The sequence below is a fragment of the Pseudaquabacterium terrae genome (genome assembly GCF_013266755.1).
GTDB lineage: Bacteria > Pseudomonadota > Gammaproteobacteria > Burkholderiales > Burkholderiaceae_C > Pseudaquabacterium > Pseudaquabacterium terrae.
The window spans coordinates 507,113-563,711 of record NZ_JABRWJ010000002.1; the positions used below are offsets into that span (position 1 = coordinate 507,113).

The following is a 56,599-nucleotide window of genomic DNA, read 5'->3' on the forward strand; positions in this document are numbered from 1 at the left end:
TCAAGACCGGCGAGCGCTCGCTGCTGACCTACATGCTGCATCCGCTGATGAAGCGCATCGCCACGGCGATGACCGAGGAGTGAGCACGATGCGACGAGCGATCCGCCGACTGCGCTTCACCGCGATCGCCGCGGCCCTGCTCGCCGCCGGCAGCGCGCAGGCGATGAACTTCGCCGAGGCCGTTGCCGCGGCACGCAGCAACGATCCCGCCTACCGCGGCGCCGGGCACGAGCTCGAGAGCACGCGCCAGGGCGTGCCGATCGCGCGCGCGGCGCTGCTGCCGCAGGTTGGCCTGGCGGGGTCGTACGCCGACGTGCACGGCACGCGCAGCTTCTTCAACGCGCAGGACCAGGAAGCGAAGGTCGGGGTCGCGTACAACGCCCCGCATGCCTCGCTGCAGATGCGCCTGCCGCTGTTCAATGCCGAAGCCAGGGCCCGCCTGGACCAGGCCGAGGTGCAGGTCGACCAGGCCGAAGCGAACTACCGCGGGCGCGGCCTGGACCTGATCGATCGGGTCGGCACGGCCTACCTGCGAACGCTGCTGGCCGCCGAGACGCTGGGCCTCGCGGAGCAGGAGCGGGTGTCTGCCGAGGGGCAGCTGAAGCGGTCTGCCGAGCGCTTCCGGCGCGGTGAGGGCACCCGCAGCGAAGAAGCGCTGGCGCAGTCCAACCTGGACGTCAACCGGGTGAAGGTCTTCGAAGCGAAGGACCAGCTCGAGAACGCCCGGCGCGCGCTGCAGCGCCTGACCGGCCGCGCGACCACCGACCTCAACCAGATGAACCCCGAATTCGTGCCCGACGAGCCGGCGCAGGGCGGCTTGTTCGAATGGCTCGAGACCGCGGTGCGCAACAGTCCGACCATCCGCGCCCGGCAGCAGGCCTTGCTCGCCGCGCAGTTCAACGTCAAGCGCCAGTCGGCCGGCCACCTGCCGCGCGTGGACCTGGTGGCCAGCATCGCCCGCAGCGAGAACGAATCCCTCACCAACCTGGGCCAGACCTCGGTGCTGAAGACACTCAGCCTGCAGGTCAATGTGCCGATCTACAGCGGCGGCGGCGTCAGCGCCGGCGTCAAGCAGGCGGTGGCGGAGCAGGCGAAGGCGGAGGAGGCGATCCGCGAAGAGCGCGAGAACGTCGAGACCGAGGTGCAGCGCAACTACCTGCTGGTGGCCAATGGGGCCGCTCGCGTCCAGGCCTACCGCCGGGCTGCCGAATCGAGCCAGGTGGCGTACACCGGCGCCGTGCGGTCGCAGGAAGCCGGCCTCGGCACCACGGCCGACGTGCTCGACGCCCAGGTGCGGCTCTTCGCCGCGCGACGTGACCTGGCCGCGGCGCGCTACGACTACCTGTCGGCCCGCCTGCGCCTGAAGGCCCACGCCGGCCTGCCGCTGGACGAGGTGACGAACGACATCGACCGGCTGCTGCCGCTGCCCCTGACCACCGCGTTGAAACAGCCTTGAGTCCGCTTGCCATGAACCTTTCGCTCTTCGCCCGCCCCGCCGCGCTCGCGGCCCTCGTCGGCCTGTCCGCCTGTGGCGGCGGCAGCTCCGAGGGCCCGGCCGTCGCCACCCTGCAGGCCTCGCCGGCGATGTTCGGCCGCACGACGACGGTGACGGTGCAAGGCAGCAACCTCGACAGCAGCGTCACCGCGTCGATCGAGCCCGGCTGTACCCAGATGACGCGTCTTGCCGGCGGCAACGCGAACAGCCAGAGCTTCAGCTGCAGGATCTCGTGGCTGGGCGACCTGCGCGTTCGCATACGCAAGGAAGGCGGCGCCGAGCTGGCATCGCTGCGCCTGGACATTCCCCTGCCGCAAGTGGCCTTCAACGTGGCCAGCGGATCAGCGACCGGCCGCTTCGTCGTCGAGCTCGATCCGGAGAAGGTGCCGGGGACCGTCGACAACTTCCTGGGCTACGTCAACCAGTCGACCTGCTTCTACCGCAACACGCTCTTCCATCGCGTTATTCCGAACTTCGTCGTGCAAGCGGGCGGGTACACCGCGAACCTGACCACCAAGAACGAAGGCAAGGGGCCGCCGGTCGCGCTCGAGACGAACCGCGGGCTGTCGAACCTGCGCGGCACCATCGCCATGGCGCGCACGGATGATCCGAACTCGGCGACCTCGGAGTTCTACGTCAACGTCAAGGACAACCCCGAGCTCGACTACGCCAGCGCAGCCAAGCCCGGCTATGCCGTCTTCGGCAAGGTGGTCAGCGGCCTGGAGGACATCGATCGCATCGCGAACGCGCCGACGACGTCCAAGGGCCTGTTCCCCAACGCGCCGGTCACCGAGATCACCATCACGGGCTGCGGCCAGACGAAGTGATGCCGCGGCGACCGATCCCCCCTGCACGCCAGCGGTGCTGAGCCGATGCGCTGGCGCATCGAACACCTGCCGCTCGCCTGGCCGCTGGCCCGGCGCGACATTGCCGCGCGCTATCGCGGCAGCCTGGTCGGCGTCGGCTGGGCGCTGCTCGCGCCACTGGCGATGGTGGCCGTCTACGCGCTCGTCTTCCAGGGGGTCTTCAAGGCGCGCTGGGCCGGCAGCAGCGAGGCGGCCGGCGGGGTCGACTTCGCGGCGCGGCTCTTCGCCGGCCTGATCGTCTTCTCCGCGGTGGCCGAGGTGGCCACCCGCGCGACGCGGCTGATGCAGGACAACGCCAACCTGGTCAAGCGGGTGGTGTTTCCGCTCGAGCTGCTGAGCGTCGCGCTGGTGATGCAGGTGGCGGTCCACACGGCGCTGCAGATGCTGGTGCTGGCCGCGCTGCTGATCGCCATCGGCGTCGGCCCGCAGTGGTCGTGGCTGTGGCTGCCGGCGGCCTGGGCCTGGTCGGTGGCGCTGCAACTGGCGCTGGCCCTCGGCCTGGCGGCACTCGGCTGCTACCTGCGCGACCTGCAGCAGGCCGTGCCGCTGGTGATGTCGGGGCTGCTGTTCCTGTCGCCCGTGTTCTATCCCGGCGCGGCGGCGCCGCAGGCGCTGCAGTCGCTGCTGCAGTTCAATCCGCTGACGGCGCCGATCGAGCTGTCGCGGGCCGCGTGGTTCGGCGATCCGATCGCCTGGTCGCCGATGCTGCTGTCACTGCTCGGCCTGCTGATCGCGCTGCCGTTGGCGCACGCGCTGTTCCAGCGGCTGCGGCCGGGCTTTGCCGATCTCGTGTGACGGACATGAACGACAACCCGGTGATCGAACTGGCCCGCGTGAGCAAGAGCTACTCGCTCGAACACCGGCCGCTGCACCGCCTGTGGCAACAGCTGCGCGGCCACCTGCCGGCCGGACAGGTGCATCACGCGCTGCACGACGTCGACCTGGTGGTGCGCCGCGGCGAGGCGGTGGGCATCATCGGCCGCAACGGCGCGGGCAAGTCGACGCTGCTGCAGGTGATCTGCGGCGTGCTGCAGCCGAGCGCGGGCACGCGCAAGACCAACGGCCGCATCGCAGCGCTGCTGGAGCTGGGCGCCGGCTTCAATCCGGAGCTCACCGGGCGCGAGAACGTGCGCCTCAACGGCCCGCTGCTGGGCCTGAGCGCGGCGCAGGTCGAACGCCGGCTGGACGAGATCATCGAGTTCGCCGGCATCGGCGAGTACGTCGACCAGCCGGTGCGCAGCTATTCGAGCGGCATGTTCGTGCGCCTGGCGTTTGCGATGGCAACGTCGGTGGAGCCCGACATCCTGGTCATCGACGAGGCGCTGTCGGTCGGCGACGGTGAGTTCGCGCGCAAGTCCTTCGAGCGCATCATGTCGCTGAAGGAGCGTGGCGCGACGGTGCTGTTCTGCACGCATTCGATGTTCCAGATCGAGTCCTTCTGCAGCCGCGCACTGTGGGTGCACGACGGTCGCGTGATGTTCGACGGGCTGGCCAGCCAGGCGGTGGTGGAGTACGAGGCCTGGCAGGCGCGCCACGGTGCGTCGATGGCGTCGGACGGTCCGGTCGCGCACCGGTTCGAGTCCGCGGCGGCCTCGATCGGCGCGGTGCGTCTGCACCCGCCCCCGGTGGGCGAAACGTGGCGCTCCGGGCTCGACGACCTGGTGATCGACATCGAGATGCGCACCGACCCGACGCTTCCCAATCCCACGCTCGGCGTCACGCTGCTCGGCAGCGACGGCCGTGCGGTCTCCAGCGCCGGCAACTGGCTCGACGGCCAGCCGCTGCAGCGCCATGCCGACGGCAGCGCACGCACCCAGCTGCGCTTTCCCGCGCTGCCGCTGCTCAAGGGGCGCTACACCGTCTCGGTCTTCATCCTGTGCGATCGGGCGATCAACCCGTATGCGGCGGCCGAGCACGTCGCGTCGTTCGAGGTGGTCCAGCAGGACCTGCGCCAGGGCATCGTGGACCTGCCGCACCGCTGGTGCCACGCGCAGCCATGAGCGCTTCGGATCGCCACATGAGCGAGATCAGCGGTTTCAGCTTTCCGCTGAACGTCTACGCCCGCGTGCTCGAGCTGCGCGAGGGACAGGCGGACTACCTGCACTACGGCATCTTCGACCGCCCCGATGAGCCCGTCGCCGCCGCCCAGCAACGCGCCAGCGATCTGTTGTGGCAGGCGCTGCCGCCGCCGTGCCGGCTGCTGGAAGTGGGCATCGGCCTCGGCACGACGCTCGCCCGCTTGCGGGCCGCGGGCTACGAGGCCTGCGGCATCACGCCGGACGCAAGCCAGGTGGCAGCGGCCCGCACGCGACACGGTGGCATCGATGCCGAGGTGGCGCGCCTGGAGGACTTCAACCGCGCTGCGGGCACCTGGCAAACGCTGCTGTTCCAGGAAAGCGCGCAGTACATCGATCCGGTGGCGCTGTTCGATGCCGCGGACCGGCTGCTGGTGGACGGCCCGGCGACGCTGCTGGTGATGGACGAGTTCGCGCTGCGGCGCCGCTGCGCCGACGACACCGGGCTGCACGACCTGGACGCCTTCATCGCGCTCGCTGCTCGCCGGGGCTGGCGAGTGGTGCAGCGGATGGACCTGTCGCAACGCGCGGCGCCGACGCTGGACTACCTGCTGGATGGCGTGTGCACGAACGAGTCGCGCCTGCGCGGCGAGCTCGCGCTCGGCGCGGCCGAGCTCGACGCACTGAACGCCTCCAACCGCCGCTACCGGCGCCTGTACGACGCCGGCGTCTACGGCTATGCGCTGCTGAAGTTCGAACGCGAACGCCGGCCAGGCTGCCGGCTGCAGTGGGTCGGCAGCGAAGACAGCGGTGCGATGAGGGCGCTGTTCCGCGGCGTCTTCGGCAACGACATGAGTGCCGAGCACTGGCACTGGAAGTACGGCGACGGCCGCGGCCGCGCCATCGGCCTGATGCGCGACGGCGCGATGATCGCGCACTACGGCGGCATGAGTCGGCCCATCGCCTGGTTCGGCGAACCGGCGCTGGCCTGCCAGATCGGCGACGTGATGGTCGACCCGCAGGCCACCGAAGGGCTGCTGCGTCACGGGCCGATGGTGCAGGTGGCCGAGAGCTTCCTCGACAGCCAGCTCGGCTGGGGCCGGCCGCATCGGGTGGGCTTCGGATTCCCGAACGAGCGCGCCTTCCGCGTCGCCGAGCGCAGCGGCCTGTATGCCGGCGTCGACAGCATCGTGCGGCTGCAGTGGCCGGCGCGCCGCGGCGAGCCCAGCCGTTCGGTGATCGAGCTCGCGGCGGCCGACTTGCAGCCCGGCGGGCGCTATCGCGAGCGGGCACAGCGGCTGTGGCAGCAGATGGCCGCCGCGTGGCGGCATGCCGTGCTCTGCGTGCGCGATGCCTCCTGGCTGCTGCACCGCTATTTCGAGCGGCCGGGCGTGCGCTACCACGTCTCGCTGCTGCGCAGCCGCTGGACCCGGCGCCCGCTCGGCATCGTCGTGCTGCGGCGCCATGAAGGGCACGTCGACGTGCTGGACCTGATCGGCCCGCCGCAGGCGTTCGAGCCGCTGATCGCGCTGGCGCGGCAGCGTGCCGCCGAATGGGGGCTCGAGCGCGTCGAGTGCTGGATCACGGCGTCGCAGGCGTCGGTGCTGCGGGCCATCGATCCCGCGGCGCAGACTGAGCAGCCGATGGGCATCACCGTGCCGGCCAACGTGCGCACGCCCGGGCCGGTCGACGAGCTGCGCAACCGCTGGTTCCTGCTCGCCGGCGACGCCGACTTCACCTGATGCGCGCGCGATGAACGACGCCTTGAGTCCGGACTGGCGGCCGCATGCCGAGCCCGCGCTGGTGCCCTACCAGCCGCTGCGCCGGCTGCCGGTGCAGTCGCTGCTCGTGCTCGCGCCGCATCCCGACGACGAGGTGTTCGGCTGCGGCGGCCTGCTGGCGCTCGCCGCTGCACAAGGCGTGCAGGCGCGGGTGGTGGTGATTTCGGACGGCGCCGCCGGGGGTGATCGCGCCGTGCGCGAGAACGAATGCCGCGCCGCCGCCCGCATCCTCGGCCATCACGCCGCGCTGCAGTTCTGGCAGCTGCCCGATCGCGCCGTGCGGCCCGATGCGGCATTGGTCGAACGCCTGCGGCAGGCGCAGGCCGAATCGGCCGCCGAGTGGGTGCTGGCGCCGTCGCCGTTCGAGGTGCATCCCGATCACCGCGCGGTGTGCCGCGCGGCGGTGGAGGCCTGCCGTGGCGTGGCAGGCTCGCAGCTCGGCTTCTACGAGGTCGGCCAGCCGCTGCTGCCGAATGCCCTGGTCGACATCACGCCGGTGATGCCGCTGAAGCTGCGCGCGATGCGCTGCTTCGAGTCGCAGCTCGCCGTACAGGACTACGCCTCGCAGATCGCCGCGCTGAACCACTACCGCGCCTACACACTCGGCGCCGCCGTGCGCCAGGCCGAGGCGCTGTGTTTCGTGGATGCAGCGGACCTCGCCGGCGGCCTCGAGGGCGTGCTGCTCGCGATGCAGCGCGAGCTGCGTCGCCGCTTCGATGCCGTGGACAATCCGACGCCATGACTGCCCCCCAGCTCACTCCGTTCGCAGCCCCCAAGGGGCGCTCAGCGCCCTTCGGGCGGCCGGGCGGGCGCTGATGACTGCCTTGACTTCCCCACCGCTGGACGCGCGGCGGGTGCTGGCGCTGGCCACGCACGTGGGCGACGCCGTGCTCGGCGCTGGGGCGCTGCTGCAGCGGCTGACCGACGCCGGCGCCACGGTGGACACGCTGGCCTTCGATGGCGTTGCGCCGCTGGCCTACGGCGAAACGCTGGTCGAGCGGCTGCGAGAAGCGCTGGTCGACGCCGCGGCGCAGCTGGTGCTCGCGCCGTCACCGCTGGAATCGGACCCCGACCGGCGCGCCCTGGGCATGGCCGCGGTCGAGGCGCTGCGGCGCGCCGGCGGCGCGCGTCTGGCGCTGTACGAGATCGGCACGCCGGGGCGGCCGACCTGCGTGCTCGACATCACCGCGCAACTGGCGTGGAAGCAGCAGCAGGCGGCGACCCGCGCCGACGGCCCGACCGCGCTGGCGCTGAACCGCTTCCGCGGCCGCGCGAGCGTGCCGGTGACCGAGGCGGCCGAAGCTTTCGAGCTGCTCGACGCCGCGGCGCTGGCCGACGAGCACTGGTCGCTGTTCGCAACCGAGCACGCACGGCACGCGGTGCAGGGCGAGGCGGTCGACGGCCGGCGCGATCAGCCGCTGGTCAGCGTGCTGGTCCGCAGCATGGACCGGCCGAGCCTGGCCGAGGCGCTCGACTCGATCGCGCTGCAGACCTATCCCAACATCGAGGTGCTGGTGGTCGAGGCCTGTGGCCCGGACCATCGAAAGCTCGGCGAGCGCTGCGGGCGCTTTCCGCTGCGCCAGGTCGGCACCGGCCAGCCGCTCGATCGGGCCGCGGCGGCGAATGTCGCGCTCGACCATGCGGCCGGCGACTGGCTGCTGTTCCTCGACGACGACGACCGGCTGGAGGCCGCTCACATCGCGCGTTTGCGCGCAGCGCTCGCCGCTGCACCGCGATGCACGGTGGCCTATGCCGGCGTGCGGCTCGTCGATGCCGGCGGCCAGTGCACCGCGGTGCTCGACGAGCCCTTCGATGCGATGCGGCTGTGGTGCGCCAACTACCTGCCGATCCACGCGGTGATGTTCGCGCGCGCGCTCGTCTCGCCGACACGGCGCTTCGACGAACAGCTCAAGGTCTACGAAGACTGGGATTTCTGGCAGCAGCTGGCCTGCAGCGAGCGCTTCCTGCACGTGCCGGGCGTGTCGGCGAGCTATCGGCTGGTCGGTGACTCGGGGCTCAGCGCCGAGCAGGACGTCGAGCTCGCGCGCACCTGGCGCCTCGCCTTCTATCGCAAGTGGCTGCCGCAGCTGGATGCGGCGGCGCTGGAACGGCTGGCGGCGCATGCGGAGCATGCGCGCAGCGCCGCGCAGCAGCTGCGTTTGGCGACCGCGACGGCGCAAACGACCCTCGCCGAAGCGCAGGCCGCGTTGGCCCAGTCGCGTGCCGATGCGATCGGCCTGCAGCAGCGCCTCGACGGCCTGGCGTCTGGCCAAGCAGCCCTGGCGCATGAGCTTGCCGAACGCAGTGCGGCGGCGGCGCGCGAGATGGCCGAGCAACAGGCGGCACAGGCCGGCTTGCGCGGCCAGGTGCAGGCGCTGAGTGAGCAGCTGGCGGCGAGCGCGAAGGCTTACGCCGAGCTGGAGCGGGGTTATCGCCAGGTCACCGGCTCGCTGTCGTGGCGCGTGACCGGCCCGCTGCGAACGCTGCGCGGCGGTCTGTCTTCGGCCAGCCTGCAGCAAGCGGCCGTTCACGGATTGCGCCGCGTTGCGCGTGCAATCCCTGTGGCGCCGTCTACACGACAGCGTATCAAGGTTCAGCTCGCGGCCAGCCGTGTCGGTGCGCCACTGCTGCGTTGGCTCGCGGCACCCCCGGCGACGATGGCCGCGCCTGCCGCCGCGCAAACATTCGACAAGGAAGCTGTTCGCGCGGAAGCCGAGGAACGGTTGACCACGTTCCTGGCGCGCGGCGAACGGCTGAGCTTCGGGTGCGTCGATGGGATGAGGGGAGTGACCGCACCGTGCTCGCCGAAGGTGTCGGTGCTGGTCGTGCTCTACAACCAGGCTGGCCTGAGCCTCGAGTGCCTGCAGGCGCTGGCGGCATTGCGCGCGCCGGACTTCGAGCTGCTGATCGTCGACAACGCGTCGAGCGATCGCGTGCCGCAGCTGCTCGATCGCATCGATGGCGCGACGATCCTGCGCCAGGCCGACAACCTCGGCTTTCTGCGCGCGGTCAATCTGGCCGCGTCGCAGGCACGCGGCGAATACCTGCTGCTGTTGAACAACGACGCCGTCGTTTTCGACGACACGCTGGCCAACGCTTGCGCGCGACTCGATGCCCATCCCGACATAGGCGCGCTCGGCGGCCCGATCCTGCTGTGGGACGGGCGCTTGCAGGAAGCCGGCAGCATCGTCTGGCGCGACGGCAGCTGCCTCGGCTATGGCCGCGGCGAGTCGCCGGACGCAGGGCCGTACCGTTACCTTCGCGACGTCGACTACTGCTCCGGCGCCTTCCTGATGCTGCGCCGGGCGCTGTTCGACGCGCTTGGCGGATTCGACGATCGCTATGCACCGGCCTACTACGAAGAGAGTGATCTCTGCGCTCGGCTGTGGGAAGCCGGCCACCGCGTCGTCTGTGACCCGCGAGTGCGTGTCAAGCATTTCGAGTTCGCCAGCGACGTGGGCAGCGGCCGGGCGTTGGCCCTGCAGACCCGCAACCGCGAACGCTTCGTGGCCAAGCATGCGGCTTTTCTGGCACACCAGCAGCCGCCGTCGCTCGAGCGCTTGCTGCGGGCGCGCGAGCGCCTGCCCGAAGGCGTCCAGCGCGTGCTCTTCATCGACGACCGCGTGCCGCTGCCATGGCTGGGCCAAGGCTATCCGCGCGCGGCGAGCCTGGTCGCTGCGGTCGCCGCTGGCGGCAGTTTCGTGACCCACTATCCGCTGCAGTTTCCGCACGAGGACTGGGCCGACGTCTACCGCGCGCTGCCCGAGCGCTGTGAGGTGATGCTCGGCCTCGGCCTGGCGGGCATTGCCACCTTCCTCGAGCAGCGCGTCGGCTTCTACGACACGATCGTGATCAGCCGGCCGCACAACATGGAGGTTGTCCGGGCGATTCGCGAGCGCAATCCGGCGTGGTTTGCCAACTGCCGCTTGCTCTATGACGCCGAGGCGCTGTTCTCGTTGCGGGATATCGCGAAGGCGGGAGTCTTCGGCAACGCTCCCAGTGCCGGTGCGCAACGCAGATTGGTCGAGGCAGAGGTGGAGCTGGCGCGCGGCGCTGACGGCATCGTTACCGTATCTGAAGCGGAAGCGCGTCACTTTCGCGACGCCGGGTTCGCCGCGGTGGACGTGCTCGGACACGCGATCACATCGGCACCAACTGCCGCTGAATTCAGCGCGCGCCGCGGGTTCCTCTTCGTCGGCGCGCTCGGGCCCGACGACTCGCCCAACACCGATAGCGTGCTGTGGTTCGTGCGCGAATGCTGGCCGACCATCGTCGAGTCCCTCGGCGGCGAAGCTCGACTCGATATCGTCGGCCCTTGCGACTCGGAGAGCGTGCGTGCGCTGGCTGCGCCCTCCATTGAGGTGCACGGCAGAGTGGATGATCTGACATCCTACTTTGAACGAGCGCGCGTCTTCGTCGTGCCGACACGTTTCGCCGCTGGCATCCCGCACAAGGCTCACGAGGCGGCAGCACGCGGTCTGCCGATGGTGGTTACTCCGCTGATCGCCGACCAACTGGGATGGCAGGCTTGGGAAGTGCCGGCACGCGATGCGCCTGGACCGTTCGCGTCCGCCTGCATAGCGCTGCATGACGATGAGGCGCAATGGCGGGCGGCACGTGACTATCTGCTGAAAGCGATCGATGTCGATTGCGCACCAGGCGTCTTCGCCGCTACCGCTCTGCGTGTTGTGCTTGGCGACGAATCTGTGGGTGCGAAAGGTTTGCTCGAGTCGCACGGAGTCGCCAATTGATGTCGTTTGCGGCCTTCAGTGCGCAGTCTTCGTTGCGCACCTGAGCCCCTGAAGGCTAGCACTAGGTTTTGTAACGCCATAGTACGATCAGCAACACAAGGCGGCCCACTCCTCCCCTCCAAAGTGATCGGCCACATGCCTCTTCGACATACGATCCGCAAAGGCCAATGTTGGCCGGAAACCAGCTGACGACATGCGGTTACACCACACATTGCTTGCCGCTACAGTGCTGACTGCCTCGGCAGGAGCGATGGGACAAACCTGCTTCGGCAATGCCAGTTCAACCGGTGCGCAGTTGCAGGCGGCCATCAATGGCGCTACCGGTGTGCTATATCTCTGCCAAGGAGCGGTCTTCACGGCAGATGCCTCTATCCTACTCAAGAACAATCTCAAAATGGAGACACTCGGACGCCCGAGTGACGACAACCAAAAAGCGAAGATTGTTCTTGCCTATACTTCCGCCCAAGCCATTTCGACTGGCTTTCCATTTCCGGTAGGCCAATCCTTCCTCTCCGGGTACGGAATGAGCGGGGTAGAGCTTCGGAATATCGTTATTGACGGGGGTCGCACATCGGTCACGATCGCAAGTCACAAGACAGATAGCGGGGCAACGCCGGACCATCACCGTGCAACGCTGGCGATTGGTGGTGTCAACTCGCTGCTCGATCGGGTGACGATCCGTAACGGCATCGGCGGCGCGCTGGTCGATGCTGCTTCCGACGCAAACTGCTCTGGCCTTCGCATCACAAATTCCTACTTCGGTCCCGCCGGTTACCATCAGACCCTCTCGTTCAACGGGTCGTCTATCGGCCAATGGTCGGATGGTCTGAATCTCTATTGCGGAAACGCCTATGTTGCGGGAAATCAGTTCCGCGACATCACCGACGGATCAATCAGCTTCTACGGTGGGACGAGCACCACGATCGAGAGCAATTGGATTGCGCTGAGTGGACGATCCGGCGTGAGTGGATTCGTTGCCGCAGCTGCGCTTGCTCGCACCAGGGCTGTGTCTTTCCTCAACTCGGCGTTCCGCTACAACTTGATCGAGACGGCATCGAACCAACATCTCAACGTTGCCATAGGATTGGGCAGCCGGGCTTGGTGCAACCCAGCGCAAAATAATCCAGACTGCGACACAGTTTCCGGAATGTCCGCGACGAACAACAGCGGATCGGGCAACTACGGTTTCGGGTTGCTGGTTGCAGGAATGACGCCGGCAACGTTACTTGACAACAACCTCGTCATGCAACGCTGGATCAATCCGGACTGGGTAAGCATTCGGCCTCACTGTCAAGGGCCTGATGCAAATGCCCCGGGCAACCCGCCTCCGTGGCCGGCCGCGAACTACTATGTTGTGCGATCCGGCACCGCTGGCTCGTTGCAACCTGGCTACGCGCTGCGCACAAATGTCGACGGCTGCGCGTGGGTGCCCTCGACATACTGATCTGAGGCATCGAAACAACTTCCTTGGTTTCGGATCGGTTAGGCTTGCATGCAAGCCGAGACTCCACCAAGGGAGGCCGCACATCGCCGCATAGGAACAAGCTCGACTCATTCAGGGCCGATGCTTGTCAGTCGATTCATGGAACGCGCGGGCGGCGCAACGGGCGGCCGCTTACCATGGTAACCTATGCCCCCCGCTACTACTATGAGGCGGCTGTCATGGTCGATCTTGTTCGTCGAATCTTTAACTTCATGAGCAGCGAGCCGGCAGAAGTTGCCAAGAATTCGCCGAGCAGCACATCTGACGCGTCACTCACCTCCGACAATTACGAGGAGTCGGCGCGGACTTTCTACGCGTACCTGCCGGACGAAGTTCGGGACATCTTTGTAAACGATGCGCTGTACCACAAGAGCAGATATCTAGAGCTCTTGAACCGCTCCTACGGTGCGCGAATCCTAGAACTTGGTTCAGATAAGCCATTCATAAGCCACTATCTTCGCACGACCCACACCCATGCAGCGGTCGAAACGGTGTCAATAGACATCCCCTACTCGAAGTATCCGATTACGCGTGTTGACATAGAGGGCGAGCAACTTCCGTTCGAAGCGGGTTCGTTTACGGACGTGATCTTCACCGAAGTATTGGAGCACCTGTTTAGGGATCCAGCCTGGACAATCTATCAGATCAATGCTGCACTGGCGATGGGCGGGACACTCTTCCTCACGACGCCGAACGCGTGTGGATATGACAGCCTGATCAATTTCGTCAATCAGGTTAATCCCAACGCTCGATCGCAGTTCTATGCTGCTATTGAGTCGGGTCATCCTCATTTGTGGACTGCAAATGAGTGCCGAGACATTTTGGTGGCACACGGCTTTTCGGTCGAGGCAGTCGACACGGTTGACTACGTCCCCATACCAAGACCGCCGGAACTCATGGCATTCCTCGACGCCCATTCGCGCGACAAGGGCATGAACGGTCAGTCGCTGCGCATCGTTGCGAAGAAGGTTCAGAGCGTGACGGGTCCAACGTACCCCCGCGGCTTGTTTCCCGAAGGAATGCCGGTCCAGATGCGGGGAGCTTTGAGGGAGTGGGCCGTCAAGACGCTTGCGAACGAGCGACCGTAAGTCGGTGCTCAGGACGGCGGATCGTCGACAACCAGACGTGTCTGCCTCGTCGGGTAGCTGCCGCAGCCTGCGCCGTCCGTGCAACGCTTCGAAATGGGTGCGCTCTCATCTGCAAGCGTATACAGCACAACCGCGCGAGGTCGGCCAGCGGCGCCGCGCCGATCCGGCTGCGCAAGCCGCTGATCGAAGACCTCCCCGCCAGCGCCGGTTACGCCGCGCCGCTGGGGGTAACCAGTGCGGCGCCGGAAAGGGTTGGGATGTTCAATCCCTAACCAATGGCCGGCTCGATCACCCGCCGGCACCGAGCCAGCGTCGCGGCACCTGCGCGGCCCAGCCGGCCGTGTCCCGCCGACTGCCCGCTCAAAACGAGCGCATGGCAGCGAGATGGGGCAAGCCGAGCGTTGTTTAGTACAGTTGTCCGATCACGCTTTGAGTCATGATCCTCTGTACTTCAGCGCGCGTACCCACAACGAAGTACGACACAGCATTCAACGTTTGTCCTGCGGCAAACGGACCAAGGAACTTGTTGGCAGTGATCGTAGTGGTCGGATCTGAAGTGATGCCGGACAGGTAACGCGCCCCCACCATCGACGACCCTGGCGACCAGACGCCAACTGCGCGCGTACCGGCGGCGTTCGAAACCATGATGGTGTTGGCGACAAACTCGGTTGCATACGAGGTCGTGGGATCCGCCGCCCCCTGAGCCATGTCCGTCCACGATGTTCCCGTGTACTTCTCGAAATGCGTGAACTCAGGAATGAGATAGAGCGCCGGAACCTGCCAAGTGGCCATCGTTCTAGCATTTGCCGATGTGAGCGACGACTGATACATGACGACCTTCTGGAGGTCGTTTGCACCGATGCCCACCGTGATTACCTTGTACATCACATCCGACGAAACGGCGGTCGAATTAACCGCAATTCCGCCGGGCGCGGGCGTACAACCGGGCGACTGCGTCCCAACAGCCTGCCCAGGACTCAGCCAATAAGCTGGGTGTACGGATGAGTACAGCTTGTTGGGCGCCAGCAGGCTCATGCTCCCGATGGCTGAGGTGGTGGACGGACTGGATCCGTCGTTGGCTCTTCCAGCTTCCGTCGGGTTGAGCGCTTCGCAGTAACCATCAAGAGTCACAGCCATTTGGATGTCTCTGCCGTGGTCACTGTTGTTGACGAAGTTGAATACGTTGCCCTGAGCATCCTTAAAGAACAGTCCAACTACCGCGCCGGCATGCGTCGCCCATGTCTGGACAGAGACAGTATTGGATGAGTTTGCGATCACCTGGTCCCCCACGGCAGCGTGAGCGAACAATGGAGTCAAAGCGGCGACAGCCAAAAGCAGTTTTTTCACAAGATTCCCCTGAATATAGAAATAGAAATATACAAACAAACCGTGGTTCTCAGAACCATTGCTCGCATCAGTTGCGGCAGAGGTTCACATACGAGTGTACCGGCTCTTCGTCGTTTCGTGTGGAAGCCCCGGGATGCACTTCGGCGAGTTCAAGCGCCTGAAGTACGCGGCACAGCTCGAGTGAATGGCGACTTCGGAAGGTGTGTGAGCTTGCTCAACCGAAGGTACGCGATGGCAATGAAGTTGGCCGCCGTGCGGAATCCGCGAGCCGCGCGCTTGGCCTGCTGCGATGTGGAGATTGTGACGGCGTACCTCAACTCCGAGTTCAATCGGTTCTATACATACAATGCAGCGACTGACAGCCTGGTAGAACGTACATCGCAAGTCCCGGCGGGAGGATGCATCGAAGAACAGGGTATTCCGGCGGGCGGGGTGATCTTTGCGACCGCGGATGGCGCGTATGCGCTTGGTGGGTATCGAGGGCAAGCAACAACGGGTTTGGTCTGTGCAGTTTCCCGAACGGCGATTCCGGCAAGTATGGGTCGGCGACGACAAAGTGGAATATCCTCGAGCGGCCGCTGGGCGGCGTCGCGGCAGGCAGCACAAAGTCAAACACGGTCTTTCTGACGATTGCAATCTCTCCAAGGCGAAGGAGGAGATGCGGCGGCTATATCTCAGCGGCAGCTGAATCGGGGGCTTGTATTCCCGCGCTGCGGGCCGAATGGGCCAGACCTTGTTCGTGACTACAGGGGCTTCTGCCGGGCGAGAACGTTGGGGCGAGCCACCGCCCCCGCCATCCCGGCGATCAGCAGCAGCGGCAGCGCGAACTTCGCGTCCCGCAGCACGACGTTGAACAGTGCGCTCCAGGTGATCGCGATCCACGCGAGCAGCGCAGCCAGGCCGTGCGGTCCGGCGCGCCAGGCGCGCACGGCGTTGCCGATCAGCAGCCACAGCAGCGCGGCGATGCCCGCCAGCCCCAGCTGCGATGCAACCAGCAGGTACTCGTTGTGCGGTGTCAGGTGCACCGAGATCAGCAGCCCCGGCTGCACGCGCGCGCGCCACTGGTCGAGCCAGCTGCCGACGCCGTGGCCGAACAGCGGCTTCTCGCGCACCATGTCCAGCGAGTGTTCGGCCAGCCGCAAGCGCATGCCCCAGCTCGTCGCCGCGGTGTCGCTCGACTGGTACTGCCGCATCTCGTTCAAGCCTTCGTCGATGCGGCCGCGCACGGCCGGCGAGAACTGCCAGGCCGCCAGCGACAGTCCGGCGACGACGGCGACCGCCGCCAGCCGCCGCCACCAGCCGCGCTGGCGCGCGAGTCCGAGCGCCGCCAGCAGCACCGGCAGCGCGACCATGCCGGTGCGCCGGTCCTGCAACGCCAGGCCGAGCAGCGCCAGCGCGGCAGCGCCGAACCACGCGGCGCGCTGCCAATGCGCGCGCTGCGGCGTCATCGCCTGCAGCAGGCAGATCGATGCGCCGAGCGCCAGCATCAGCGAATTGATGATGCGCTGGTTGCCTTCGGGCTCGACGATGGTCCGGTGCAGCAGGCCATCGGGCAGCGCGCCCGCCCGCGCCAACCCCACGGCGACGCCGAGCAGCGCGGCCGCGATGCCGAACTGGACGAGCACGCGTCGCGCCAGCGCTGCAGGGCACGCCAGGGCGATCGGCGGTACCAGCAGCAGCAGGCCGTAGAGCCACAGCTGCGGCAGGCTGTCGCGCCAGTGGGCGGGGGACCACAGCAGCGACAGGGCGGTCAGGCCCCAGAACAGCGCCGCCGCGCGGAACCCGGCATCGCGCAGCAGCTCACCGAGGCGCCGTTCGCGGATCAGCACGCGCAGGGCCGCCGCACCGCAGCCGAGGAAGGCGAGGTACTTGACGCCGATCGGCAGGAAGACGGCCCAGGCGCACAGCACGGCCAGCGCCGAGTACATGAGTGCACCCTTGGCGCTGCGCGCCGTCCCGCCAAGCGGGAGCCGAGCCCATGGGACCCGAAGGGGCCCCTTCGTGGCCCGAGGCGGCCGGGCGGGGCTCACCCGAGGCGCCTCGACAGCAATCCGACCAGCATGCCGCGCAACAACGCGCCCAGCTTGGCCACGCGCTGCGGCTCCGCCATCACGATGCCGACCGCCTCGTACGCCAGACGGGTCAGGCACAGGAAGGCGAATGCCGGTTCGCGCCACAGGTAGCGGCGGCCGAGCCAGGCCGTGTTGCGGCCGATGAGATAACGCCGCTGCGGCGCGTGGCCGCCGGCCTGCAGCTCGCGGCCGAACAGCCGGTAGCGCCGCCGTTCGCCGATCGCGTGGCGAAACTCGTGGCTGCCGTGCAGCCAGACCTGCAGGCCGGCGCGGCGCGCGCGCAGGCAGTAGTCGGTGTCGACATGGTCGACGCGCAGGCCTTCGTCGAAGGGGCCGATCGCCTGCAGCGCAGCGAGGCGCCAGACCGACATCGAGTTGATGACGAAGGCCACCGGCTGCAGGCCGTCGAATCGGCGCGGCAGGTAGCGCAGCCGCCAGCGGCCGAGCTGGATGTGTTTGCCGCGCAAGCCGGTGGCGCGGTCGCAATAGGCGGGGGCGACGGCGGCGGTGTGCGGATCGGCGAGCAGCGCTTGCACCTTGGCGTCGGCGAGCAGCGCCTGCAGCACCGTCGCGTCCGAGTCCTCGTCGACCAGCACCACCTGTTGCAGCCCCGGCGGGCGGCCGAGCAGGTGTTCGAGCGCGCGGTTGTAGGCGCCGGCCAGTGCGCCGGCATTGGCGTTGTGCAGCACCCGCACGCCGGCGGGCAGCGTTGCGGCTTCGAGCCGCGGATGACCGGTCGCGGTGTTGTCGACGACGACCACGCTGCCGAGCGATGCGGCCAGCTGGGCGATCACCGGCTCGGGGTCGGATGCCGCGTGATAGACGACGAGGATCGCAGCCGTTGCTTCGGCCACCGGATTCATCGGTCGAACACCACGGGCTGCGGCGCGCGGCGCCAAGCGGGAAACCGCGTCCTGCGCGGCCGGCAGCGCCATGTCGGGCGTCTGGACAGTCGGGGGGCTAGAGCCGGTTGATCAGCGCGGCCAGCGTGATGCCGAGGTTGCCGAGCGTGGTCTGCCGGTGGATGCCCGAGCGGCGCAGACCGACCAGGCGCGCGCCGACCCAGCGCTTGCGCGCGCGCATGAATTCGTCGAGCACGCGCTGGCTTTCGGGTGTCATCAGGTGGCGCACCCGCTCCAGCGCCGACAGGTTGGCGTCGACCCAGCCGCGGAAGCGCCCCTGCAGCAGCAGCCGTGCGCGCTTGATCTGGGCCCGCGGATTGATGTTGGAGCCGAACTGGTTGGCGCTGTGCTGGCGGTAGCGCACCGTCGGGTACACGTCGTAGTGCACCTTGCCGCCGCAGCTGCTGACCAGCATGTAGGCCCACCAGTCGTGCGTCACCGCCTCGACGGTGTCCCCGGCAGCACGCAGCAGTTCGCGCGCAGCACGGTTGAACACCATCGTGTTGCCGCCGGCGATGCTTTGCACCAGCGCGTTGCGGAAGCTGGGGGGACGCTCGAACAGCGGCGAGTAGCCGATGTGCTGATTGCGCGCATCGACCAGCAGCGTGCGCGACCCGTACAGCGCCGGCACGTCGGCAGGAATCGTCTCCAGCCAGGCCACTGCGCGTTCGAGCTTGTCGGCCTCCCAGATGTCGTCCTGGTCGGCGTAGGCGAAGTAGTCGGCTTCGATGTCGGCGCGGCAGGTCAGCGACAGGAAATTGGCCGTCGAGCCTTCGGCCGGGCCGGCGTGGATCGAGATGCGGTCGTCGCCCCAGTGTGACTGGTAGTACTCGAGGATGGCGTGGGTGTAGTCGTCCGAGCCGTCGTCCGATGCCCAGATCGCCCACGCGGGGTGGCTCTGGGTGGCGATCGAGTTGAGCTGCTCGGCGAGGAAGTGCTGCGCCTGCATGGTGCACAGCAGCACCGCGACCTTCGGTACCGAGGGGTGCGGGCGGTGCAACAAGGACTTCAACGACACCAGCGGAATGACACGCCGAAATTCCTCCCAGGGGGAAAGGAGTTCTGCGACGGATGCACGTCGCTCGGCGTCTTGGCTAATGCGCGCGGCTCCCCGCCGTTTTTCTAGTGTCCAGGCCATTCAAACAAGTTTAACCGAGTCCGTGAGGTCGCTCACGGACTGTGTCGGCAAGTAGTTGATTGTGCTGATGATTTGACGATTGGACACGACAGTTGCAGGTGTGTCCGCAGCGGGCCGATGCTTCTGTTCAACAGCCGATGATCTTGAACTCGACGCGCCGGTCGAGCGCGTCGCTGGCGTCGTCGCGCCCGTTGCCCACCATCGTCTCGCGCGAGCCCACGCCGTTGGCGATCAGCCGTTTCTGCAGCGCGGGCGAGGTCTGCTCGAGCTGCCCGCGCACGTATTCGGCGCGCAGCTGCGACAGGCGCTCGTTGATCGGCTCCGGGCCCGTCGGGCTCGAGTGGCCGATCACCTCCATGCAGCTCTGGCGCTTGGTCGCCTGTGACGACAGCTCGAACAGCCACAGCTTGTACGGCGTCGCCGCCGGGCCGGTCTCGGCCGACAGGATCGCCGCACCGGGCCGGAAGACGAACTTGACGCCCAGGCGCTTGGTGTCGAGGCCTTGTTCGACGAGGTGGCCGAAGGACTTGATCGCCTCTTGCTTGCGGCCCAGGCGCCAGTTCGTCAGGTACAGGCCGCTGTAGACACGCGCCTGGCGGCCTTCGGGAACCCGCAGCGCGGTTTCGTACAGGTTCAGCGCATCGCGGTATTTGCCGGCGCCGTAGGCGTCGATGGCCTCGCTGATGATCGACGCGGCGACGATGCGATCGAGGTACAGCGGGTGGATCGGATCACCGGCCCGCGTGCCCTGGCAGGTGCGGATGTAGCCGGTCGTGGCGCCGTCTTCGGTCCACACCGGCGTGTCGCGGAAGTGTGGCAGCGGGGTCGGGTCGACGCCGTCGGGCTTCGCGAACGCCAGCCCCTTGCTGACGAGCTTGCCGGTTTTCAGGTCGGCCAGCGCGAGGCAGATCCGGTAGGCCTCGCGCTGGCCCTCGGTCTTGCGGTCCTTGTTGACGCCGGTGAAGGTGCCGACCAGCACCAGCGGTGACTTCTGCACGTTGGCGCTGCTGAAGGGCTGCACCTCGTACTGCGGATAGCGTTCGCGGATCAGCGCGACGATGCGCGCGCCCATCGCCTGCGTCGCTTTCGATTGCTGGCCGGTCACGCCGTCGATCAGCGGATCGATCACCAGCCGGAACTTCGCGCCACCGGCATCGGCCGGCGGCAGCTGCGCCTTGCCGAGCAGGTTGTTCGCCGCGCTCAGCACAGCGTCGTCGAACGGCATCACGGGGGGCGGGGCGGCCGGCGGGGGGGCGGGCGCCGGCGCCGGGGCTGGCGTCGGGGCCGGCGCGGGGGTCGGCGCTTCGCCCGCTGGGGCCGGCGACGCCCTGCTCGCGGCCGGTGCTTCGGACGGCGAGGGCGACGGCGGCGGCGGCGCGGCGCAGGCGGCCATCAGCAGGACCAGCAGGCCACCCAGCGTGGGGCGGAGGGATGCGGCAGCTCGACAGGCACGGGTCATCGCTTGCACTCCTTTTGAAAGATCTCGAGAAGCTCCGGCGACAGCGCCTCACCGAGTTGCAGCCGCTCCAGCAGTTCGGCGCAGCGCGCATTCGGGGGGCGCTGCTGCGCAGCTGGTGCGCCGACCGCCGGTCGGCGATCGGGCTTGACTGTACTCCCGGGGTCGGGGTTGGCGGGGCCTGTCGTCCGCGAAGCTGGGGATGGTGCCGGGGCGCTCGGCGCCTTCGGCGGCGCCGCGGGCGGATTCACGGTGCTGGCCGGCGGCGGGGCGCCGCTGGTCATGTCGCTCACCGGACCCGGCGCAGGGCGGGTGACGGCCGGCGGTTCGATCACCACTTTCGGCGGCGTGACCGTCGGTTTCGTCGGTATAACCCGGGGCTCCACTGCTGGTGCTGGCGCTGGTGCGGGTCGCCACAGCAGCAGGGTCAGCGGCAGGCCGGCCACGGCTGCCAGGCCAGCGAGCCAGCGCCAGCTCGGGCGGCGCCGCGCATAGGGCGAGTCGGCGACCGGATCGCGGCGCACCGCCGGGGCGGGCGCTGCGACCGGCGGGGTCGCGGTGCGCGCGGTGGTGGCGGGCCGTGGCGGCAGCCACGTGGCAGCGGGCGCCCGCGCCCAATCCAGCGGTGTCGCGCCGAGTGGTGGCGGCCCGGCCGCCGCGCTCGCGGGCATCGTCGAGCCCGGCGCCAGGGGGGGCGGTGGTGGTTGCGGTTGCGGCCGGCGAATCGTGCTCGGCGCGGTTGCCGCCGCGGGCACGGTCGAGCCGGTCGCCATTGACGATGGTGGCGTCGCGGTCGGCTTCGACGGCGGCGTCGGCGCGGGCGCGGGCTTCGTCAGGGACATCGGCGCGGTGGCGGTACTGCGTCCGCCGCCGGTCGCCGTGCCGCTCTTGACGAACACCGTCACGTCCGGATCCGGCATGTTGCGCGGCCGCACCACCGGCGGCAAGGTCGACAGCGCCAGCTGCAGCTCATCGGCAAAGGCGCGCGCGTTCTGATAACGATGATCCGGATCCTTCGCCAGCGCGCGCAAGGCGATCGTGTCGAAGAGCTTCGGCACCGACGGTTCGAGCTGCGACGGCGGCGCAGGGTCCTCGTGCAGGATCTTGCGCTGCACCACCCATTGCCCGCCGCCGGCGAAGGGCCGTTGCTGCGTCAGGAACTGGTACAGGATGACGCCGACGGCGAAGAGGTCGGTGCGCGAGCCGACCGCCTGCCCCTGGATCTGCTCCGGCGACATGTAGCTCGGCGTGCCGACCATCGTGCCGGGCAGCGTGCGGTCGGCGTTGGTCTCGGCCAGCCGCGCGACGCCGAAGTCGGTCAGCTTGACGTGGCCGGCGCGGTCGATCATCACGTTGGCCGGCTTGACGTCGCGGTGCACGATGCCGCGTTCGTGCGCGTAGGCCAGCGCGTCGAGCAGCTCGCACAGGATGCGCACCGCCTCGTGCAGCGTGAACGGATGCTGCGCGTCGAACATCTGCGTCAGCTCGCCGCCCTCGATGAACTCCATCACGATGTAGGCGATCTCGTCTTCTTCGCCGAAATCGAACACGGTGACGATGTGCGGATGGTTCAGCCGTGCTGCGGCCTGCGCCTCGCGCACGAAGCGGCGCGAGTAGTCCTCGGCGACGGCGTCGTCGAGCAGGTGGCTCTTCAGGATCGTCTTGATCGCGACGCGGCGTTCGAGCCGCGGGTCGAGCGCCTCATAGACCATGCCCATCGCGCCGCGTCCGAGCACGTTCTTCAGCTGGTAGCGCCCCAGTTGGGTCAATGGCCCAGGGTTCATCATGCGCGGCCGGCGCGGGCGGCTTCGGCAGCCGTCCTTTATGCGTGAGGGTGCGTGCGAGTATAGGGACCGCCGCCGGCCGCGCCGGTCCCCCATCTGATGGAAGTGCAGCGCCGCCCTAAGCCGAGCGGGGCCGGCGCGCGCTGTACCAGGCCGCGACGACGCCCATGCCGGCGCGGATGTCGTGCGTCGGCGCGTAGCCCAGGCGTTCGCGCGCCTTGCCGATGTCGGCGCGGGAGTGGCGCACGTCGCCGGCGCGGAAGTCGCGGTACTCGGGCGCCGCGATCTGCAGCGCCGGCTGCTCGGCGGCGAGCTGTTCACCGAGCAGGGCGTGCAGCTCGTTCAACGTGGTCTGGTCGCCGACCGCGACGTTGTAGACCTGGTCCAGTGCCTGCGGATTGCTGGTCGTCGCGGCCAGCAGGTTGGCCTGCACTGCGTTGGCGACGAAGCAGAAGTCGCGGCTGGTCTGGCCATCGCCGTTGATCTGCACGGCGTCGCCGCGCAGCATCGCTGCCGCCCAGCGCGGCACCACCGCCGCGTAGGCGCCCTCGGGGTCCTGGCGCGGGCCGAAGACATTGAAGTAGCGCAGGCCGATCGACTGCAACCCGTAGCTGCGGGCGAACACCGCCGCATACAGCTCGTTCACGTACTTGGTGACCGCATACGGCGACAGCGGGTTGCCGATCGCGTGCTCGACTTTCGGCAGGCCGGGGTGGTCGCCATAGGTCGAGCTGCTTGCCGCGTAGACGAAGCGCTGCACCTGGGCATCGCGCGCGGCGACGAGCAGGTTCAGGAAACCGCTGATGTTGACCTCGTTGGTCGTGATCGGGTCGGCCAGCGAGCGGGGCACCGAACCGAGCGCGGCCTGGTGCAGCACCAGGTCGACGCCGGCGCAGGCGGCGCGGCAGTCGTCGAAGCGGCGGATGTCGCCTTCGATCATCGTGAAGCGCGACCAGGCCTCGGCACCCACGGCAGCCTGCACGTCGTCGAGGTTGTGGCGGTGGCCGGTCGCGTAGTTGTCGAGTCCGACGACGCGTTGGCCCAGGCCGAGCAGGGTTTCGAGCAGATGGCTGCCGATGAAGCCGGCGACACCGGTCACGAGCCAGGTGCGCGGCACATCGCGCAGGGCCTGGCAGCAAAGGTCGTAGGGGCTGGAAGAGCTCAAGTCGGAACCTCGTGGCGGGGTGTCAGGCGAACACTTCGGCGTCGGCCAGGACCGGCGCGGCGGCGTCCTTTGCGGCCAGCAGCGGCGCGAGGCCGGGCGGCCAGCCGATCGCCAGCGCCGGGTCGTTCCAGGCGATCGCGCGCTCGCAATCCTTGGCGTAGACGTCGGTGGTCTTGTAGAGGAATCGCGTCCCGTCGGCGAGCGCGACGAAGCCGTGCGCGAAGCCCTCGGGGATCCACAGCTGGCGCTTGTTCTCGGCGCTGAGCTCGACGCCGAACCACTGTCCGAAGGCGGCGGAGCCGCGGCGCAGGTCGACCGCGACGTCGAACACCGCGCCTTCGGTGACGCGCACCAGCTTGCCTTGCGGATGCGGCGGCAGCTGGTAGTGCAGGCCGCGCAGCACGGCGCGGCGCGAGAGCGACTCGTTGTCCTGCACGAATGGCCGCGGCGCCGGCAGCCCGAGTGAGGCGAGCCCCTGCTCGAAGCGGCGCTGGTTGAAGCTTTCCATGAACCAGCCGCGGTCGTCGCCGAACACCTGCGGTTCGATGACCACGACGCCGGGCAGGGGGGTGGCGGTGAATTTCATGGCAGTGCCAGCGGCAGGTTCAGGGCTTCAGCGAGCATGCGCTCGACGCCGGGCTGCCAGGGCGGCAAGGTCACGCCGAAAGCGGAGCGCAGCTTGGTGGTGGCCAGGCGTGAATTGAGCGGCCGGCGCGCCGGCAGCGGGTAGGCGCTGCTCGGGATCGCCTGCACCGCGTCGGGCGCCGTCCGCAGCGCGACGCCGCGAGACCGCGCCCAGGCGATCACGTGGCGCGCATAGCCGCACCAGCTCGTCTCGCCGGCGGCGCATGCGTGGTAGGTACCGGCGAGCTCGGGCCGACGGGTCGCGTCGCGCAGCATCAGCGCGGTCAGGTCGGCCAGCAGCTCGGCGCCGGTCGGCGCGCCGATCTGGTCGTCGATCACCTTCAGCTCGTCGCGCTCGCCGGCCAGCTTCAGCATCGTGCGGGCGAAGTTGCCGCCGCGCGCCGCATAGACCCAGCTGGTGCGCAGGATCAGGTGGTGGCAGCCGCTGCTGCGGATCGCCGCTTCGCCGGCGAGCTTGCTGCGGCCGTAGGCGCTCAAGGGTCCGGTCGGGTCGTCCTCGCCGCGGGCGTTCTGTCCGCTGCCGTCGAACACGTAGTCGCTGCTGTAGTGCACCAGCCAGGCGCCGCTGGCGGCGGCGACGCGGGCGAGCGCGCCGGGCGCGTCGGCATTGATCGTCTGCGCCAGCGCGGGCTCGCTCTCGGCGCGATCGACCGCGGTGTAGGCGGCTGCATTGACGATCACCTCGGGCGCCAGCCGGCGCACGGTGTCGGCAAGCCGCTCGGGGTCGGCGAAGTCGGCACCATCGGCGCGGCCGGCGATCGTCAGGGGCCCGAGCGTCGCGAGCGAGCGCCGCAGTTCCCATCCCACCTGTCCATCGGCGCCTAACAGCAGCAGTTTCATCGGGCGGGGATTGTATGTAGGCCTTTCGGCCGCCTCCCCGCCGCTGTCACGGACCCTAGGGGATAATCCGTGATTCATGACCGAAACACCCCTCATCGCCGCCGAGCCGATTGCCGCTCCGCAGAAATTCGAGACGTTGGCGCTCGACGCCAAGCTGCTGCGGGCCGTCACCGAGTCCGGCTACACCGCGATGACGCCGATCCAGGCCAAGGCGATCCCGATCGTGCTGGCCGGTCGCGACGTGATGGGCGCGGCGCAGACGGGCACCGGCAAGACCGCCGCATTCACGCTGCCGCTGCTGCAGAAAATGCTGCGCCACGAAACCGCCTCGATGTCGCCGGCGCGCCACCCGGTGCGGGCACTGGTGCTGGCGCCGACGCGCGAGCTGGCCGACCAGGTCGCCAACAACGTGCGCACCTACGCCAAGCACACCGAGTTGCGCTCGACCGTCGTTTTCGGCGGCATCGATATCAAGCCGCAGACGGCCGAGCTCAAGCGCGGCGTCGAGGTGCTGATCGCCACGCCGGGCCGCCTGCTCGACCACATCGAAGCCAAGAACTGCGTGCTGAACCAGGTCGAGTACGTCGTGCTCGACGAAGCCGACCGCATGCTCGACATCGGCTTCCTGCCCGATCTGCAGCGCATCCTGGCGTACCTGCCCAAGCAACGCCAGACGCTGCTGTTCTCGGCCACCTTCTCGCCCGAGATCCGGCGCCTGGCGCAGAGCTACCTGCAGGACCCGATCACCGTCGAGGTGGCGCGGCCGAATGCGACGGCCTCGGCGATCGAGCAGTGCTTCTTCAGCGTCGGCGAGGACGACAAGCGCCGCGCGGTGCGGCAGATGCTGCGCGAGCGCGAGATCGGCCAGGCGCTCGTCTTCGTCAATTCGAAGCTGGGTGCGGCGCGGCTGGCACGCGCCTTCGAGCGCGACGGCCTGAAGACCGCGGCGCTGCACGGCGACAAGTCGCAGGACGAGCGGCTGAAGTCGCTGGCGGCGTTCAAGCGCAACGAAGTCGACCTGCTGGTGGCGACCGACGTCGCCGCGCGCGGCCTGGACATCGCCGACCTGCCGGCCGTCTTCAACTTCGACGTGCCCTTCAACGCCGAGGACTACGTGCACCGCATCGGCCGCACCGGCCGGGCTGGCGCATCGGGCCTGGCGATCACGCTGGTCGACCGCGACGACGCGCGCCTGGTGTCCGACATCGAGAAGCTGATCAAGAAGAAGATCGAGATCGAGGCCTTCGAGCTCGAAGACGACCGCCCGCGCCGCCCGCCGCCGCGCCGTGCCCGCGAGGACGAGGAAGAGCGGCCGCGCGAGCGCAGCGAGGCGCCGCGCTTCAGCTACGCGCAACCGCGGGCCGCGGCGAGCGATCCCTTCTTCGATCGGCCCTACGAGCCGCACGCCGCCGGCGACGTCAAGGCGGCCTGGGACTCGAAGCCGGCCAGCGCGCCCGCGCCGGTGCGCGGCGTATCGCCGAACATCCGCGGCAAGCGCAAGGTTGCCGCGTTGCTGGGCGGCGGGCAGAAGCCCTGACGCCGCTGTTCACGCCAGCCAGCTGAACACGGCCGGCACGCGTTCCGGCAGCGTCGGCAGCGCGTCGCGCCAGGCACGCACGGTCTGCGTACGACACCAGCCACCGGGCAGCGTCACGCCGCAGGCGATCGCCAACCGGGTCTGTGGCTGCAGCTGCTGGACCAGCGCGCTCAACAAGGCCGCATTGCGGTAGGGCGTCTCGATCGCGATCTGCGTCTGGCCGAGGCGGCGCGACAGCGCATCGAGCTCTTTGATGCGCGCCGTACGTTGCGCCGAGTCGACCGGCAGGTAGCCGACGAAGGCAAAACTCTGGCCGTTCAAGCCGCTCGCGGCCAAGGCCAGCAGCAGCGAGCTCGGACCCGACAGCGGCAACACCACGACACCCAGTACATGGGCCGCCGCCACCAGTGCCGCGCCCGGATCGGCGATCGCCGGCAGGCCGGCCTCGGACAGCAGGCCGATGTCGGCGCCGGCCAGCGCCGGCGCCAGCAGCGGTGACAGGTCCTGCGGCGAGGCGTCGGCCTGGCCCTTGCGCGGCCGCGGCAACTCCTGGATGTCGATCGCCTGCATGGGCTTGGCCAGCGGCACCAGCCGGTCGATGCGCTTGAGGAAGGCGCGCGTCGTCTTCGCGTTCTCGGCGACCCAGTGCCCGAGCGCCGCGGCCTGGTCGATGATGCCTTGCGGCAGCACGTCGGACAGCGCGACTTCGGTGTCGGTGCCGAGGTCGAGCGTGTTCGGCACCAGCAGCAGGCGGCCGGGCGTCATCGCTGCAGCGGATCGAGCCCTGCGGCGCGCAGCATCGCGCAGGTGCGGATCAGCGGCAATCCGACCAGCGCCGTCGGGTCGTCCGAGTGAATCGCATTGAGCAGCGCGATGCCCAACGTCTCGCACTTGGCGCTGCCGGCACAGTCATACGGCTGCTCGGTGCGCAGATAACACTCGATGTCAGCGTCCGACAGATCGCGAAAGTGGACCGTGACGGGCGCGAGCAACAGCTGCTCGAAGCCGGTCGACGGTCGCAGCACGGCGACCGCGGTGTGGAAGATCACCGCGCGGCCGCGCATCGAACGCAGCTGTTCGACCGCGCGCTCGTGCGTGCCCGGCTTGCCGATCGGCCGACCATCGAGCTCGGCGACCTGGTCCGAGCCGATGACCACCGCCGCGGGATAACGCCGTGCGACCTCGCCCGCCTTGGCCAGCGCCAGGCGCCGCGCCAGATCGGCCGGCGTCTCGCCGGTCCGCGGCGTTTCGTCGACCTGCGGCGCGACGGCCTCGAACGGCAGGCGCAGGCGCTCGAGCAGCTCGCGGCGATAGCGTGACGTCGACGCGAGGATCAGCGGGATGGACATGCCGCGATTGTCCCATCGGACGCCCGTACACTGGCCGAGATGATCAGCCCCCAGCTCACTTCGTTCGCGGCCCCCGAGGGGCGCTCAGCGCCCTTCGGGCGGCCGGGCGGGCGCTGATGAAGCGTTCGCACGACCCGCTGCGCCTGGACCTGGCGTCCTTCGCCGCCGAGGACGGTCGGCTCGCCGGGCAATGGCCGGGCGACGCGCTGTCGCGCCTGGCCGAGTCGCAGGCGCCGCCGCAGGACACGCCGCTCGCCGATCTCGCATGGCAGGCCGACGCCGAGCGACGTCCCGTCACCGGCGGCGAGCCCGAGCTCTGGCTGCACCTCGCTGCGCAAGGGCCGGTGTGGTTGACCTGCCAGCGTTGCCTGCAGCCGATGCAGCAGGCGCTGGCGATCGATCGCCGGCTGCGCTTCGTCCGCGGCGAGGCCGAAGCCGAAGCGCTGGATGCCGAGCTGGAGGACGATGTGCTCGCGCTGCCGCGCTGGCTCGACCTGCGCGAGCTGATCGAGGACGAGTTGCTGCTCGCGCTGCCGCTGGTGCCGCGCCACGAACCAGACTGCCCGGCGCCGCTGGCATTCGACGAGGGCCCGAACGCCGCAGAGGAGCAAATTGAGGAACGCCCGCATCCGTTCGCTGCGCTGCAGGCCTTGAAGAAGGGCCGGTCCGGTCCCGCGGGCTGACTGGGTGCCGTGGTATAGTCGCGGGCTTTTCCCAGCGGTGCTTGCGTCGATTCGATTGCGCCCGCAGCTTTTCAACCCGCACGCCGCTGAAGGCGGCCGTGCCCGGTTTCGATCAGGAGTCTTTCCATGGCCGTCCAGCAGAACAAGAAGTCGCCGTCCAAGCGTGGCATGCACCGCTCGCACAATGCCCTGGTCACCCCGGGTACGGCGATCGAGCCGACTACCGGCGAAGTGCATCTGCGCCACCACATCAGCCCGACCGGCTTCTACCGCGGCCGCAAGGTGCTGAAGAGCAAGCAGGACGCTTGAGCGTGCTGCGCCGCGGCCGGCTGACGCCGCGGCACGATTCGAATCCCGACGATGCCCGGCCCCGCGCGATGCGAGGCCGGGCATCGTCGTTGTCCGGTGCGCGAACCCGGCCGGTGCCGGGCCCTCGCCGCCCGTGCCTTCGAAGCGCCGCCCCACAATAAGCACCGTGTCCCCGACGTCGTCCCTTCAACCGCTGGAGCGCGTGCGCGTGGCCGTCGACTGCATGGGCGGCGACCATGGCCCGTCGGTCACGCTGCCGGCGTGCCGAGCGTTCCTCGCCAGCCATCCGAATGCCGAGGTGCTGCTGGTCGGCACCGAAGAGTCGCTGCGGCCGGCCGCCGGCTGGTCGCGCTGCACGCTGGTGCCCGCCAGCGAAGTGATCGAGATGGACGATGCGGTCGAGGTCGCGTTGCGGCGCAAGCGCGATTCGTCGATGCGCGTGGCGATCGCGCAGCTGAAAGCCGATGACGAGGGTCACGCGGCGGCCGACGTCAGCGTCTCCGCCGGCAATACCGGGGCGCTGATGGCCGTCGCGCGCTACGTGCTGAAGACCTTTGCCGGCATCGACCGGCCGGCGATCGCCGCGCTGCTGCCCAACGCGCGCGGCGGCTTCACGAAGGTGCTCGATCTCGGCGCCAACGTCGATTGCACCGCCGAGCACCTGCTGCAGTTCGCGGTGATGGGCAGCGCGCTGGTCAGTGCCCTCGACGGCAAGGACGAGCCCAGCGTCGGCCTGCTGAACATCGGCGAGGAGGCCATCAAGGGCAGCGAGACGATCAAGCGCGCCGGTGAGCTGTTGCGCGCCGCTGCGGCCGCCGGCCAGCTGAATTTCCACGGCAATGTCGAAGGCAACGACATCTTCAAGGGCACCACCGACTTGGTCGTCTGCGACGGCTTCGTCGGCAATGTCGCGCTGAAGACCTCCGAGGGCCTGGCCGGCATGCTGACGCAGATGATCAAGCAGGAGTTCTCGCGCACGCCGATGTCCAAGCTCGCGGCGCTCGTGGCGCTGCCGGTGCTGAACCGCTTCAAGGCGCGGGTCGACCATCGCCGCTACAGCGGCGGCGCGTTGCTGGGCTTGCGCGGGCTGGTCTTCAAGGCGCACGGATCGTCGGATGCCTTTGCCTTCGAGCGGGCACTCGAGCGAGCGTATGATGCCGCCCGCAATCGCCTGCTCGACCGCGTGCACGATCGCATCCGCGACACGCCGGCAGTGCTGCCGACCGCGCCGGATGAACCAGCCGCGGCCCACGCTGCATGACCGACATTCCAGCCCCTTCTTTCGCGCGCTACTCCCGCATCACCGGCACCGGCAGCTTGCTGCCGGCGCGCCGCGTCACCAACGACGAGCTGGCTGCCGAGCTCGGCGCCCGTGGCATCGAAACCTCCGACGAATGGATCGTCGCCCGCACCGGCATCCGCGCCCGCCACTTCGCGGCCAGCGACGTTGCGGCGAGTGACCTGGCGGTGCAGGCGGCGCGCCACGCGCTCGAGGCCGCCGGCCGGCGGGCGTCGGACATCGACCTGATCATCGTTGCCACGTCGACGCCGGACATGGTGTTCCCGTCGACCGCCTGCATCGTGCAGCAGAAGCTCGGCGTGCATGGCTGCCCGGCCTTCGACGTGCAGGCGGTGTGCTCGGGCTTCGTCTATGCGCTGACCGTCGCCGATTCGATGATCAAGAGCGGCGCCGCGAGCAAGGCGCTGGTGATCGGCGCGGAAGTCTTCTCGCGCATCCTCGACTTCAACGACCGCGGCACCTGCGTGCTGTTCGGCGATGGTGCGGGCGCGGTGGTGCTCGAGGCCAGCGACCGTCCCGGCATCCTGGCGAGCGACCTGCATGCCGATGGCCGGCATGTCGGCATCCTCTGCGTGCCGGGCCACGTCAGCGGCGGCCAGGTGCTCGGCGATCCGCTGCTGAAGATGGACGGCCAGGCGGTGTTCAAGCTGGCCGTCGGCGTGCTCGAATCGGCGGCTCGCGCCGTGCTGGAGAAAGCCGGTCGCAGCGAGAGCGACATCGACTGGCTGATCCCGCACCAGGCCAACATCCGCATCATGCAGGGCACTGCGAAGAAGCTGAAGCTGCCGCTGGACAAGCTGGTCGTCACCGTCGACGAGCACGGCAACACCTCGGCCGCATCGATCCCGCTGGCGCTCGATGTCGCGGTGCGTGCGGGTCGCGTCAAGCCCGGTGACACGCTGATGCTCGAGGGCGTCGGCGGCGGTTTCACCTGGGGCGCGGTGCTGCTCGACTTCTGAGTCCTTTCGTTCATCGGGACCCTTCAACGATGAGTTCGTTTGCTTTTGTCTTTCCGGGCCAGGGCTCGCAAGCGGTCGGCATGCTCGATGCCTGGGCCCATCATCCGGCCGTGCGCGCGACGCTCGACGAGGCGTCGGCCGCGCTCGGCCAGGACATCGCCGCGCTGATCGCCGGCGGACCGAAGGAACAGCTGGACCTGACGACCAATACGCAGCCGGTGATGCTGACCGCGGGCATCGCCTGCTACCGCGCCTGGCGCGCCGAGGGCGGCGCAGAGCCGGCGGCGGTGGCCGGGCACTCGCTCGGCGAATACGCGGCACTGGTCGCCGCCGGCGCGCTCGGCTTGTCCGATGCGTTGGCGCTGGTGCGCTTCCGTGCGCAGGCCATGCAGGAAGCAGTGCCGGTCGGCGCCGGTGCGATGGCCGCGATCCTCGGGCTCGAGGCGTCGGCGGTCATCGAAGGCTGCCAGCGTGCGGCGGCCGAATCGAGCGAGGTCGTCTCCGCCGCGAATTTCAACGATCCCAAGCAGACCGTGATTGCCGGCAGCAAGGCCGGCGTCGACAAGGCCTGCGAGCTGCTGAAGGCCGCGGGTGCCAAGCGCGCGCTGCTGCTGCCGGTGTCGGCACCGTTCCACTGCAGCCTGATGAGGCCGGCCGCCGAGCGCCTGCGCGAGCGGCTGGCGGCGGTCAGTTTCGCCGCGCCGGCGCTGCCGGTGATCAACAACATCGACGTTGCGGCGCCGACCGATGCGGCGGCGATCCGCGATGCCCTCTACCGCCAGGCCTTCGGCCCGGTGCGCTGGGTCGAGGTGATGCAGGCGCTGCGCGCGCGCGGCATCACGCAGGTCATCGAATGCGGGCCCGGAAAGGTGCTGGCCGGCATGGTCAAGCGCATCGATGCCGAGCTGGTGTCGGCTGCGCTGTTCGACCCCGCCTCGTTGCAGGCGACGAAGGAACTGTTGGCATGAGCGAAACGAAGCAGGTCGCGTTGGTCACCGGCGCGTCGCGCGGCATCGGCCGGGCGATCGCGACGACGCTCGCGGCGCAGGGCTACACGGTGATCGGCACGGCCACCACCGAGGCCGGCGCGGCGGCGATCAATGAGGCGCTGGCGCCGCACGGCGGCCGCGGGCTGTCGCTGAACGTCAACGATGCTCCGGCGGTCGAGGCGGCGATCGACGCGATCGTCAAGGCCGAGGGCGGCCTGCAGGTGCTGGTCAACAACGCCGGTATCACCCGCGACACGCTGGCGATGCGCATGAAGGACGACGACTGGGATGCGGTGCTCGACACCAACCTGAAGGCGGTGTTCCGGCTCTCGCGCGCGGTGATGCGCACGATGATGAAGCAGCGCTACGGCCGCATCGTCAGCATCACCTCGGTGGTCGGCGCATCGGGCAACCCGGGCCAGGCCAACTATGCCGCGGCCAAGGCCGGCGTCGCGGGCATGACACGCGCGCTGGCGCGCGAGCTCGGCAGCCGCAACATCACTGTCAACTGCGTCGCGCCCGGCTTCATCGCCACCGACATGACCGACGGACTGCCCGAAGCGCAGAAGGCGGCGTTGCTGCAGCAGATTCCGCTCGGCCGGCTCGGCGCGCCGGAGGAGATCGCCCACGCGGTGGCCTTCCTCGCCAGCCGCGAGGCCGGCTACATCACAGGTGCCGAGTTGCATGTCAACGGCGGCATGTTCATGAACTGATCTGGTTCACCCACGCCGGTCCCGCCCGGCCGGCGCGGCGCTGCCCCTTTTGGGCGTCCTGAAGCGGACACCCCAGCGCCAGTAGAATCCCGGGCTGGTTTTTTGCATTCACTCCTGGAGGAGTCATGAGCGATATCGAATCCCGTGTCAAGAAGATCATCGCCGAGCAACTCGGCGTGCCTGAGACGGATGTCACCAACGAGAAGGCCTTCGTGGCCGATCTGGGCGCCGACTCGCTCGACACGGTGGAACTGGTGATGGCGCTGGAGGACGAATTCGGCATCGAGATCCCCGACGAAGAAGCCGAGAAGATCACCACCGTGCAGCTGGCGATCGACTACGCCGTCAAGCACCAGAAGTCCTGATTCGAGGGCATTGCGCATGAGCCGTCGTCGTGTCGTCATCACCGGTCTCGGGCTGATCAGCCCGGTGGGCAACAGCGTGGCCGAAGGATGGGCCAACCTGGTGGCCGGCCGTTCGGGCATCGACACGATCACGCGCTTCGACGCGTCGCCGTTTGCCTGCCGTTTTGCAGGCGAGGTCAAGGGATTCCGGATCGAGGATTACATCCCCGCGAAGGAAGCCCGCCACATGGATACGTTCATCCACTTCGGGATGGCCGCGGCGATCCAGGCGGTCACCGACTCGGGGCTGCCGACCGGCGATGCGCTCGACGAGCAGCAGGCCGAACGCATCGGCTGCCTGATCGGCTCGGGGATCGGCGGACTGCCGATGATCGAGCAGACGCACGAGGAGTACCGCGAGCGGGGCCCGCGCCGGATCTCGCCGTTCTTCGTGCCGGCGTCGATCATCAACATGATCTCCGGCCACATTTCGATCAAGTACGGCTTCACCGGCCCGAACCTGGCGATCGTCACTGCTTGCACCACCGGCCTGCACTGCATCGGCGATGCCGGGCGCTTGATCGAGTACGGCGATGCCGACGTGATGGTCGCCGGCGGCGCCGAGTCGACCGTCTCGCCGCTGGGCATCGGCGGCTTTGCCGCGGCGCGTGCGCTGTCGACGCGCAACGATGATCCGAAGACCGCATCGCGGCCCTGGGACAAGGACCGCGACGGCTTCGTGCTCGGCGAGGGTGCCGGCGTGATGGTGCTCGAGGAGTACGAGCACGCCAAGGCGCGTGGCGCCAAGATCTACGCCGAGCTCGCCGGCTACGGCATGGGCGCGGATGCGTTCCACATGACCGCGCCGAACGTCGACGGGCCCAAGCGCTCGATGCTCGCCGCGCTGCGCAACGCCCGCGTCAACGCCCAGGACGTGCAATACCTGAATGCGCACGGCACCTCGACGCCGCTGGGCGACGTGAACGAGACCAATGCGATCAAGCTCGCCTTCGGCGAGCACGCGAAGAAGATGGTCGTCAATTCGACGAAGTCGATGACCGGGCACCTGCTCGGTGGCGCCGGCGGCATCGAGTCCGTGTTCACGACGCTGGCCTTGCACCACCAGGTCTCGCCGCCGACCATCAACATCTTCAACCAGGATCCCGAGTGCGATCTCGATTACTGCGCCAACACGGCGCGCGAGATGCGCATCGACATCGCGGTGAAGAACAACTTCGGTTTCGGCGGCACCAACGGCACGCTGGTCCTGCGTCGGGCCTGAGGGTCGACGGCGACGCATGCGGGCTGCACCGCCGGCGGTCGATGTCGATCTGGGCTCGGGCTTTCGCGAGCGTGTCGCGATTGCGGTGTTGTACGGCTTGGCCGCCGCCGCCGCCGCGGCATGGTTTGCCGCGCTGCGGGAATGGCCGCCGGGTCTCGCGGCATCCATGAGCGGCCTGTTCGGTGCGGTGGCCGGCCCCTGGCTGTTGCGACCGATGCGCGGCCGTCTGCGCTGGGATGGTGCGGGCTGGAGTCACCTGCGCGAGCAGGGGGATGCAATCTCCCTCCAGGCCGTCAGCCTGCAGATCGACCTCGGCAACTGGCTGCTGTTGCGCGTCACGCCGGCACTGTCGGCCTCCGGCGAGCGTCCGTGGCTCGTGCGGCGCCGAGCTGCGGCGTGGTGCGGCGTCTCGTGTCGCGACGCGGGCGCCGCCTGGCATGGCTTGCGCCTTGCCCTGTACCAGGGGCCGATGAACGACCCCGACCTGCCGGCCAGCGCCGGAGCGCCCCGATGACCGCCGACCAGGCCGATGTGCTGCTGGTTCAGCGCGCCAAGAGCGGGGACACGCGTGCCTTCGAGATGCTGGTCGTCAAGTACCAGCGTCGCATCGAGCGCCTGATCGCGCGCATGGTGCGCGACGTCGACCTGGTACAGGACATCGCGCAGGAAACCTTCATCCGCGCCTACCGGGCCCTGCCGCAGTTCCGCGGTGACAGCGCCTTCTACACCTGGCTCTACCGCATCGCCGTCAACACCGCGAAGAAGGCGTTGGTCGACTTGAAGCGTGACCCATTGGTGGTTGAATCCGCACTGGCTTCAGTCTCGGACGATGACGACGAAACTTCCCGTGTCGAGCGCGAACTAACCGACGGCGCAACGCCCGAGGCGGTGTTGGCCAGCAAGGAAATCGCCGAAACCGTCAACGCCGCGATCGCGGCCTTGTCAGAGGACTTGCGGCAGGCGATCACCCTGCGCGAGATCGAAGGCCTCAGCTACGAAGAAATTGCCGAGATGATGAACTGCCCGATCGGCACGGTGCGTTCGCGCATCTTCCGGGCGCGTGAAGCCATCGCGCTGCGGCTGCGGCCGCTGCTCGATACACGCGAGGGCGAACGATGGTGATGGGTAACGACGCTGGTGCACGGGCCGGCGCCTTCGACGGAGTTGTACGAAGATCATGTTGAACAGCTCGGGTTCTTCCTCGGAGGCGCTGCGCCAGTCCTTGTCCGCGCTGATGGACGGTCGCGTCGAGTCTCCCGGCGTCGAGGATGCCTGCACGGTCTGGCGCAAGCACAGCCAGGCACGCGAGTGCTGGCACACCTACCACCTGATCGGTGACGTGCTGCGCTCGGACGAGCTGGCCGCGGCGCCGGCGCGCGACGAGGCGTTCCTGGTGGCGCTGCGCGATCAACTGGCCAAGGAACCGGTGCCGCTCGCGCCGTCACGCGCGCCGGGCGGATGGCGACAGCGCCTGATGGCGCCGATCGCGGTGGCGGCGGGTTTCGTCGCCGTGGCCGGCGTGCTGGTGGTGTTGCGCGTCATGGCGCCCGACGACAGCGCCGGCGTGCCACTGGCCGCGGCCGGCGCGCCGGATGCCGTCACCAACGGCCAGTTGATCCGTGACGCGCGCCTGGACCGTTACCTGGCGGCCCATCGCCGGGTCAGCAACGGCGCGGCCGTGCAGGTGCCCGGCTCGGTCGTTCGCAGCGTCGAGACGGTCGTGCTCGAGACCAAGTGAGCATGCCGCGGGTCAGCGAACGCCGCCTCTTCGGACGGTTGGGCGTCGGTGTGATGTTGTTGTCGTGCGCAACCCTGGCCGGTGCGCAGGCGGCGGCCGATCCTGCGCAGTGGTTGTCGCGCATGCGCCAGGCAGCCACCAACCGCACCTACCAGGGCACGATGGCCTTCGCCGCCGGCAGCCAGGTGTCCAGCTCGCGTGTCACCCACATCAGCGAGGGCCGCGAGCGCTACGAGCGCATCGAGGCGCTCGACGGCCAGATGCGACAGCAGTTCCGGCACAACGGGGCGCTGCTGACACTGTGGCCGCAGACCCGGGTCGCGATCGTCGAACAGGTCGAGCCGATCGCCGACTTTCCGGCGCTGCCCGCGTCGAGCCAGCGCGCGCTGGAGAGTTACGAGATCCGTTCGATCGGCAGCGACCGTGTCGCGGGACACGAGGCCGAAGTGCTGCTGCTGAAGCCGCGCGATGCGCTGCGCTTCGGCCAGCGCCTGTGGGCGGAGCGCGAAACCGGCCTGCTGCTGCGCACCGAGGTGCTGAGCCCGCGCGGCGACGTGCTCGAGTCCGCTTCGTTCACTGACCTGAGCATCGGCGGCAAGCTGGCCCCCGAGAGCGTGCTCAAGCCGATGAAGAAGAAGCTCGACGGCTACCGCGTCGTGCGTCCCCAGGCCCAGCCAACCCAGCTCGACGCCGAAGGCTGGAGCCTCAAGGGCAGCGTGCCCGGCTTCCAGCTGCTCAACTGCGTCAAGCGACCGCTCGATGCCGCGGATGAAGCCGGTGCGGAGCTGCAGGTGTTGCAGTCGGTGTTCTCCGATGGCCTGACGCATGTGTCGGTGTTCATCGAGCGCTTCGATGCGCAGCGCCACAAGCCGATGCGGACGATGCTCGGCGCGACCCATTCGCTGATGAACCGGCATGGCGACTGGTGGGTCACGATCGTCGGCGACGTGCCGATGGCCACGATCCAGCAGTTCGAGGCCTTGCTGCAGCGACGACCTTGAGCATCGCTCGGGCGTCGGCCCGGTACCAGGAGAAGGAAGCCATGTCGTTTGTTTCGAAGGGCCGTCGGGCCATGTCGCGGGCCGTGCTCGCATTTGTGTTGCTTGCGCCCCTGGTGCCGCAGGTCGGCGCTGCGCAGGGACGTGTCGAGCTGCCTGACTTCACCGAACTGGTCGAGCGCGTCGGCCCGTCGGTCGTCAACATCCGCACCCTCGAGCGCAGCCGCGCGGCGGGGCAGGAGCGCGGGGTCGATCCGAACCTGGAGGAGTTCTTCCGCCGCTTCGGCATTCCGCTGCCCGGCGGCCGCGGGGGTCCACGTGCCGGTCCTGACGACGAGCCGCAGCAGCGCGGTGTCGGCTCGGGCTTCATCCTCAGTGCCGATGGCTACGTGATGACCAATGCGCATGTCGTCGATGGTGCCGACGAAGTGCTGGTGACGCTGCCGGACAAGCGTGAGTTCAAGGCCAAGGTCGTGGGCACGCCCGACAAGCGCACCGACGTGGCGGTGATCAAGATCGAAGCCACGGGCCTGGCGGCGGTCAAGATCGGCGATGTCAACCGGCTGAAGGTCGGCGAGTGGGTGATGGCGATCGGCTCGCCGTTCGGCCTGGCGAACAGCGTCACCGCCGGCATCGTCAGCGCCAAGGGGCGCGAGACCGGCGACTACCTGCCGTTCATCCAGACCGACGTGGCGATCAACCCCGGCAACTCGGGCGGGCCGCTGATCAATCTTCGCGGCGAAGTGGTCGGCATCAACTCGCAGATCTACAGCCGCTCCGGTGGCTACATGGGGATCGCGTTCGCCATCCCGATCGACGAGGCCATGCGCGTCGCCGACCAGTTGCGCAGCACCGGCCGCGTGGTCCGCGGCCGCATCGGCGTGACGATCGCGCCGGTGACGAAGGAGGTCGCCGAATCGATCGGGCTCGGCAAGCCGGTCGGGGCGATGGTGCGTGGCGCCGAAACCGGCGGACCGGCCGACAAGGCCGGCATCGAGGCCGGCGACATCATCACCAAGATCGATGGCAAGACCATCGAAAGCTCGGTCGACCTGCCGCGTATCGTCGGTGGTATCAAGCCCGGCGCCAAGACCACGCTGCAGGTCTTCCGCCGCGGCGGCTACCGCGACCTGAGCGTGACGGTCGCCGAGTTCGAAGTCGAGCCGGCGACGCGGGTCGCGCAGTCCGACAACGGTGGCAGCAGCTCGGCGAAGACCGCGCTCGGATTGGCCGTCAGCGAGCTGAGCGACGCGCAGCGCCGGGAATTGAAGATCCGCGGCGGGGTTCGCGTCGATGCGGTCGAAGGCGCTGCCGCGCGCGCCGGCCTGCGCGAAGGCGACGTCGTGCTGACTCTGGACAACACAGAGATCACCGACGTCAAGCAGTTCCAGGCCGTCGCGGTGAAGGCCGAGAAAGCGCGTGCGGTGAGCGTGATGGTGCGTCGCGGGGAGTGGGTCAACTACCTCGTGATCCGGCCGGTCCGCTGATGGCGTCGACGACGCATCGGCATCCGAGTGCAGCGGCGGGTCTTTCCGCATTGCGGTAGCAAACGGGCCCGCCGTCACAGACGCCGCGTCGCGGCCGCTTGCGTGCTTTGCAGTTCTTGCCGGAGTCATTGTTGGTGGGTACTGACAAACTTTTGACCGATCTCCGATTCCGTTGCGACTTGGTTAGAATCAGCCCCGATTCGCAGCTTTTTAGCTCAGTGGACCTTCTGGACTCCGGGTTCACCCGCTTGCGTAGTCAAGCGCCCGAGGCCTGTGGATAAGCTGTTGATGGATTGTGTCTGTTGGCACTCCGCAACGGCCCCAAAACAAGCAATGGCGCGGCTTCCAGCGGGATGGTTTTGGCTACAATGAAGGCCCAACAAGCAGTTGCCATACGTTTTGTTGGAAGGCGCGTCTCCATTTGGACGTGCCTTTTTTTTAGCTTGAACTCGGGCCTCACGGCCCATCGCACCGCGCCCGCGGTGTGAGCCTGGCGCCGCGGCCCGAAGCCCGCGGCAAACGATGCCAGGCGACGATCTGCAGACTGCATGGACCACATCAGAAATTTCTCGATCATTGCCCACATCGACCACGGCAAGTCGACGTTGGCGGATCGATTGATCCAGCGCTGCGGCGGCCTCTCCGACCGCGAGATGGAAGCGCAGGTGCTCGATTCGATGGACATCGAACGCGAGCGCGGCATCACGATCAAGGCGCAGACCGCGTCCTTGCAATACACCGCACGCGACGGCCGCATCTACAACCTCAACCTGATCGACACGCCCGGCCACGTCGACTTCTCGTACGAGGTCAGCCGCTCGCTGTCGGCCTGCGAAGGCGCGTTGCTGGTGGTCGATGCGAGCCAGGGTGTCGAGGCACAGACGGTGGCCAACTGCTACACCGCGCTCGACCTGCATGTCGAGGTCGTGCCGGTGCTCAACAAGATGGATCTGCCGCAGGCCGATCCCGAGCGCGCGAAGTCGGAGATCGAAGACGTCATCGGCATCGATGCGACGCATGCGATCCCGTGCTCGGCGAAGACCGGCGAGGGCATCGACGAGATCCTCGAGGCGGTGATCACGCGCATGCCGTCGCCCAAGGGCCAGCCCGGCGGACCGCCGCGCGCGATGATCATCGACAGCTGGTTCGACAACTACGTCGGCGTCGTGATGCTGGTTCGCGTGGTCGACGGCAGCCTGCGCAAGGGCGACCGCATCCGCATGATGGCGACCAACACCGTCTATCCGCTGGAGCAGCTCGGCGTCTTCACGCCGAAGTCCGAGCCGCGCGAGGAGCTCAACGCCGGCGAGGTCGGCTTCCTGATCGCCGGCATCAAGGAGCTGCAGGCGGCCAAGGTCGGCGACACGATCACGCTCGAGAAGAAGCTGCCGAACAACGCCGGTCCGGCGAGCGAGCCGCTGCCCGGCTTCAAGGAGATCCAGCCGCAGGTCTTCGCCGGCCTCTATCCGACCGAGGCGAGCGAGTACGACTCGCTGCGCGATGCGCTGGAGAAGCTCAAGCTCAACGACAGCTCGCTGCGCTACGAGCCCGAGGTCAGCCAGGCGCTGGGCTTCGGCTTCCGCTGCGGCTTCCTCGGCCTGCTGCACATGGAGATCGTGCAGGAGCGCCTCGAGCGCGAGTTCGACCAGGACCTGATCACCACCGCACCCTCGGTCGTCTACCAGGTCGAGCTCAACGACGGCACGCTGCTCGAGGTCGAGAACCCGTCGAAGATGCCGGATCTGGGTCGCATCCGCGAGATCCGCGAGCCGATCGTCACGGTGCACCTGTACATGCCGCAGGACTACGTCGGCTCGGTGATGACGCTGGCCAACCAGAAGCGCGGCGTGCAGATGAACATGGCCTACCACGGCCGCCAGGTCATGCTGACCTACGAGCTGCCGCTGGCCGAGATCGTGCTCGACTTTTTCGACAAGCTCAAGAGCGTGTCGCGCGGCTACGCGTCGATGGACTACGAGTTCAAGGAGTACCGCGCCGCCGACGTCGTGAAGGTCGACCTGCTGATCAACGGCGACCGCATCGACGCGCTGTCGATCATCGTGCATCGCGTGCAGAGCCAGTACCGCGGCCGCGCGGTGGCGGCGAAGATGCGCGAACAGATTCCGCGCCAGATGTACGACGTCGCGATCCAGGCCGCGATCGGCGCCAACATCATCGCGCGCGAGAACATCAAGGCGCTGCGCAAGAACGTGCTGGCAAAATGCTACGGCGGCGACATCACGCGCAAGAAGAAGCTGCTGGAAAAGCAGAAGGCCGGCAAGAAGCGCATGAAGCAGATCGGCACGGTCGAGGTGCCGCAAGAGGCCTTCCTCGCCATCCTGCAAGTCGAAGACTGAGAAGGGTCCCCCCGGGATGATGAGTGCACTCACCGTCGCGCTGTTCGGCGCGCTCGCGATTTACCTCGGCGGCTGGTACGCCGGCTACTGGATCGGCAACTTCTCGTTGCTGTTGTTCGTGATGACGGTGGTCACGCTCGCTTACTGGCTCGCCGAACGCTTTCGCTTCGCGCCGGCGCGGGCCGCGGCGGCGCAGACGCTGACGTCGCAGGATGCGCAGCGGCGTGCCGACCTCGCGCGCATGGGGATCGACAAGGTCGACGGCGACGTGGAGGCCGCGCGCCAGCAGCTGCTGACGCAACCCTGGTGGCTGGACTGGACGGCCGGGCTGTTCCCGGTGATCCTGATCGTCTTCCTGCTGCGCTCGTTCCTGTTCGAGCCGTTCAAGATCCCGTCCGGCTCGATGATCCCGACGCTGCTGGTCGGCGACCTGATCCTCGTCAACAAGTTTCACTACGGCATCCGGCTGCCGGTGATCAACACCAAGCTGATCGCCAACAACGACCCGAAGCACGGCGACGTGATCGTCTTCCGCTATCCGGTCGACCCCCGCATCGACTACATCAAGCGGGTGGTCGCCCTGCCCGGCGACGAGGTCGCCTACCTGAACCAGCGCCTGTCGATCAACGGCAAGCCGGTCGAGCTCAAGGCCCTCGGCGACTTCTACGACGAGGACAGCATGCGCTACGCGCCGCGCTTTCGAGAGGGGCTCGGCACGATCGAGCACGACCTGCTGGTGCAACCGAACCTGCCCTCGCTGTTCCGGCCGCTGGAGAGTTTCCAGCGCTTCCGTGACCAGTGCCGCTACAGCGCCGAGGGCGTCACTTGCAAAGTGCCCGCAGGCCACTACTTTGTGATGGGCGACAACCGCGACAACTCGCAGGACTCACGCTTCTGGGGCTTCGTGCCCGACGAGAACATCGTGGGCCGGGCATTCTTTGTGTGGATGAATTTCGGTAACCTCGGGCGTATCGGCAGCTTCCAGTGAGCCTCGGGCTCCAACGCCACACCATGAACCGTCCCTTCGCCCATCGCTCCCAACGCGGCGTCACGCTGATCGGTCTGATGAGCTGGGCCGTCGTGGTCGGCTTCATCGGCTACGTGCTGGTGCGAACGGTGCCGACGCTGCTGGAGTACCAGGCGATCCAGAAGGCGATCAACAACATCGCCGCGAGCCCGCCACCGACGGTCGTCGGTATTCGCAACGCCTTCGAGCGGCAGAAGGAGATCGAATACTCGATCGAGTCGATCGGCGGCGGCGACCTCGAGATCACGAAGGAGGAAGGCAAGGTGGTGATCCGCTTCGCCTACCAGAAGGAGGTCGAGCTGATCAAGCCGGTCTACCTGCTGATCAAGTACGAAGGCCGTTCGCAGTGACCCCTGGACTTTTTGGGCACTGACATGGACCCACGCCACGACGCACTGCAAACCCGGCTCGGCCACCGCTTCGACGAGCCGAAGCTGCTGCAGCGCGCGCTGACCCACCGCAGCTTTGGTGCCGACCACAACGAGCGTCTCGAATTTCTCGGCGATGCCGTGCTGAACCTGGCCGTCTCGAGCCTGCTGTTCGAGCGCTTCGCCGGCTCCGACGAAGGCGACCTGACGCGCGTGCGTGCGCACCTGGTGCGCGAGGACAGCCTGCATCGTGCCGCGCTCGCGCTCGGCCTGCCGGAGGTGCTGCGCCTGTCGGAAGGCGAAGCGCGCGGCGGCGGCGCGCAGCGGCCGTCGATCCTGGCTGACGCGGTCGAGGCCCTGGTCGGTGCGATCTACCTCGACGGCGGCTTCGACCCCGCGTTGCAGCTGGTGCGGCAGCTGTTCGGCGAGCTGATCGCCAGCAGCGAGGCCGACAGCTGGAGCAAGGACCCGAAGACCGAGCTGCAGGAATGGCTGCAGGCACGCCGGCTTCCGGTGCCCAGCTACCGCATCGTCGCAACGCGCGGCCAGGCCCATGCGCAGACCTTCGAGGTCGAATGCGCGGCGCCGACGCTGGGCGTTGCCGAGCAGGGCGAAGGCCGTTCGCGCCGCGCCGCCGAGCAGGAAGCGGCACGCCGCCTGCTCGTCAAGTTGAAAGCCAGCGACCGGCCGGGCGGCCCGCTGCGTTCCTGACGTACCTCCACGAAAGCCACCGATGAGCGAACCCACCGCCGGCGCAGCAGCCACGCAGCGCTGCGGCCTGATCGCCGTCGTCGGACGGCCCAACGTCGGCAAGTCGACGCTGGTCAATGCGCTGGTCGGACAGAAGATCAGCATCACTTCGCGCAAGGCGCAGACCACGCGCCACCGCATCACCGGCGTGCGCACTGTCGATGACGCGCAGTTCGTGTTCGTCGACACGCCCGGCTTCCAGACCCGCCACAGCACCGCGCTGAACCGCAGCCTGAACCGCACGGTGCAGGGCGCGCTCGCCGACGTCGACGTCGTGCTGTTCGTCGTCGAGGCGGGCCGCTTCGGGCTCGACGATGCCAAGGTGCTGGCGTTGCTGCCCCCGGACCGGCCCGCGATCCTCGTCGCCAACAAGCTCGATGCCGTGCAGCGCCGCGCCGACCTGCTGCCGTGGCTCAAGACCATGCAGGAGCGCCATCCGTTTGCCGAATTCGTGCCGCTGTCGGCGCGTCACAACGCCGACATCGAGCGGCTGCTGAAGATCGTCGCGCCCTACCTGCCCGAACAGCCCTGGCTCTACGAAGCCGATGCGTTGACCGACCGCAGTGATCGGTTCCTCGCCGCCGAGCTGATCCGCGAGAAGCTCTTCCGCCTGACCGGCGACGAGCTGCCGTACAGCGCGACGGTGGTGATCGACAAGTACGAGGAAGAGGGCGCCCTGCGCCGCATCGCCGCGACCATCATCGTCGAGCGCGACGCGCACAAGGGCATGGTCATCGGCGATGGTGGCGAGCGCCTGAAGCGCATCGGCAGCGAAGCGCGCCAGGACCTCGAGCGGCTGATGGACGCCAAGGTCTTCCTCGAGCTGTGGGTCAAGGTGCGTTCGGGCTGGGCCGACGACGAGGAGCACCTGCGCTCCTACGGCTACGAATGAGGTCAGCCGCGCAGCCGGCCTTCGTGCTGCACCAGTGGGATTGGAGCGAGACCAGCCTGATCCTCGATCTCTTCACCCGTGAGCAAGGCCGCCTCGCCGCGGTGGCCAAGGGTGCCAAGCGGCCGTATTCGCAATTGCGCGCGGTGCTGCTGCCGTTCCAGCGCATCGCCGTCACGCTGGGCCGGCCGAAGGCCGATGAATCGAGCGACATCCTGACGCTGCGCGCCGCCGAGTACGCCGCCGGCGGAGCCGTGCTGCCGCCGCCGCGGCTCTTCGCCGGCTTCTATCTCAACGAGCTGCTGATGAAGCTGCTGGCGCGCCAGGATCCGCATGCGCTGCTGTTCGATGCCTATGCGGACACCTTGCATGCGCTGGCCGGCGGCGACGAGGAAGCACCGCTGCGGGCCTTCGAGCTGCTGCTGTTGCGCGAGACCGGCGTGCTGCCCGAGCTCGGCCGCGACACGGTGACGCAGCAGGCGCTCGAGCCCGGGCGCAGCTATGCCTTGCGCCCCGAGAGCGGCCTGGTGGCGTCCGCCGATGCCGCGCTGTCGGGGCGCGACTGGCAGGCGCTGCAGGTTGCGCTCGACGTCGACGATCCAGCCGCGTTGCGGGCCACCGATCCCGCCACCTTGAGCGCGCTGAAGCCGCAGCTGCGCACGCTGCTTCACTATCATCTGGGCTCGCCGCAACTGCGCACGCGCGCCGCGATGCTCGACGTGCGGCGCCTGCTCGACAAGGACTGAACCCCTCCCGATGAACCCGCTCGTCGCTCCCGAGGCCGGTGCCCGGCCGCACCGCACCGCGCTGTCGGTCAACGTCAACAAGATCGCGCTGCTGCGCAATACCCGGCACCTCGGCATCCCGGATGTCGTCGCGCTGTCGCGCCAGGCGCTCGAAGCCGGCGCGCAAGGCATCACCGTGCATCCGCGGCCCGACGAGCGCCACATCCGCGCGCACGACGTGGGCGAGCTCGCCGCACTGCTGAAGCAGTGGCCCGAGGTCGAATACAACATCGAGGGCAACCCGTTCCACAACCTGATGGGCTTCGTGCGCGAGTTCAAGCCGCACCAGGTGACCTTCGTGCCGGACGATGCCGGCCAGTTCACGTCGGACCACGGCTGGAGCTTCCCGGCCGACCTCGCGCGCCTGCAGCCGCTGGTGGCCGAAGCGCAGGCGCTGGGCGTGCGCGTCAGCCTGTTCATGGATCCGCTGCCCGAGGCGATGGCCGCGGCGCGCGCCACCGGCGCCGAGCGCATCGAGCTCTACACCGAGTCGTATGCCAGCGCGCACGGCACGCCGCAGCAGGCGGCTGTGCTCGCGCGCTTCGCGGCCGCGGCCGATGCGGCGCTCGCGGCCGGCCTGCAGATCAATGCCGGCCACGACCTGAACCGCGCCAACCTCGCCGACTTCCTGCGCGCCGTGCCCGGTGTGCTCGAAGTGTCGATCGGCCATGCGCTGGTCGCCGATGCGCTCGAGCTCGGGCTGGCGGAGACGGTGCGCGAGTACCAGCGCTGCATCCAGCGCGCCTTCGCTCCGGTGGCACCTGCCGCGCGATGATCTACGGCATCGGCACCGACATCTGCGACCTGCGCCGCATCCGCGCGACATTGGCGCGCCGCGGCGACCGCTTCGCCGAGAAGGTGCTCGGACCGCGCGAGCTGGCGGTCTTCCATGCCCGGCGCGCGCGCGTCGAGGCGCGCGGCGTCGCGTACCTGGCCACGCGCTTCTCGGCCAAGGAGGCGTTCTCGAAGGCCATCGGCCTCGGGCTGCGCATGCCGATGACCTGGCGCGCCTGCGAGATCCTGAACCTGCCGAGCGGCCAGCCGGTGCTGCGCCTCGACGGCGCGCTGGCCGAATGGTTCGCCGAGCGCCGCCTGCGCGGCCATGTCACGGTGACCGACGAATCCGAGTACGCCGCCTCCTTCGTGGTGGTGGAGACCATCGAAGCGACTCCGAACGCATGACTTCCAAAGACAGCGGCCATTCGATTGCCCATTCCCCGGTGGTGATCGACATCGCCGGCCACGAGCTCGATGCCAACGACCGCCGGCGCCTGCTGCACCCGCTGACCGGCGGCCTGATCTTCTTCAGCCGCAACTTCCGCGATCGCGCGCAGCTGACCGCGGTCACCGCCGAGGTGAAGGCGCTGCGCGCGGACCTGCTGATCACGGTCGACCACGAGGGCGGGCGCGTGCAGCGCTTCCGCCGCGACGGCTTCACGCACCTGCCGCCGATGCGCGTGCTCGGCGAGCTGTGGATGAAGGATGCGATGCGCGCGACCGCGGCCGCCACCGCGGCGGGTTACGTGCTCGGCGCCGAGCTGCGTTCCTGCGGCGTCGACCTGAGCTACACGCCGGTGGTCGACCTCGACCACGGCAACAGCGAAGTGATCGGCGACCGCGCGATGCACCGCGACCCGCGCGTGGTGGCGCTGCTCGCCAAGAGCCTGATGCACGGCCTCTTGCAGGCCGGCATGGCCAACTGCGGCAAGCACTTCCCGGCGCATGGCTACGCGGCCGCCGACAGCCATTTCGAGTTGCCGATCGACAAGCGCTCGCTGAAGGCGATCCTGGCCGAGGACGTGCGGCCCTACGACTGGCTGTCGACCAGCCTGAGCAGCGTGATGCCGGCGCACATCGTCTATCCGAAGATCGATTCGTGGCCCGCCGGGTTCTCCGCGCGCTGGCTGCGCGACATCCTGCGCGGCCAGCTCGGCTACCAGGGCGCGATCATCAGCGACGACTTGAGCATGGCCGGAGCGCGGGCTGCCGGCAGCGCGCTCGACGGCGGCATCGCCGCGCTGAACGCCGGCTGCGACATGGTGCTGCTGTGCAACCAGTCGATCCACGACGGCGGCGCGCCCGTCGACGTGCTGCTCGACGGCCTGCTGGCCGCGGCCGAGCGCGGCGCCTGGCAGCCCGATGCGACGAGCGAAGCGCGCCGTCTCGAGCTGCTGCCGCTGACGCCGCCGCTGCCGTGGGACGAGCTGATGCACCAGCCGGCCTACCAGCACGCGCTCGAGCGGCTGCCCTGACGGCACGCCCGCTCCGGTCGGGCGTTATTGCCCGAAGTGCATCTGGTACTTCGCGCCGTCGGAAAACAGGCAGGCGCCGGTGCCGATCGACGGGCCGGTGACGACGTACTCGCACTGCGCATTGATGCCGCCGGCGCCGTAGGCGTTGGCGATGCCGCGGCGGCCCGTTCCGGGCGCGGACCAGGCGCCCAGCACCTCGCGATGGATGCGGCCGTAGACGGCGTGGCTGCCGTCGACGCGTGTCGATTCGCCCTGCAGCAGGCTGCCGCGGTAGGCCAGCGAGATGCTGCCGCGGCCGGTGTGGTTGTCGACCACCTGCGCGACCAGCAGCCCGCCGGTGTTGGCTTGTTCGTTCAGCGGGTACAGCCGTGCCTGCAGCACGCTGGCCACCGGCGGGGCCGCGGGCAGCACCTGCGGCGGCGGCACGACCACGACCTGGGGTTGTGGGTGCGGGTGTGGCTGTGGGTGCGCGTGCGGCCCATCGTGCGGCGGCAGCGGGCGGCCCGTGCGCGGATCGATCGGGACGACGTAACACGCCGACAAGAGCGTACCGAGCAGCGCCGCAGCGCCGGTGAGGGCCAGCGCGCGACGCGCTGTGAATGAGTCCATGAAGTTTCCCGGGGCGCGGCAAGATTGCCGCGGCCGGGAGCTTCGGTGCGCCGCAGGGGGCGCTCAAGCGCGCAGCAGCGCAGTCGCGTGCACTGCGCCGGCGCGGCGCGCGCGACGATACCGCCGCGGCGCCGCGCAGCGTGCATCACACAGTGCTGGTGCTGCTGACCTCGAACGGCAGCTTCAGCTGCGACAGGTCCTTGCGCGTCTCGACCAGCACCAGCGGGCCCTCGTCGACCAGCGCAACGGCCTTGCGCTCGCGCGGCACGTGCACCGGGGCCGGCGTCGCAGCGATCGCTTCCTGCACCGCGCGGATCTTGTCGGGATCGGAGTTGACCCACTGCAGGCCCGAGGTCTCGGCGATCTGCTGCAGATCGTCGATCGGCAACACGAACGGCTCGGCGCGCGCGAGCGCTGCCGGCTGGCGTGCCGGTTCGGCGTCGGTGACCAGCGGCAGCACGTCGGCAGCAGCGGTGGGCGCCAGCTCGGCGGCCGGCGTCTCGGCGGCTTGTTCGGCCGCGGCTTCGCCGGTCGACTCGGGGCTGGCCTCGTCCTCGCGCCGCTCGCGGCGATAACGATCGCGGCTGCGGCCGCGGCGGCGACCCTCGCCGCCGGCCTCTTCGGTGGTCACCGCGGCCGCGGGTTCGGCGCTCGCCACGTCGGCACGCTCGGCGTCCTCGCGCACGGTCTCGTCACGGACGATCTCGTCGCCGCCTTCGACACCGGCAGGGCTCGCCGCCTCGTCGCGACCGCCACGGCCACCGCGGCGCCGACGGCGCCGGCGCTGCTCGTCGCGATCGCCGTCGGTCGGCTCGCTGGTCGCCAGCGCGTCGGTCGGTTGCAGATCGGCGGCCAGCGCGGCCTGTTCATCGGCCTCGACCGGGCGGCTGTCGCGCTCGGGGCGCGGGCCACGGCGCGGCGCGTCCGGCGCCGCGGCGTCGGCCGGGCGTTCACTGCGGCGCGGCTCGCGGTTGTCGCGACCGTCGCGCTGACCACGACCTTCGCCGCGGGCCTCGCCCCGGCCCTCGGGGCGGCGCTCGCCGCGGGCTTCACCGCCGCGGCCCTCGCCACGGCCTTCGCCGCGACCCTCACCGCGGCCTTCACCTGCACGCCCTTCGCGCGGTTCGCGCCCTTCGCGGGCCTCGCCCTGGCGCCCACCGTCACGGCCGCGGCCGCCGCGCTCTCCGCGGCCACCGCGTTCGCCGCGTTCCCCGCGCCGGCCTTCACGGCCTTCGCGCTTGTCGGCCGCAGCCGGCGCGGCGGCGCTGGCTTGCGCTGCCACGGCCGTCTCGACCACCGGCTCAGCGGCCGGCACCGGCGGCGGCGCGCCGAAGAGTTTCTTGATCCAGCCGAAGAAGCCCCCACCGCTGGCCGGTACCGGCGTGCTGGCCCAGCTCGGCGTCGGCGGCGGCACGGCGATCGGCGCGGGCACCGGCGCAGCGGCGGCCACCGGTTCCGGCTTGGCTTCCTTCGGCGCCGCGATCGGGGCCGGCTGGTCGGGCAGCACGCCCTTGATCACCGGCTCCTGCTTCGGCTTGGCGCGTTCGTTGGCGTCACGCCGGCGCGAGATCGACACCTCGTCGTCCGGCTCCTCGATCATCGTGTAGCTGGCCTGCAGGTTCTCCAGCCGCGGGTCGTCGTGGCGCAGCCGCTCGAGCTTGTAGTTCGGCGTCTCGAGGTGCTTGTTCGGCACCAGCAGCACGGTGACGCGCTGCTTCAGCTCGATCTTGGTGATCTCGGTGCGCTTCTCGTTGAGCAGGAACGAGGTCACCTCCACCGGCACCTGCACGTGCACGGCGGCGGTGTTGTCCTTCATCGACTCCTCCTGAATGATGCGCAGGATCTGCAGCGCGGAGGACTCGGTGTCGCGGATGTGGCCGGTGCCGTTGCAGCGCGGGCAGGTGATGTGGTTGCCTTCGCTGAGCGCCGGGCGCAGGCGCTGGCGGCTCAGCTCGAGCAGGCCGAACTTCGAGATCGACGAGAACTGCACGCGGGCGCGGTCCTGGCGCATCGCGTCGCGCAGGCGCTGCTCGACCTCGCGGCGGTTCTTCGACTCCTCCATGTCGATGAAGTCGACGACGATCAGGCCGCCCAGGTCGCGCAGCCGCATCTGGCGCGCGATCTCGTCGGCGGCTTCGAGGTTGGTGCGGGTGGCGGTTTCCTCGATGTCGCCGCCGCGCGTCGCGCGCGCCGAGTTGACGTCGATCGACACCAGCGCCTCGGTGTGGTCGATGACGATCGCGCCGCCCGCGGGCAGGTTCACCGTGCGCGAGAACGCGGTCTCGATCTGATGCTCGATCTGGAAGCGGCTGAACAACGCCGCGTCATCGCGGTAGCGCTTCACGCGCGATGCCGACTCGGGCATCACGTGGTTCATGAACTGGTGCGCCTGGTCGAAGATATCGTCGGTGTCGATCAGGATCTCGCCGATGTCCGACGTGAAGTAGTCGCGGATCGCGCGGATCACCAGCGACGACTCCTGGTAGATCAGGAACGCGCCGCGGCCGGCCTTGCTGGCGCTGTCGATCGCGGTCCACAGCTTGAGCATGTAGTTCAGGTCCCACTGCAGCTCGGCGGCGGAACGGCCGATGCCGGCGGTGCGGGCGATCAGGCTCATGCCCTTCGGGTAGTCGAGCTGCTCGAGGTTCTCCTTCAGCTCCTCGCGGTCCTCGCCCTCGATGCGCCGGCTGACGCCGCCGCCGCGCGGGTTGTTCGGCATCAGCACGAGGTAGCGGCCGGCCAGCGAGACGAAGGTCGTCAGCGCCGCGCCCTTGTTGCCGCGCTCTTCCTTCTCGACCTGGACCAGCAGCTCCTGGCCCTCGCGGATCGCGTCCTTGATGGTGGCGTTCTTCGCCTCGACGCCGTCGCGGAAGAACTGCTTGGAAATTTCCTTGAACGGCAGGAAGCCGTGGCGATCCTCGCCGTAGTCGACGAAACAGGCTTCGAGCGAGGGCTCGACGCGGGTCACCACCGCCTTGTAGATGTTGCCCTTGCGTTGTTCGCGGCCCTCGATCTCGGTCTCGAAATCGAGCAGCTTCTGCCCGTCGACGATCGCCAGGCGCCGTTCTTCCGGCTGCGTGGAATTGATCAGCATGCGCTTCATGTGCACTCCTCATCGCACGCGACTGCTTCGAGCAGGCGCGCGTCGGTCCGGTCACCGACCCGCGAACGGGCTGGCGACTCCTTTTCGATGCACGAGCGACGCTACAAAGCCGAGTGAGGAATCGCCCTGGACTGCGGTGTGATCGTCAGACGATCAAGGTGCAGCGGGGCCGCGTGCGTCGTTGCGGCGGTCGGCAGGTGTCCGTTGCCCGGGCCTGCCGGACGCGCGAGAGCGCGCCGCGCCGTTGTCGGCGCTGGATCGGGCAAGGGGGAGGGCTGGCATGCGAACCGCGGGCTTCGACGCGGACGACAGAGTGGACGACGATGATGAATCATCGGCCCGCTCTGCCGCCCATGAGCTGGTTTCTTCCCAATGACGGGACGGCTGTTGCGACGTGTCTCTTTCACCTGGCCCGCGCTGCCGCGCCGTCGCTACGGCGAGGGCGCCTGCCGCTCGGTTCACAGGTGTTGCATCAACGCTTGTCGGCTGGCCTGGTACGGCCGGCCACCACGAGAACACCGCGGATGCCCGGGTAAACTCTGAAAAATCAAGCACTTACGGCGAAATCGTGGTCCGGGGCATTATAAGCAGCAAACTGTCACCCGAGGTTCACACTGCTGGCGCCGCGGTGGCGGTGCGCCGCGTGATCGTCGATGAAGCGGGTGAAGGCCAGCGGCTCGACAACTTCCTGCTGCGCATCCTGAAGGGCGTGCCGAAGACGCATGTCTACCGCGTGATCCGCTCGGGCGAGGTGCGCGTCAACAAGGGCCGCGCGGCGGCCGATACGCGGTTGGCGATCGGCGACGAGGTGCGCGTGCCGCCGGTGCGCGTGGCTGCGCCGGCCGCTGGCGCAAAGGCGGCGCCGCCGCGCGAATTCCCGGTGCTGTTCGAGGACGAGCACCTGCTGGCGATTCACAAGCCCGCCGGCGTCGCGGTGCACGGCGGCTCGGGCGTCAGCTTCGGCGTCATCGAGCAGCTGCGTCGGGCGCGGCCCGAGGCCAAGTTCCTCGAGCTCGTGCACCGGCTCGACAAGGAAACCTCGGGCATCCTGCTGCTGGCCAAGAAGCGCAGCGCACTGACCGCGCTGCAAGAGCAGTTCCGCACGCGCGAGACCGACAAGACCTACGCGGCGCTGGTGATCGGCCGCTGGCCGGCGAAGCTGAAGGTGATCGACGTCGCGCTGCACAAGACGCTCGATGCCGCCGGCGAGCGCCACGTGCGCGCGGTGGATGCCGATCACGAGGACGGCCGGCGCTCGATCACGCTGGTGCGCATCGCGCAGAGCTTCGAGCAGTACACGCTGCTCGACGTGACGATCAAGACCGGCCGCACGCACCAGATCCGCGTGCACCTGGCGCATGCCGGCCATGCGATCGTCGGCGACGACAAGTACGGCGACTTCGAGCTGAACAAGCAGTTTGCGCGCGGCGAAGCGCTGGCCGGCGCGCGTTTCGGCCGCATGTTCCTGCATGCGAAGCAGCTGGCCTTCGACCATCCGGCCAGCGGCGAGCGGATCGTGCTGGAGGCGAAGCTGCCGCCCGAATGCGTCACACTGACCACCCGGCTGTCAGAAGGCCCCCAGGCGACCGCTTCGCGGCCGCCGCCCCCCAAGGGGGTCGGGTCGTCCGGCAAAGCCGGCCCGACCCGAGAGCCGCACTGAATCCCCGATGAGTCTTCGTCCCCGCCGCTTCGACCTGATCGCCTTCGATTGGGACGGCACGCTGTTCGATTCCACCGCGCTGATCGTGCGCTGCATCCAGGGCGCCTGCCGCGACATCGGTGCCGCGGTGCCGAGCGACCAGGACGCCGCCTATGTCATCGGCCTGGGCCTGCAGGACGCGCTGCAGCATGCCGTGCCGGGGCTGTCGCCGGAGCGCTATCCCGAGCTCGGCCGGCGCTACCGCCACCACTACGTCGCCCGACAGCATGAGCTGTTGCTGTTCCCCGGCACGCTGCCGATGCTGCAGGCGCTGAAGGCGCGCAACCACTGGCTGGCGGTGGCCACGGGAAAAAGCCGGCGCGGCCTCGACGAGGCGCTGCAGACGGCGCAGCTCGAGGGCGTGTTCGACGGCAGCCGCACCGCCGACGAGACCGCCAGCAAGCCGAATCCGCTGATGCTGCAGCAGCTGATGCGCGAGTTCGGCGTCGATGCCGAGCGCACGCTGATGATCGGCGACACGACCCACGATCTGCAGATGGCGCGCAATGCCGGCACGGCGGCGGTCGGCGTCGCCTTCGGCGCGCACGACCACGCCGCGTTCGCCGAGTTCGCGCCGCTGCACGTCGCCCATTCGACCGACGCGCTGCATGCCTGGCTGGCCGAGCATGCCTGAGGTTACGCCGCGGCCCGACGCGCTACCGCTGTGTGCCGCCGGCGAGCTGGTCGAGCGCGGCCAGGCGCTGCTCTTCGACGTGCTGCTGTGGGGCCAGCCGGCGCGCGCCTTCGCGCTGCGCTACGAGGGCCGCGTGGTCGCCTACATCAACCGCTGCGCGCACGTGCCGGTCGAGATGGACTGGCAGCCGGGCGAGTTCCTCGACATCGACAAGCGCTGGATCGTCTGCTCGATCCACGGCGCGAGCTACGAGCCGCTCGGTGGCCACTGCGTCGCCGGACCCTGCGGCCGCGGCCGCCTGATGCCCGTCGACGTGCACGAGGCCGCAGGCCGGGTGTATTGGTATCCTTCCCGCGATGTCCGGCCGGTGATCTTCGACGAACCCGCGGCTCCTTTCTCTCCCGCCTGATCGGCACACCATGAGCTCCCCCGCAGACGATCCGCTCCCCGAGGCCCCGCTGCCGCCCGCAGCCCAACCGGCCCGCGGCCCGATCGCCGTGCCCTCGCCCGGGATCGAGCAGGCGCTGGAGCGGCTGGCGCGCGAGCTGCTCCAGGAGCGCCGCCTCGAACGCCGCTGGCGCAGCACCATCCGCCTCGCCTGGCTGGTGCTGGTGATCGGCGTGCTGTGGACGGTGTTCGCGCAGCGCACCCATCACGCTGGGCCGAACGGGCCGCACACCGCGCTGGTCGACGTGCGCGGCGAGATCGCGCCGGACAGCGAGGCCAGCGCCGAGCAGCTGATCGCCGCGCTGCGCCAGGCCTTCGAGGACAACGGCGCGCAGGCCATCGTGCTGCGCATCAACAGCCCCGGCGGCAGCCCCGTGCAGGCCGGCATCGTCAACGACGAGATCCGCCGCCTGAAGGCCAAGCACCAGAAGAAGGTCTATGCCGTCGTCGAGGAGATGTGCGCCTCGGGCGCCTACTACATCGCCGTTGCTGCCGACGAGATCTTCGTCGACAAGGCGAGCCTGGTCGGCTCGATCGGCGTGCTGATGGACGGCTTCGGTGTCGCCGGGCTGATGGACAAGCTCGGCGTCGAGCGCCGCCTGCTGACTGCCGGCGAGAACAAAGGCATGCTCGATCCGTTTTCGCCGCAGAACGAGCGCCACAAGGCCTATGCGCAGGCGATGATCGACCAGATCCACCGCCAGTTCATCGCCGTCGTCAAGGACGGCCGTGGCAAGCGCCTCAAGGACGGGCCGGACGTTTTCTCCGGCCTGTTCTGGAACGGCGAAGAGGCCGTCAAGCTCGGCCTGGCGGATCGCTTCGGCAACCTCGATTCGGTCGCGCGCGATGTGATCAAGGCCGAAGAGGTGATCGACTACACGCCGCGCGACAACGTGGCCGAGCGCCTGGCCAAGCGTTTTGGCGCGGCGGTCGGCGAAGGGGCGGTGCGTGCGCTGGGGTTCGGTGGACGGTTGCGCTGACGTTCGCGGTGGCGTGTGACCCCGCATTGCGGGACCAGGAGGACTGAGATGGGACAAGAAGGACAAGCCGCGCGGCCGGCACTGCGGCGCGCCGGTTGGGCGGCGTTGGCGTTGGCAGCCGCGCTGGCCGCCGGCTGCGGCGGCAAGAGCGAAGCCGAGCTGATGACGTCGGCCAAGGCCTACCTGGAGAAGCGGGACCCGAAGGCCGCGACGATCCAGCTGAAGAACCTGCTCGAGAAGAACCCGCAATCCGCCGAAGCGCGCTTCCTGCTCGGGCAGGCGCTGCTCGACGGCGGCGACCCGGTCGGCGCCGAGGTCGAGCTGCGGCGCGCGCTCGAGTACCGCCACCCGGAAGCGGCGGTGATCCCGGCGCGCGCCCGTGCGCTGCTGGCGCTGGGTCAGCCGCGCAAGGTGATCGACGACTACGGGCAGACCGATCTGAACGACCCGAAGGCGGACGTCGAGCTGCAGGTCGCGCTGGCCCGCGCCTACGCGACGCTCGGCACCAACGACGAGGCGCAGGCGGCGGTCGACAAGGCGCTCGGCATGTCGGCGGGCCATGCGTCGGCGGTGGTGATGGATGCCAAGCTCAAGGCAGTGGCCGGCAACGTCGATGGCGCGCTGGCGGCGATCGACGGCCTGCTGCAGCGCGCGCCGGAGAACACCGACGCGCTGCAGTTCAAGGCCGACCTGCTGCTGCACGGCAAGGGTGATCGCCCTGGCGCATTGGCGCTGTACCGCAAGGCGCTGGCGATCCGGGGCGACCTGGTCGAGGCGCACGGCGCGGTCTTCTCGGTGCTGCTGGCCGACAAGGACAACGCCGGCGCCGGCAAGCAGCTCGAGGAGCTGCGCAAGATCCGGCCGACCCATCCGCACACCCGCTACATGGAGGCGCAGTTCGCGTTCGCGAGCCGCGACTACAAGAAGGCCCAGGAACAGCTGCAGGCGCTGCTGCGCATGGCGCCCGACAGCGTGCGCGTGCTGCAGCTGGCCGGGGCGGTCGAGCTGCAGCAGGGCGCGCTGCCGCAGGCCGAGACGCTGCTGGCGCGCGCGGTGCAGCATGCCCCCGGCTCGGTCGATGCGCGCCGGCTGCTGGCCGAGGTCTACCTGCGCTCACGCCAGCCGGCGAAGGCGCTGGCGACGCTGAAACCGCTGCTCGAGCGCAAGCCGAGCGCCGAGGTGCTGGCGCTGGCCGCGCAGGCCTACCTGCTCGAAGGGGACGCCAAGGCCGCCGAGCAGATGTTCGTCAAGGCCGCGCAGATCAAGCCCGATGACAAGCGGCTGAATGCGGCGGTTGCGTTGTCGCAGCTCGGCCGCGGCAATCCGGACGCGGCGTTCGGCGAACTGCAGAAGCTGGCGGCCGCCGACGAGGGCCGCTCGGTCGACATGGCCTTGATCAGCGCGCGCATCCAGCGCCGCGAGTTCGACGGCGCGCTGAAGGCCATCGATGCGCTCGAACGCAAGCAGGCCGACAGCCCGATCCCGGCGGTGCTGCGCGGCCGCGTGCTGGCGATGAAGAAGGATTTCGCCGGTGCACGCAAGGCTTTCGAAGCGGCCGTCGCGCGGGATGCGAAGTACCTGCCGGCGGTGGCCGGCCTGGCCGCGCTGGACCTGCAGGACAAGCAGCCGGCGGCGGCGCAGCAGCGCTTCGAGGCGGTGCTGAAGCTCGATCCGAAGAACGTGCCGGCGCTGCTCGCGCTGGCCGAGCTGAAGCAGCGTGCCGGCGCCGGCAGCGCCGACGTCGGCAAGCTGTTCGCCGACGCGGTGCGCGTCAACCCCAACGATGCGCAGGCGCGCCTGGCGCAGATCGACTTCCTGACGCGGGCGCAGGACGCCAAGGGCGCGCTTTCCGCCGCGCAGGCCGCGGCCGCCGCGCTGCCGACCAACCTGGACATCCTCGATCGCCTGGGCCGCGCGCAGCTGGCCGCCGGTGACCGCGAGCAGGCCAAAAGCAGCTTCGCGAAGATCGTCTCGCTGCGTCCGGACGCCGCCGTCGGCCACCTCGGCCTGGCGACGACGCACATGGCGTCCGGCGACGCCGATTCGGCCGAGCGTTCGGCGCGCAAGGCGATCGAGAAGGAACCCGACTCGGTGGCCGGGCACCGCATGGTGATCGCCATCCAGTTGCGCCAGAAGCAGCCGCAGAAGGCGATCGAGACGGCGCGCCAGCTGCAGAAGCGCCG

At 68.9% G+C, this 56,599-nt stretch carries 51 protein-coding genes and 1 pseudogene (2 of these 52 cut by a window edge); 38 read left to right on the forward strand and 14 right to left on the reverse strand.

From position 1 onward, the window contains the following. The 10 genes from HLB44_RS07420 to HLB44_RS07465 all read left to right on the forward strand — a co-directional run. Window positions 1-83, forward strand: partial view of an HlyD family type I secretion periplasmic adaptor subunit gene (locus HLB44_RS07420; protein ID WP_173121911.1) — the 3' portion only. Its footprint begins 1,282 nt before the window's first position; 83 of the gene's 1,365 nt are visible here — the last part of the coding sequence; its start codon lies beyond the left edge, outside the window; the stop codon is at window positions 81-83. A 5-nt stretch (window positions 84-88) separates the two neighbouring features. After that, on the forward strand, window positions 89-1,456 hold the full coding sequence (locus HLB44_RS07425) for a TolC family outer membrane protein (RefSeq protein WP_173121912.1): 1,368 nt from the start codon (window positions 89-91) through the stop codon (window positions 1,454-1,456). An 11-nt stretch (window positions 1,457-1,467) separates the two neighbouring features. Then, window positions 1,468-2,322: a peptidylprolyl isomerase gene (locus HLB44_RS07430; RefSeq protein WP_173121913.1), complete on the forward strand. Its 855-nt coding sequence runs from the start codon at window positions 1,468-1,470 to the stop codon at window positions 2,320-2,322. Window positions 2,323-2,367: 45 nt separating this feature from the next. Then, window positions 2,368-3,156: an ABC transporter permease gene (locus tag HLB44_RS07435; RefSeq protein ID WP_173121914.1), complete on the forward strand. Its 789-nt coding sequence runs from the start codon at window positions 2,368-2,370 to the stop codon at window positions 3,154-3,156. A gap of 5 nt (window positions 3,157-3,161) precedes the next feature. After that, window positions 3,162-4,361 (forward strand): ABC transporter ATP-binding protein, encoded by a 1,200-nt coding sequence (locus HLB44_RS07440; protein ID WP_173121915.1) that lies wholly within the window; start codon window positions 3,162-3,164, stop codon window positions 4,359-4,361. 17 nt (window positions 4,362-4,378) lie between these two features. Continuing rightward, window positions 4,379-6,118, forward strand: a complete 1,740-nt coding sequence (locus HLB44_RS07445; RefSeq protein WP_173121916.1) for a GNAT family N-acetyltransferase — start codon at window positions 4,379-4,381, stop codon at window positions 6,116-6,118. A 10-nt stretch (window positions 6,119-6,128) separates the two neighbouring features. After that, window positions 6,129-6,899: a PIG-L deacetylase family protein gene (locus HLB44_RS07450; RefSeq protein WP_173121917.1), complete on the forward strand. Its 771-nt coding sequence runs from the start codon at window positions 6,129-6,131 to the stop codon at window positions 6,897-6,899. 73 nt (window positions 6,900-6,972) lie between these two features. Beyond that, window positions 6,973-10,908 carry a glycosyltransferase gene (locus tag HLB44_RS07455; RefSeq protein ID WP_173121918.1) on the forward strand — a complete coding sequence of 1,312 codons (3,936 nt, stop codon included), beginning with the start codon at window positions 6,973-6,975 and terminating at the stop codon, window positions 10,906-10,908. 193 nt (window positions 10,909-11,101) lie between these two features. Beyond that, entirely contained in the window at window positions 11,102-12,352 is a 1,251-nt protein-coding gene (locus HLB44_RS07460; protein ID WP_173121919.1) for a hypothetical protein, read from the forward strand. Window positions 12,353-12,528: 176 nt separating this feature from the next. Beyond that, window positions 12,529-13,479 carry a class I SAM-dependent methyltransferase gene (locus HLB44_RS07465; RefSeq protein ID WP_173121920.1) on the forward strand — a complete coding sequence of 317 codons (951 nt, stop codon included), beginning with the start codon at window positions 12,529-12,531 and terminating at the stop codon, window positions 13,477-13,479. Window positions 13,480-13,884: 405 nt separating this feature from the next. On the opposite strand, the gene HLB44_RS07470 is transcribed toward HLB44_RS07465, so the two are convergent. The 10 genes and pseudogenes from HLB44_RS07470 to rfbD all read right to left on the reverse strand — a co-directional run bounded on the left by HLB44_RS07470 (window position 13,885) and on the right by rfbD (window position 24,828). After that, a complete protein-coding gene (locus HLB44_RS07470; RefSeq protein WP_173121921.1) occupies window positions 13,885-14,826 on the reverse strand; it encodes a hypothetical protein in 942 nt (313 codons plus the stop codon). A 149-nt stretch (window positions 14,827-14,975) separates the two neighbouring features. Further along, a pseudogene (locus tag HLB44_RS07475) lies at window positions 14,976-15,113 on the reverse strand (ISL3 family transposase); the annotation flags it as partial. Window positions 15,114-15,569: 456 nt separating this feature from the next. Further along, the gene (locus HLB44_RS07480) at window positions 15,570-16,754 is read right to left on the reverse strand and encodes an O-antigen ligase family protein (RefSeq protein ID WP_173121922.1); all 1,185 of its coding nucleotides are present in this window, start codon (window positions 16,752-16,754) and stop codon (window positions 15,570-15,572) included. Between the two features lie 98 nt (window positions 16,755-16,852). Beyond that, window positions 16,853-17,761, reverse strand: coding sequence for a glycosyltransferase family protein (locus HLB44_RS07485; protein WP_173121923.1), 909 nt, complete (start codon window positions 17,759-17,761; stop codon window positions 16,853-16,855). A gap of 97 nt (window positions 17,762-17,858) precedes the next feature. Then, a complete protein-coding gene (locus HLB44_RS07490; RefSeq protein WP_246312114.1) occupies window positions 17,859-18,800 on the reverse strand; it encodes a glycosyltransferase family 2 protein in 942 nt (313 codons plus the stop codon). Window positions 18,801-19,065: 265 nt separating this feature from the next. Beyond that, window positions 19,066-20,163 carry an OmpA family protein gene (locus HLB44_RS07495; RefSeq protein ID WP_217283560.1) on the reverse strand — a complete coding sequence of 366 codons (1,098 nt, stop codon included), beginning with the start codon at window positions 20,161-20,163 and terminating at the stop codon, window positions 19,066-19,068. Between the two features lie 230 nt (window positions 20,164-20,393). Beyond that, window positions 20,394-22,163 carry a serine/threonine-protein kinase gene (locus tag HLB44_RS07500; protein ID WP_173121925.1) on the reverse strand — a complete coding sequence of 590 codons (1,770 nt, stop codon included), beginning with the start codon at window positions 22,161-22,163 and terminating at the stop codon, window positions 20,394-20,396. Between the two features lie 133 nt (window positions 22,164-22,296). Beyond that, window positions 22,297-23,343, reverse strand: a complete 1,047-nt coding sequence (locus tag HLB44_RS07505) for an SDR family oxidoreductase (protein WP_246312115.1) — start codon at window positions 23,341-23,343, stop codon at window positions 22,297-22,299. Window positions 23,344-23,365: 22 nt separating this feature from the next. Then, entirely contained in the window at window positions 23,366-23,929 is a 564-nt protein-coding gene (gene rfbC / locus HLB44_RS07510) for a dTDP-4-dehydrorhamnose 3,5-epimerase (RefSeq protein WP_173121926.1), read from the reverse strand. After that, window positions 23,926-24,828 carry a dTDP-4-dehydrorhamnose reductase gene (gene rfbD / locus HLB44_RS07515; protein ID WP_173121927.1) on the reverse strand — a complete coding sequence of 301 codons (903 nt, stop codon included), beginning with the start codon at window positions 24,826-24,828 and terminating at the stop codon, window positions 23,926-23,928. Before rfbD ends, rfbC begins: the two co-directional genes overlap by 4 nt. A gap of 76 nt (window positions 24,829-24,904) precedes the next feature. Between rfbD and HLB44_RS07520 the strand changes: the two genes are divergently transcribed. Continuing rightward, window positions 24,905-26,365: a DEAD/DEAH box helicase gene (locus HLB44_RS07520; RefSeq protein ID WP_173121928.1), complete on the forward strand. Its 1,461-nt coding sequence runs from the start codon at window positions 24,905-24,907 to the stop codon at window positions 26,363-26,365. Between the two features lie 9 nt (window positions 26,366-26,374). Here the strand turns inward: HLB44_RS07520 and HLB44_RS07525 are convergent, their stop codons facing one another. Together HLB44_RS07525 and HLB44_RS07530 are read right to left on the reverse strand one after the other, a co-directional pair. Further along, window positions 26,375-27,130 carry an SAM-dependent methyltransferase gene (locus HLB44_RS07525; protein WP_173121929.1) on the reverse strand — a complete coding sequence of 252 codons (756 nt, stop codon included), beginning with the start codon at window positions 27,128-27,130 and terminating at the stop codon, window positions 26,375-26,377. Continuing rightward, complete coding sequence (locus tag HLB44_RS07530) at window positions 27,127-27,714, reverse strand: Maf family nucleotide pyrophosphatase (RefSeq protein WP_217283561.1); 588 nt, start codon at window positions 27,712-27,714, stop codon at window positions 27,127-27,129. The genes HLB44_RS07525 and HLB44_RS07530 overlap by 4 nt, the downstream gene beginning before the upstream one ends. A 116-nt stretch (window positions 27,715-27,830) precedes the next feature. On the opposite strand from HLB44_RS07530, the gene HLB44_RS07535 reads away from it, so the two are divergent. The 22 genes from HLB44_RS07535 (at window position 27,831) to nagZ (ending at window position 46,944) form a co-directional block, all read left to right on the forward strand. Further along, window positions 27,831-28,397, forward strand: a complete 567-nt coding sequence (locus HLB44_RS07535) for a YceD family protein (RefSeq protein ID WP_173121930.1) — start codon at window positions 27,831-27,833, stop codon at window positions 28,395-28,397. Between the two features lie 126 nt (window positions 28,398-28,523). Continuing rightward, on the forward strand, window positions 28,524-28,706 hold the full coding sequence (gene rpmF / locus HLB44_RS07540) for a 50S ribosomal protein L32 (protein WP_173121931.1): 183 nt from the start codon (window positions 28,524-28,526) through the stop codon (window positions 28,704-28,706). Between the two features lie 202 nt (window positions 28,707-28,908). Continuing rightward, the gene (gene plsX, locus HLB44_RS07545; protein ID WP_343051265.1) at window positions 28,909-29,967 is read left to right on the forward strand and encodes a phosphate acyltransferase PlsX; all 1,059 of its coding nucleotides are present in this window, start codon (window positions 28,909-28,911) and stop codon (window positions 29,965-29,967) included. Then, window positions 29,964-30,965 (forward strand): beta-ketoacyl-ACP synthase III, encoded by a 1,002-nt coding sequence (locus HLB44_RS07550; RefSeq protein ID WP_173121933.1) that lies wholly within the window; start codon window positions 29,964-29,966, stop codon window positions 30,963-30,965. The genes plsX and HLB44_RS07550 overlap by 4 nt, the downstream gene beginning before the upstream one ends. 29 nt (window positions 30,966-30,994) lie before the next feature. After that, window positions 30,995-31,933, forward strand: coding sequence for an ACP S-malonyltransferase (gene fabD, locus HLB44_RS07555; protein ID WP_173121934.1), 939 nt, complete (start codon window positions 30,995-30,997; stop codon window positions 31,931-31,933). Next, on the forward strand, window positions 31,930-32,667 hold the full coding sequence (gene fabG / locus HLB44_RS07560) for a 3-oxoacyl-ACP reductase FabG (RefSeq protein ID WP_173121935.1): 738 nt from the start codon (window positions 31,930-31,932) through the stop codon (window positions 32,665-32,667). The genes fabD and fabG overlap by 4 nt, the downstream gene beginning before the upstream one ends. A gap of 125 nt (window positions 32,668-32,792) precedes the next feature. Next, complete coding sequence (acpP, locus tag HLB44_RS07565; protein ID WP_173121936.1) at window positions 32,793-33,032, forward strand: acyl carrier protein; 240 nt, start codon at window positions 32,793-32,795, stop codon at window positions 33,030-33,032. Between the two features lie 16 nt (window positions 33,033-33,048). Continuing rightward, window positions 33,049-34,293 (forward strand): beta-ketoacyl-ACP synthase II, encoded by a 1,245-nt coding sequence (gene fabF, locus HLB44_RS07570; RefSeq protein WP_173121937.1) that lies wholly within the window; start codon window positions 33,049-33,051, stop codon window positions 34,291-34,293. 16 nt (window positions 34,294-34,309) lie between these two features. Next, a complete protein-coding gene (locus tag HLB44_RS07575) occupies window positions 34,310-34,807 on the forward strand; it encodes a hypothetical protein (protein WP_173121938.1) in 498 nt (165 codons plus the stop codon). Beyond that, window positions 34,804-35,415 (forward strand): RNA polymerase sigma factor RpoE, encoded by a 612-nt coding sequence (gene rpoE, locus HLB44_RS07580; RefSeq protein ID WP_173121939.1) that lies wholly within the window; start codon window positions 34,804-34,806, stop codon window positions 35,413-35,415. The genes HLB44_RS07575 and rpoE overlap by 4 nt, the downstream gene beginning before the upstream one ends. 55 nt (window positions 35,416-35,470) lie before the next feature. Continuing rightward, on the forward strand, window positions 35,471-36,031 hold the full coding sequence (locus tag HLB44_RS07585) for a sigma-E factor negative regulatory protein (RefSeq protein WP_173121940.1): 561 nt from the start codon (window positions 35,471-35,473) through the stop codon (window positions 36,029-36,031). 2 nt (window positions 36,032-36,033) lie between these two features. Continuing rightward, on the forward strand, window positions 36,034-37,032 hold the full coding sequence (locus HLB44_RS07590; RefSeq protein ID WP_173121941.1) for a MucB/RseB C-terminal domain-containing protein: 999 nt from the start codon (window positions 36,034-36,036) through the stop codon (window positions 37,030-37,032). A 41-nt stretch (window positions 37,033-37,073) separates the two neighbouring features. After that, the gene (locus HLB44_RS07595; RefSeq protein WP_173121942.1) at window positions 37,074-38,516 is read left to right on the forward strand and encodes a DegQ family serine endoprotease; all 1,443 of its coding nucleotides are present in this window, start codon (window positions 37,074-37,076) and stop codon (window positions 38,514-38,516) included. A gap of 548 nt (window positions 38,517-39,064) precedes the next feature. Continuing rightward, window positions 39,065-40,873, forward strand: a complete 1,809-nt coding sequence (gene lepA / locus HLB44_RS07600; protein WP_173121943.1) for a translation elongation factor 4 — start codon at window positions 39,065-39,067, stop codon at window positions 40,871-40,873. Window positions 40,874-40,892: 19 nt separating this feature from the next. Further along, window positions 40,893-41,861: a signal peptidase I gene (gene lepB, locus HLB44_RS07605; RefSeq protein ID WP_173121944.1), complete on the forward strand. Its 969-nt coding sequence runs from the start codon at window positions 40,893-40,895 to the stop codon at window positions 41,859-41,861. Window positions 41,862-41,884: 23 nt separating this feature from the next. Next, window positions 41,885-42,250 carry a DUF4845 domain-containing protein gene (locus HLB44_RS07610; RefSeq protein ID WP_173121945.1) on the forward strand — a complete coding sequence of 122 codons (366 nt, stop codon included), beginning with the start codon at window positions 41,885-41,887 and terminating at the stop codon, window positions 42,248-42,250. A gap of 24 nt (window positions 42,251-42,274) precedes the next feature. Next, complete coding sequence (gene rnc / locus HLB44_RS07615) at window positions 42,275-42,979, forward strand: ribonuclease III (RefSeq protein ID WP_173121946.1); 705 nt, start codon at window positions 42,275-42,277, stop codon at window positions 42,977-42,979. A gap of 22 nt (window positions 42,980-43,001) precedes the next feature. After that, window positions 43,002-43,910, forward strand: coding sequence for a GTPase Era (gene era / locus HLB44_RS07620; protein ID WP_173121947.1), 909 nt, complete (start codon window positions 43,002-43,004; stop codon window positions 43,908-43,910). Next, the gene (gene recO / locus HLB44_RS07625) at window positions 43,907-44,653 is read left to right on the forward strand and encodes a DNA repair protein RecO (protein WP_173121948.1); all 747 of its coding nucleotides are present in this window, start codon (window positions 43,907-43,909) and stop codon (window positions 44,651-44,653) included. Before era ends, recO begins: the two co-directional genes overlap by 4 nt. Window positions 44,654-44,663: 10 nt before the next feature. After that, a complete protein-coding gene (locus HLB44_RS07630; protein ID WP_173121949.1) occupies window positions 44,664-45,467 on the forward strand; it encodes a pyridoxine 5'-phosphate synthase in 804 nt (267 codons plus the stop codon). Next, window positions 45,464-45,874, forward strand: coding sequence for a holo-ACP synthase (gene acpS / locus HLB44_RS07635; protein ID WP_173121950.1), 411 nt, complete (start codon window positions 45,464-45,466; stop codon window positions 45,872-45,874). Before HLB44_RS07630 ends, acpS begins: the two co-directional genes overlap by 4 nt. Next, on the forward strand, window positions 45,871-46,944 hold the full coding sequence (nagZ, locus tag HLB44_RS07640; protein WP_173121951.1) for a beta-N-acetylhexosaminidase: 1,074 nt from the start codon (window positions 45,871-45,873) through the stop codon (window positions 46,942-46,944). The genes acpS and nagZ overlap by 4 nt, the downstream gene beginning before the upstream one ends. A 24-nt stretch (window positions 46,945-46,968) precedes the next feature. Here nagZ and HLB44_RS07645 read toward each other — a convergent pair whose 3' ends face one another. Beyond that, window positions 46,969-47,553, reverse strand: coding sequence for a hypothetical protein (locus HLB44_RS07645; protein WP_173121952.1), 585 nt, complete (start codon window positions 47,551-47,553; stop codon window positions 46,969-46,971). A 145-nt stretch (window positions 47,554-47,698) separates the two neighbouring features. Continuing rightward, window positions 47,699-50,656 (reverse strand): Rne/Rng family ribonuclease, encoded by a 2,958-nt coding sequence (locus HLB44_RS07650; RefSeq protein ID WP_173121953.1) that lies wholly within the window; start codon window positions 50,654-50,656, stop codon window positions 47,699-47,701. Window positions 50,657-51,290: 634 nt separating this feature from the next. Here HLB44_RS07650 and HLB44_RS07655 point away from each other — a divergent pair. The 5 genes in view from HLB44_RS07655 to prsT are tightly spaced (at most 48 nt apart) and all read left to right on the forward strand, a layout consistent with a single transcriptional unit that may run on beyond the window. Further along, on the forward strand, window positions 51,291-52,316 hold the full coding sequence (locus tag HLB44_RS07655) for an RluA family pseudouridine synthase (protein ID WP_173122256.1): 1,026 nt from the start codon (window positions 51,291-51,293) through the stop codon (window positions 52,314-52,316). 7 nt (window positions 52,317-52,323) lie between these two features. Beyond that, window positions 52,324-52,989: an HAD-IA family hydrolase gene (locus HLB44_RS07660; protein ID WP_173121954.1), complete on the forward strand. Its 666-nt coding sequence runs from the start codon at window positions 52,324-52,326 to the stop codon at window positions 52,987-52,989. Next, window positions 52,982-53,398, forward strand: a complete 417-nt coding sequence (locus HLB44_RS07665) for a Rieske (2Fe-2S) protein (protein WP_173121955.1) — start codon at window positions 52,982-52,984, stop codon at window positions 53,396-53,398. Before HLB44_RS07660 ends, HLB44_RS07665 begins: the two co-directional genes overlap by 8 nt. A gap of 10 nt (window positions 53,399-53,408) precedes the next feature. Next, on the forward strand, window positions 53,409-54,416 hold the full coding sequence (locus HLB44_RS07670; RefSeq protein WP_173121956.1) for a S49 family peptidase: 1,008 nt from the start codon (window positions 53,409-53,411) through the stop codon (window positions 54,414-54,416). Between the two features lie 48 nt (window positions 54,417-54,464). Continuing rightward, window positions 54,465-56,599: the 5' portion of an XrtA/PEP-CTERM system TPR-repeat protein PrsT gene (prsT, locus tag HLB44_RS07675; protein WP_173121957.1), read on the forward strand. It continues 667 nt past the right edge of the window; 2,135 of the gene's 2,802 nt are visible here — the first part of the coding sequence; it begins with the start codon at window positions 54,465-54,467; the stop codon falls past the right edge of the window.

What these genes read in the sequence shown, in the direction of transcription:
- HLB44_RS07425 (WP_173121912.1), top strand. Translation starts at nt 89, where the DNA reads ATGCGACGAGCGATCCGCCGACTGCGCTTCACCGCGATCGCCGCGGCC.
- HLB44_RS07430 (WP_173121913.1), top strand. Translation starts at nt 1,468, where the DNA reads ATGAACCTTTCGCTCTTCGCCCGCCCCGCCGCGCTCGCGGCCCTCGTC.
- HLB44_RS07435 (WP_173121914.1), top strand. Translation starts at nt 2,368, where the DNA reads ATGCGCTGGCGCATCGAACACCTGCCGCTCGCCTGGCCGCTGGCCCGG.
- HLB44_RS07440 (WP_173121915.1), top strand. Translation starts at nt 3,162, where the DNA reads ATGAACGACAACCCGGTGATCGAACTGGCCCGCGTGAGCAAGAGCTAC.
- HLB44_RS07445 (WP_173121916.1), top strand. Translation starts at nt 4,379, where the DNA reads ATGAGCGAGATCAGCGGTTTCAGCTTTCCGCTGAACGTCTACGCCCGC.
- HLB44_RS07450 (WP_173121917.1), top strand. Translation starts at nt 6,129, where the DNA reads ATGAACGACGCCTTGAGTCCGGACTGGCGGCCGCATGCCGAGCCCGCG.
- HLB44_RS07455 (WP_173121918.1), top strand. Translation starts at nt 6,973, where the DNA reads ATGACTGCCTTGACTTCCCCACCGCTGGACGCGCGGCGGGTGCTGGCG.
- HLB44_RS07460 (WP_173121919.1), top strand. Translation starts at nt 11,102, where the DNA reads ATGCGGTTACACCACACATTGCTTGCCGCTACAGTGCTGACTGCCTCG.
- HLB44_RS07465 (WP_173121920.1), top strand. Translation starts at nt 12,529, where the DNA reads ATGGTAACCTATGCCCCCCGCTACTACTATGAGGCGGCTGTCATGGTC.
- HLB44_RS07480 (WP_173121922.1), bottom strand. Translation starts at nt 16,754, where the DNA reads ATGTACTCGGCGCTGGCCGTGCTGTGCGCCTGGGCCGTCTTCCTGCCG.
- HLB44_RS07485 (WP_173121923.1), bottom strand. Translation starts at nt 17,761, where the DNA reads ATGAATCCGGTGGCCGAAGCAACGGCTGCGATCCTCGTCGTCTATCAC.
- HLB44_RS07495 (WP_217283560.1), bottom strand. Translation starts at nt 20,163, where the DNA reads ATGCCGTTCGACGACGCTGTGCTGAGCGCGGCGAACAACCTGCTCGGC.
- rfbC (WP_173121926.1), bottom strand. Translation starts at nt 23,929, where the DNA reads ATGAAATTCACCGCCACCCCCCTGCCCGGCGTCGTGGTCATCGAACCG.
- rfbD (WP_173121927.1), bottom strand. Translation starts at nt 24,828, where the DNA reads ATGAAACTGCTGCTGTTAGGCGCCGATGGACAGGTGGGATGGGAACTG.
- HLB44_RS07520 (WP_173121928.1), top strand. Translation starts at nt 24,905, where the DNA reads ATGACCGAAACACCCCTCATCGCCGCCGAGCCGATTGCCGCTCCGCAG.
- HLB44_RS07525 (WP_173121929.1), bottom strand. Translation starts at nt 27,130, where the DNA reads ATGACGCCCGGCCGCCTGCTGCTGGTGCCGAACACGCTCGACCTCGGC.
- HLB44_RS07530 (WP_217283561.1), bottom strand. Translation starts at nt 27,714, where the DNA reads ATGTCCATCCCGCTGATCCTCGCGTCGACGTCACGCTATCGCCGCGAG.
- HLB44_RS07535 (WP_173121930.1), top strand. Translation starts at nt 27,831, where the DNA reads ATGAAGCGTTCGCACGACCCGCTGCGCCTGGACCTGGCGTCCTTCGCC.
- rpmF (WP_173121931.1), top strand. Translation starts at nt 28,524, where the DNA reads ATGGCCGTCCAGCAGAACAAGAAGTCGCCGTCCAAGCGTGGCATGCAC.
- HLB44_RS07550 (WP_173121933.1), top strand. Translation starts at nt 29,964, where the DNA reads ATGACCGACATTCCAGCCCCTTCTTTCGCGCGCTACTCCCGCATCACC.
- fabD (WP_173121934.1), top strand. Translation starts at nt 30,995, where the DNA reads ATGAGTTCGTTTGCTTTTGTCTTTCCGGGCCAGGGCTCGCAAGCGGTC.
- fabG (WP_173121935.1), top strand. Translation starts at nt 31,930, where the DNA reads ATGAGCGAAACGAAGCAGGTCGCGTTGGTCACCGGCGCGTCGCGCGGC.
- acpP (WP_173121936.1), top strand. Translation starts at nt 32,793, where the DNA reads ATGAGCGATATCGAATCCCGTGTCAAGAAGATCATCGCCGAGCAACTC.
- fabF (WP_173121937.1), top strand. Translation starts at nt 33,049, where the DNA reads ATGAGCCGTCGTCGTGTCGTCATCACCGGTCTCGGGCTGATCAGCCCG.
- HLB44_RS07575 (WP_173121938.1), top strand. Translation starts at nt 34,310, where the DNA reads ATGCGGGCTGCACCGCCGGCGGTCGATGTCGATCTGGGCTCGGGCTTT.
- rpoE (WP_173121939.1), top strand. Translation starts at nt 34,804, where the DNA reads ATGACCGCCGACCAGGCCGATGTGCTGCTGGTTCAGCGCGCCAAGAGC.
- HLB44_RS07585 (WP_173121940.1), top strand. Translation starts at nt 35,471, where the DNA reads ATGTTGAACAGCTCGGGTTCTTCCTCGGAGGCGCTGCGCCAGTCCTTG.
- HLB44_RS07590 (WP_173121941.1), top strand. Translation starts at nt 36,034, where the DNA reads ATGCCGCGGGTCAGCGAACGCCGCCTCTTCGGACGGTTGGGCGTCGGT.
- HLB44_RS07595 (WP_173121942.1), top strand. Translation starts at nt 37,074, where the DNA reads ATGTCGTTTGTTTCGAAGGGCCGTCGGGCCATGTCGCGGGCCGTGCTC.
- lepA (WP_173121943.1), top strand. Translation starts at nt 39,065, where the DNA reads ATGGACCACATCAGAAATTTCTCGATCATTGCCCACATCGACCACGGC.
- lepB (WP_173121944.1), top strand. Translation starts at nt 40,893, where the DNA reads ATGAGTGCACTCACCGTCGCGCTGTTCGGCGCGCTCGCGATTTACCTC.
- HLB44_RS07610 (WP_173121945.1), top strand. Translation starts at nt 41,885, where the DNA reads ATGAACCGTCCCTTCGCCCATCGCTCCCAACGCGGCGTCACGCTGATC.
- rnc (WP_173121946.1), top strand. Translation starts at nt 42,275, where the DNA reads ATGGACCCACGCCACGACGCACTGCAAACCCGGCTCGGCCACCGCTTC.
- era (WP_173121947.1), top strand. Translation starts at nt 43,002, where the DNA reads ATGAGCGAACCCACCGCCGGCGCAGCAGCCACGCAGCGCTGCGGCCTG.
- recO (WP_173121948.1), top strand. Translation starts at nt 43,907, where the DNA reads ATGAGGTCAGCCGCGCAGCCGGCCTTCGTGCTGCACCAGTGGGATTGG.
- HLB44_RS07630 (WP_173121949.1), top strand. Translation starts at nt 44,664, where the DNA reads ATGAACCCGCTCGTCGCTCCCGAGGCCGGTGCCCGGCCGCACCGCACC.
- acpS (WP_173121950.1), top strand. Translation starts at nt 45,464, where the DNA reads ATGATCTACGGCATCGGCACCGACATCTGCGACCTGCGCCGCATCCGC.
- nagZ (WP_173121951.1), top strand. Translation starts at nt 45,871, where the DNA reads ATGACTTCCAAAGACAGCGGCCATTCGATTGCCCATTCCCCGGTGGTG.
- HLB44_RS07645 (WP_173121952.1), bottom strand. Translation starts at nt 47,553, where the DNA reads ATGGACTCATTCACAGCGCGTCGCGCGCTGGCCCTCACCGGCGCTGCG.
- HLB44_RS07650 (WP_173121953.1), bottom strand. Translation starts at nt 50,656, where the DNA reads ATGAAGCGCATGCTGATCAATTCCACGCAGCCGGAAGAACGGCGCCTG.
- HLB44_RS07660 (WP_173121954.1), top strand. Translation starts at nt 52,324, where the DNA reads ATGAGTCTTCGTCCCCGCCGCTTCGACCTGATCGCCTTCGATTGGGAC.
- HLB44_RS07665 (WP_173121955.1), top strand. Translation starts at nt 52,982, where the DNA reads ATGCCTGAGGTTACGCCGCGGCCCGACGCGCTACCGCTGTGTGCCGCC.
- HLB44_RS07670 (WP_173121956.1), top strand. Translation starts at nt 53,409, where the DNA reads ATGAGCTCCCCCGCAGACGATCCGCTCCCCGAGGCCCCGCTGCCGCCC.